This window comes from Streptomyces sp. CA-250714, from assembly GCF_050936705.1.
Classification (GTDB): Bacteria; Actinomycetota; Actinomycetes; order Streptomycetales; family Streptomycetaceae; genus Streptomyces.
Genome location: NZ_JBNJMI010000001.1, coordinates 2,619,985 through 2,674,761, shown reverse-complemented (window position 1 = coordinate 2,674,761; position 54,777 = coordinate 2,619,985). Strand labels below are relative to the sequence as shown.

Genomic DNA, 54,777 nt, shown 5'->3' with positions numbered 1-54,777 from the left:
AATTGACTGCGCCGCTCGTGCACGCTCAGCCTGCGATACGCCGGGGCGGTGCCGCTGCTGCTCATGCAGTGCAGCGTAACTGTCCCGGCAGACGTCGGCGTTCCTCGCGCACCCCGTAGTTCGTCACGCGTGCTTCACGCGGCCCTCACCGAACGGCTCCACGCGGCCCTCACCGAACGACCCACGCGCCCCTCACCGCACGGCTCATTTCGGCAGCAGCCCGGAGCTCACCCACAGCTTGCGGCCGATGCCCCGCAGTACGCCGATCTCGTCCAGGAAGGCGGTCAGCCGCTTGGCCCCTGTCTGCATGATCTCGCGGCGGTGGCCGCTGGCCTTCACCTGGGCGACGGCCTCGTTCCTGTTCAGCCCGACGTCCTCGTAGACCTGCGGGTTGACGAAGGAGATGGAGAAGACCCGGGCGGCCTCGCCCGAGCTGATCCGGGTCAGCTCGGCCTCCCAGCGCGGGCACTTGACCATCTGGCGGCGCAGCTCCTCGCGCGCGTAACGCACATGCCGGGCCTCCTCGATGACGTGGATCCGCGTCACGCCGCGCACCAGCGGCTGTATGCGCTCGTCGGGGAAGGTCAGCCGCTGCATCCAGTCCAGGATCTCCTCGCCCAGCAGCGTCGCGGTGAACGAACCGGGCGTCGTGGAGACGGTCTTGAGCAGCCGCGCCAAATTGTGGTGCAGCCGGGAGACGGGGTACGCGGGCGCACCGGCGCGCTTGATCATGCGCGCGAACATCATCGAGTGCCGGCACTCGTCGGCGATCTCGGTCAGCGCATAGCGGACGTGGTTGCTGGTCAGCGGCTTGTCGTAGATGTGCCGTACCAGCAGCTGCATCAGGATCACCTCGAACCAGATGCCCAGCGAGGCGAGCGAGGCCGCCTCGTGCCGGGCCAGGTCCATCCGCTGTTCCTCGGACATCCGCCGCCACAGCGGGGTGTCGTACAGCGACACCAGTTCCGGCGGCCAGAACCACTTCCCGTCCTCGAACGGCGCTTCCCAGTCCAGCTCGGTGTCCGGGTCGAAGGAGTGCTTCCTGGAGGACTCGAGAAGCCGCTCGGCGACCTGCTCGCGGTCCTTGAGCAGACCGAGGGCGTCCCTGAGCACCTCGCGTTCCTGGTCGGCGATGTCAGGCGCTGTCGTCATGCTGAGGCACCTCTTCGTTGGGGGTGCCGGCGATCTCGTTCGAGTGTTACCGGCGGTCAAGTCTGCTGTCGACTCTTATGAGACTGCTTGTCAGCAAGGACGTCAATCCCCCTCGCACGACTTGTTGACCGTTCGGTAACACGCGTGTGAGCCTGCCAACTACCCACCCGTACCGGGCAGTCCCGCACCAGCCCCCCTCCCGTACCGGGCAATCCGTGACCGAAGGAGATGTCCGTGTCCTCACACGATCTCTATGTGCACGCAACCGACGCCCCCCTCTGGCAGATCCCCGCCTCCGGCAGCGCCCGCTTCTCCTGGGAGTACGACGACGGACGCGACCGCCTGCTGGCTCTGTACCAGAAGGGCAAGGACAAGCAGTGGGACGGGCAGCGCCGTATCGACTGGGACCTGGAGGTCGACCCGTACGACCCACTGGGCACCCCGGACGAAGCCATGACGCTGTACGGGACGCCCTACTGGGACAAGATGAACGAGGCCGAGCGGGGTGAACTGCGCCGGCACTACGCCTCCTGGCAGTTCAGCCAGTTCCTGCACGGCGAGCAGGGCGCCATGGTGTGCGCCGCACGGATCGTGGAGTCGGTGCCCGACATGGACGCGAAGTTCTACTCCGCGACGCAGACCATGGACGAGGCCCGGCATGCCGAGATCTACGGCCGCTTTCTCCACGAGAAGGTCGGCATGCTCTACCCGATCAACGACAACCTCCAGTCGCTCCTCGACGACACCCTCCGTGACTCCCGCTGGGACATGCCGTACCTGGGCATGCAGGTGCTGATCGAGGGGCTTGCGCTGGCCGCCTTCGGCATGATCCGCGACACCACCGACAAGCCGCTGCCCCAGCAGATCCTCGCCTACGTCATGCAGGACGAGGCCCGCCACGTCGCCTTCGGCCGGATGGCGCTGCGGGACTACTACAAGCAGCTGTCCGACGCCGAACTGCGCGAGCGCGAGGAGTTCGTCATCGAGGGCTGCTATCTGATGCGCGACCGGCTCAAGGGCGCCGAGGTACTGGAGAACTTCGGCATCCCGCGCGTCGAGGCGGAGACCTTCAGTGAGCAGTCCGAGTATCTGCAGCTGTTCCGCAAGCTTCTCTTCAGCCGCATCGTCCCCTGTGTGCGGGACATCGGCCTGTGGGGTGAACGCCTCCAGCGCGCCTATGTCGACATGGGCGTCTTCGAGATGGGCAACCAGAACCTCGACCTGCTGATGGCCCAGGACGAGGAGATCGCCGAGAAACTGGACGCCGAGCGCTTCGCCGCCGAGGAAGCCGAACGGACGGCTGAGGTGGCCGAAGCCATCGAGGAGGGCAAGACTCAGGTGTAGCCCATCCGGCACTCCCGCGCTCGCGGAGGCCGGCACTCCTGAGGAGGACGGCCATGGCACGCGCTGTCGGAATCGACCTCGGCACCACCAACTCGGTGGTCAGCGTCCTGGAGGGCGGCGAACCCACGGTTGTCGTCAACGCCGAGGGTGCCAGGACGACGCCGTCCGTGGTGGCGTTCGCCAAGGGCGGTGAGGTGCTGACGGGCGAGGTGGCCAAACGGCAGGCGGTCACCAATGTCGACCGCACCGTGCGCTCCGTGAAGCGCCATATGGGTGAGGCCAACTGGCGCTTCCCGGAGTCCGGCAGTATCGACGGCAAGTCCTTCACCGCACAGGAGATCTCGGCCCGGGTCCTCCAGAAGCTCAAACGGGACGCGGAGAGCTACCTCGGCCAGGACGTCACCGACGCGGTCATCACTGTCCCCGCGTACTTCAACGACTCCCAGCGGCAGGCCACCAAGGAGGCCGGTGAGATCGCCGGCCTGAACGTGCTGCGCATCATCAACGAGCCCACCGCCGCCGCGCTGGCCTACGGGCTCGACAAGGAGGAGGAACAGACGGTCCTCGTCTTCGACCTGGGCGGCGGTACGTTCGACGTGTCGCTGCTGGAGATCGGCGAGGGCGTACTGGAGGTCAAGGCCACCGCGGGCGACACTCATCTGGGTGGTGACGACTGGGACCAGCGGGTGGTCGACCACCTGGTCAAACGGTTCAAGGACGGCCACGGCATCGATCTGTCCAAGGACAGGATGGCGGTGCAGCGGCTGCGCGAGGCGGCCGAGAAGGCGAAGATCGAGCTGTCCTCGTCCACCGAGACGACGATCAATCTGCCGTACATCACCGCCACGGCCGAGGGCCCGCTGCACCTGGACGAGCAGCTGTCCCGGACCCAGTTCCAACAGCTGACGGAAGACCTGCTGGAGCGCTGCAAGACGCCGTTCCACCAGGCGGTGAACGACGCGAACGTGCAACTGTCCGACATCCACCACGTGATCATGGTCGGCGGCTCGACCCGGATGCCCGCGGTGACGGAGCTGGTCAAGGAGCTCACCGGCCGGGACCCGCACAAGGGTGTGAATCCGGATGAGGTCGTCGCCATCGGTGCGTCGCTCCAGGCGGGTGTGCTCAAGGGTGAGGTCAAGGACGTCCTTTTGTTGGATGTGACTCCGCTGTCGCTCGGTATCGAGACCAAGGGCGGCATCATGACCAAGCTGATCGAGCGCAACACCACGATTCCGACGAAGCGTTCGGAGACCTTCACCACGGCCGAGGACAACCAGTCCTCCGTGCAGATCCAGGTCTTCCAGGGTGAGCGGGAGATCGCGGCGTACAACAAGAAGCTGGGCATGTTCGAGCTGACGGGTCTGCCGCCGGCCCCGCGCAACGTGCCGCAGATCGAGGTCACCTTCGACATCGACGCCAACGGCATCATGCACGTCTCCGCCAAGGACCTGGGCACCGGCAAGGAACAGCGCATGACGGTCACCGGCGGCTCCGCCCTGCCCAAGGACGACATCGACCGCATGGTGCGCGAGGCGGAGCAGTACGCCGAGGAGGACGCGCGGCGACGCGAGTCGGCCGAGACCCACAACCAGGCCGAGCAGCTGGCCTATCAGACCGAACGCCTGCTGGCCGACACCGCCGAGGGCGCGGTGCCCGCCGAAATCCGCGCCGAGGTGGAGGCAGCGCTCGCCGACCTCAAGACGAAGCTGGCCGAGACCCCCGACGACCCGGCCCGGGCCACCGAACACACCGCGACCCTGCGCGAGGCCGTCGACCGCACCACGGCCGCGGCCCAGAAGATCGGCACAGCGATGTACGCGAAGGCCAGGGAGGGACAGCAAGGCGGTACGGAGGGGACGCAGCCCACCGGCGAGGGCGCACAACAGGGCGGCGCCGCTTCGCCGGACGAGGACGTGGTCGACGCGGAGATCGTCGACGACGAGCAAGCCGACGGCTCCGCGGGGCCCGGGACATCCGGCGGCTCCACCGGACCGGGCACGAAAGGGGACCGGGAAGGCGAGAGCTGACCCGGCAGGGGTTCGTCAGTCCCCGAACCACCCGGCGGCGTCCAGCCGGAACGCCGCCGGACCCACCACGGTCTCCAACGCGTTCTCCAGCTCCGTCAGCCGCTCCCGGCCCAACTGGTCGGCCCACCGGCCGTGCAGCTCCTCGAAAATGGCACCGGAGAGCACCAGCGCGTCGTGGCCGCGCGGGGTGAGCCGGACGAGCTTGCGCCGCGCGTCGGCGGGGTCGGCGATCCGTTCCGCGTAGCCCAGTGCCGCGAGCCGGTCGACGGTCTTTCCGGCCGCCTGCTTGGAGACGCCCAGCCGCCGTCCCAGTTCGCTGGCCGTCACTCCGTCCCGTCCGACGGCCTGCATGGCGAAGCCGTGTGCCGGGCGCAGTTCGGGATGCCCGTGGTCGGCCAGTTCTGCGTGCAACTGGTCGATCAGTGACCGGAACCCGGCGAACAGCAGCAACGGCAGCTCGAACCCCCACCGTTCGCGCTCAGTCATGACGGCCCTCGACAAGTTCGACAACCTGGTTTACCTTCTTTTCGACAACCACGTTGACTACTCTAGAAGAGGGGCCAGCTGTGCCCGGAACCGCCTTCCCAGGACTCACCCCGCAGTCCGCTCCCGCCGCCTCCCGCCGCATCCTGGAGGCCACCCAGCAGCGCCTCGGTTTCCTCCCCTCAGCGATGGCCCGCCTCGCCGTCTCACCGCACACTCTCGAGGCGTTCACCAGGATGAGCGCCGCCTTCGAGGCCGCCACCCTGGATGTGCTGGCACGCGAGACCGTCATCCTCACTGTTGCGACCCGCAACCGTTGTCACGTGTGCGTCGCCATGCACACCCGTAAGCTGCGTGCCCTCGACGCCGACGAGGAGCTGATCGAAGCCCTGCGCGAAGCGCGCCCGCTCCACGACGAACGCCTGGAAGCCGTCCGCGTCTTCACCATGGAGGTTCTCGACCGGGCCGGCGAGGTGGACACCGGATCGCTCGACGCCCTGGTCGTCCACGGCTACACCCTGGAGCAAGCCCTCGAAGTCGTCCTCGGCATCGGCGCGTACACCCTCTCCACCCTGGCCAACAGGCTCACCGGCGCACCTGTCGACGCGGAGCTGGAGCCATACGCATGATGCCGCGCGGGGTTCAGCGTGCGAGGCGGCGCACCGGGAGCAGGCAGTGTGCCGAGGTGGACAGCACCTCGTCGCTCAGGAACTCCCGGAGCTCCTCCTGCTGGATCTCGTTGCCGAGGTGCAGCGGCCAGGGCTGGGTCGCGAACAGGAAGTAGACGTGCCCGCGGTCGTGTGCCGCGGCAATCCACTCGGGCGGTGTCGAGTACTTCACCGACATGTTCGGCATCGTCAGCGCCACTTGCCCGCCCTCGACGAGCACGGTCACCGGGAACTGCCGCCCGGCCGAGGTGGCGTCCACGATGTTGCCGCCGACCGTCAGTCCGGCCGCCTCGGCGAGCTGCCGCATCCCGGCGGCGGTCTCCTCCCGGGTGCCCGCGCCGTCGCCGAGTGAGAAGACGAGCAGGAAGGCCACATCCCGCCCGTCGCCGTACTCACCGGCCCAGCCGACCACGCTGAGGGTGCCGACCTGTTGCTGAATGCCGCCTTGGGCGGCCTGGAGGGAGGTCATGGAGGGGCACCTTAGTGGCGACGAGGGCTGCACCCGGTACCAGAATCACCCTGAATGACCACATTTGGCGGCCGAGCATGCCACCGGGGGAACTGTCGCTCAGCTGTGCGTCCCCTGGGTGCTGACGACTGTCGCCCGGAGGTTACGTGTGCCGGCGGGAACCCTCCCCGGCCTCAGTGGTTTGGAGCGCCACCCCAATCAGACGACTACGCTATGGAGCTGAATGGTCACAATACGTTGTCCATTGCCTGGGCAACCCGTACTCGGTGGTGAACATGTTGAAGACCGGAACCGCCCGCCACAAAGCACCTGCCCCGCGCCAATTCGCACGGGCCGGTGTGCTCGCCGCAGCCGTCGGCGCTGCCCTCGGTTCGGCCGTCCCGGCGGCGGCAGCGGCCGAGCCCGGCGGCGCGGGGAAGACCGGCGGTGAGATCGCGGCCGGGGCCCTGGCCAAGGGCCTCGTGACGCCCGCCAGGGGGACGGTACGGGGCACTGGCATTGCGCTCGGCAGCGCGCTGAAGTCGGTCAACGATCTCCAGCTCGACCCGCTGGCCAACACCGGCACGGATCCGCTGGACAATTCCGTCGGCACCCAGATCGCCGACTTCCGCCCGCTGAGCACCGCAGCCGTCACCGGCCCGCTCGCCCGCGGCGCATCCCTCGGTGACCTCCCCCTGGTAGGACCGCTGACCACCCGGGCGACCGACGCGCTACGGCGCTGAGGCCGCGATGCGCCGCTTGCACTGACACCGCGTCACTCGCCGGGGCGCGAGGCGTGGCCGTTCCGCGGGACGTGGCCCGGGCGGGAGACGCGGTGGGGCGGGGGCAGGCGGTCGGGACGGGGTCACACGAAGAAGCCACCGGCTGGGTGCCGGTGGCTTCTTCTATGTGGTCCCTGCGTCGGCCCGGGGGCCGGTGGCTCAGCGGTTCCGCTCGCCGTTGGCGGACAGGGCCGCGATGTCGTCCAGGATGTGCGACAGCGGCTCGTCGCCCTTGGCCTGGGACGAGTTGTCCGAGCACTTCTGGGACTGGTAGGCGGACAGGATGTTGATGTCCTGAACAGTGATCGGGATGAGGCCGATGAGCGACCCGACGTTGATCTTCTCGAACGGCAGGGCGCAGATCCTGTTCAGGGAGCCCTGGAGGAGCTGGTTCTGCGGGCTCAGGTTGCCGTAGGTGGCGGCGTTGCCTTCGTTGTGGTCGGCGCCGTTGCCGTTCACCGTGGTGGTGCCGGTGTCGTTGCCGGTGGCCAGCGCCTGCGGGGCGGCCATCGCGGAGATACCGACGAGCGAAAGGGCCACCGTAGCGGTGGACAGGGCCTTCTTCATCATGGGTTCTACCGTTCTTCCTGGAATGGTGCGGAAGTCTGGGACGTCGGGTCTAACTGTCTTCCGCTTCATGAGTTTTTCCTTTTCACCTGAATGGTGTGTACGCCGTGACCCGTTAATCCCCTACCGGCGCGGGGCTGTCACTCGGGCAGCGGAAGTCCGCCCAACAGATTCTGATCGCCGATCAGCTTTCCGTCCTTCAGTGGGCGCTTCACAGCCTTTACCAAGGCGTCGAACTGCGGACCATCCACACCCAGTGGGGGGGAGGAGGAGAGCAGTTCGCCGCTTCCGAGGGCATATTCGAGACCGCGGTTCAGGCCTACGCGCGGGCCGACCTCAGGCTCGCTCGCAAAGGCGGCCGGCGCGGCGCCCACAGCCATCACAGAACCGGCGATGACGGCGGTGGTCTTCCTGTACTTCATTGGGTGCTTCTTCTCCCGGAAATGTGCGATTTTCCGACGGCGCCTGCCCTGGTGACAACACGCGGCAGGCCGGAAACCGCGCCTTCTCGCCTTTACGTGTCACGCACGCTCGCCCTCGCCCGTTACGAGCGAATCGCGGAACGGTGTGTGAAACGGTTCCGCGATTCACGGGCGCCTTGAATGCCGGCCGGGCGTGAGGACCGGTCAGCTGCGACGCGGAGTGGCACGCCGGTAGAGCACCACGCCGCCGAGCAGCGTGCCGACGCCGAGCGCCGTCGTGCCCCAAGCGCTGCCCACACCGGTGTCCGCCAGCACCTCGGAAGCCGCGACCTCGTGCTCGGCCGCTCGTGGAGCGGCCTGCGCCGCCGGGCCGGCCGGGCCTGCCTCACGGGCCTCGGCCGCGGGCGGCATCGCCTTCTCCGTCTTCGGAGCACGTTCCTCGACGCGCCGGTCCGCGGGCTTCTCACTGCGGTTCTCCACGGGGCGGGCGGGCCGCTCCGGCTGGGCGGGCCGCTCCGGGGTGCGTGCCGCGGGCGGGTGTTCCTCGGCGCTCCTCGGGGGCTCCTGGGTCCGCTGCGGGGGCAGCTGCGGAGGCTGGTGCGGCCTCTGCCGGGGCGGGTGGTGGCGCGGGGGTGTGCTGACATGCCCGTTGCCGCAGTTGTTGCCGAAGGCCGGGTTCAGCGCGCCGACGACGTCCACCGAGTTGCCGCAGATGCTGGCGGGCACGTTCACCGGAGCCTGGACCACGTTGCCCGATCCGACGCCGGGGGAGCCGGCGGCGCCACCACCGGCTCCCGCGTCGGCCTGGGCGTACCCGGCTGCTCCGGTGAGCGCTCCCGTGGTGGCGGCAGCGGTCAGGAGGCTGTTGCTCAAGACCTTTCGCATGGTCTCTTCCTGCTCTCAGTCTGGTGCGGAAGGCGCGGAGTTCTCGCAATCCCGTATCCGCGTCTCAGGAGACCGGACAGCTCCGGCGCGTGAGCTCCACGCCCCACGCACCGGAGCCGGCCCGAGCTGGTTCCCGCTCACGAGTGCGGGGGTGTCAGTCGGCGACGCAGGTGTTGCCGAACGCCGGGTTGAGCAGGCCGATGATGTCGATCGTGTTGCCGCACACCTGGATCGGCAGATGGATCGGGATCTGGACGACATTGCCGGAAATGACACCGGGGGAGCCGGAAGCGCCACCCTGGGCGCCCGAGTCGGCGAGGGCCGGAGCAGCGGCGGTGCCCAGGGCCATCAGCGTGCCTGCGGCGACGGTCGCGACCTTCGTGTACTTCACGTGGGAGTCCTTTCTCAAGCGGGTTTCCCTGGACCACGGATTTCGTATGTCCACGAGTGCTGGCTGATCGCCCGCAACTCCGCTGTCGCCATTCGTAACGATGTCGCGTTCCGTACGACACGAGTTATGCCGAATTACCTGCCCCATCCCTCTGGTGGCGTAGTGGATCGGGTTGGTTACGTCACTCGATGTGATGCGGAGTGATGCCGGTGGCTCCGCCGGACAGGTGACATTCGGCCGTCGCCGTCAAATCAGCGAATTACCGGAGTCCCGGAAACAGCGAAAGGCCCGGGGCGCGTGCCCCGGGCCCATTGCCCGCGTTCCGCTCTGGCCGCGGCCGGAGTTGCCTCAGCGGTTTCGGATGCCGTTACCGGAGAGGAGGGGGATGTCCTGAAGAATGTGCGAGAGCGGCTCGTCTCCCTTGACCTGGGAGGAGTTCTCAACACACTTCTGCGTCTGCGGGCTGGACAGGATGTTGATGTCCTGGACGGTGATCGGGATGAGACCGATGAGCGAGCCCAGGTTGATCTTGTCCGGAATTGCGATACAGGGCTTGTTCAGCGAGCCCTGGATCAGCGCGAACTGGGGGCTCCAGTTCCCGTAGGTGGCGGAGTTGCCGTACATCTGGGCCGCTCCGTTGCCGTTCACTGTCGTGGTGCCGTGGTCGTTGCCGATGGCCGCAGCCGGTGAAGCGGCCACGCCGACGACCGCTGTGGCAGCGGCGGCAGTGGCCAATGCGTTCTTGATCATTCTTGTCCTCCTGACGTGGAGCTCGGACGCGGAGCGCACTGGACAACTGGGCCGCAAGGTGTTGGTTGCGCATGTTCACCCGGACGACAACCCTCTCACCAGGGACGATGTGATTCTCGGTTCATCGGCCCGGTCCCTCGTCCGCAGCTGCGCAGGGCCCTCGGCCGAGGGCCGGGAGGCGCCCCGAGGCGGCTGTGCGCTCCTGTCTCTCCGGCCCCACCGGTTTGTCGTGGGCCCGCCCGTTCGGGCCATCCGTCCCTGCCGTCGTGGGCGGTGGGCGGTATGCCTGGAGGGATGGAAGCCGGAGGTGCCGGACCAGGGAGCGCGGCAGCCGGCGGGTCCCGGAAGGGAGTGCGGTCGTGAGCGGGACCGTTGTGGTGGGTGTCGACGGTTCTCCGTCGAGCCTGGAGGCCGTGGAGGTCGCCGCCCGGGAGGCGAAGCTGCGCGGCGGCTCGCTGCACGTCGTGCACGCGTTCGTCTGGCCGCTGATGAAGGTCCCCCTCGGCCCGTCCGCCATGGGCCCGCCCGAAGGCGGTCTGCGCACCGTCGCACACCGTACGGTCCAGGAGGCCGCCGCCCGCGCGAAGAAGTCCCAGCCGACCATCGAGGTCACGCACGCGGTCATCGCGGGCGAGCCGCTCTCCGTCCTGACCACCGAGTCGCAGGACGCCGATCTCGTCGTCGTCGGGACCCGTGGCCTCGGCGGTTTCACCGGCCTGCTCGTCGGCTCGGTCGCCGTCTACCTCACCGCACACGCCGAGTGTCCGGTGCTGGTCACCCGCGGCAGGAAGAACCCCACAGGGCCGGTGCTGCTCGGGGTGGACGGTTCCGAGGTCGGTGACGCCGCCGTCGGCTGGGCCTTCAAGGAGGCGTCGCTGCGCGGTGCCGAACTCGTCGCACTGCACAACTGGAACGCCTGGACCGGACCTGTCGCCGCGGGGCCGCGCATCCATGTGCCCACGTACTACGACGTGGACCTCTACCGGGCGGAGGAGGAACGCGTGCTGGCGACGGCGATCGACGGATGGCGCGAGCAGTACCCGGACGTGCACGTGACGCCACGGCTCGTCCAGGAGTACACCCGGCAGGCGCTCATCGCGGCCAGCGAGGAGTCCCAGTTGCTCGTCGTGGGCGCTCGGGGCCATGGCGGTTTCACCGGGCTGCTGCTCGGATCGGTCAGCCAGGCGGTGCTCCACCACGCGCACTGCCCGGTCGCTGTCGTACGGGCCGACCGCGGGCACCGGCACAGGCACGAGGGCGGGCACGGGGAGGCACAGGGGTGACGCGGCGGGGAGGGCTGCTGTCGTCCAAGGTCGAATTCTGCTCGATCTGCTGATCGCACGGGGGAGTTGAGGCATCCTGCCTGGAAGTGGACCGGAAGGACGGTCCGGGCCCCGAGCAGCGTTCGTCGCCCGGTGGCACCGGCCGCGACCACCCTTCCGGCCTTGCACCCAGGAGCCCTCCACCATGCGTGCCTGCTGTCGCCCGCCCCTCCCTCGTCCGTCTCCCCGCGTTCGGACCGGCCGCGCCCGGAGCGCCGTCGGCGTCGCGCTTGCGGTCATGGTCGTCCTCCTTTCCGGTACGACGGCGGGTTGTGGCGGCCATCTACCGGACCGGGGCGGTGACGCCGGTGTGGCCGGTGACGCTCGTGGTGCTAACGAGGGTGACGGTCGTACGAGCGCGCCGCCGGGCCCGCACGGTGCCGTGACCGTCGCTCAGGCGCGCCGTATCCTCGGCCGCTACGAGAAGATCGCCACCAGGGCCGACCGGGCCCGGGACGCCGCCCTGCTCGCCGAGGTCGCGGGCGGCAACGTACTCGAGCGGTCCAAGGCGGGCTACAAGCAGTACGACGCCCTCTCACGCCGCATGCGCGCCCCGTTCTCCAGGCCCACCCGTTACCGGAACCCCGCATTCCATATCCCCGCAGGCAGCCCCTGGTTCCTGGTGACCGCAACCCGCACCGCGCCCTCCCCGCAGCTCACCGTGCTGGTCTTCGCCAAGGACCGGCGTACGGGGCAGAACCGGCAGCCGGTGGCCCGTTGGCGGCTCCGCGCCGCACTTCCGCTCCAGGCCGGGCGGTTGCCCCGCATCGCCACCACGCGGGCGGGCCTCGCGACCGAGGTCAGCGCCGCCTCCAGGAGCGGCACGCTGCGGCCGGCCGACGTCCCCGGAACGTACGAGGACCTGTGGCAGACCGGCGGCACCGGCAAGGCGGCAGCACTCGCCCCCAACGCCGTGACGAAAGAGGCGCGTTCCACCTACCGCCACCGCGACGACGAGCTCGGCGCGGAGGGCGCACGCAGACGCTTCGTACCCGTACGGCCGCGCCACCGCGACAGCTATGAGCTGCGTACGGCTGACGGGGGAGTGCTGGCCGTCGTCCCGTTGGCGCACGAACAGCGGCTGCACGTCACCCGCCCCGGCCTCCAGCTCACCCCCTCCGACGAGGAGGCCGTCTACGATCCCGCGCCCCGCTCCACCGTCGTCAGCACCTTCCACGGGCAGGCTCTCGCCCATCTGCCGCGGCAGGGGCGGGCGGTGGTGCTGTCGGCGAAGTACGGTCTGGTGGACTCGCGGTGAGGGGGCGATGTCCACAGCTGCCGACCGTACGGGGCGACGCGGGGTACGCAAGATCCGGCCGGGCAGGCCTCAGCAGACGCGGTGCAGCCAGCCGTGGGTGTCCTTGGCGCGGCCGTACTGGATGTCCAGGACATGCTCGCGCAGCTCGACCGTCTTTCTCCCCGGCGAGCCGTCACCGACGGTGAACTCGTAGCCCGCGCCGTCGTGGCCCTCGCCCTTGAACCCGATGATCGGGGTGACCACGGCTGCCGTGCCCGCGGCGAACACCTCGACGACGGTGCCGTCGGCGACGCCCGAGCGCAGCTCCTCGATGGTGACCGAGCGCTCCACCGGGGTCAGCCCGTGCTCGCCGGCCAGCGCCAGCAGGGTGTTGCGGGTGACGCCTTCCAGAATGGTGCCGAGCTCCGGTGTCACGAGTCGGCCGTCCGAGGTGACCAGCATCAGGTTCATCGTGCCGGACTCCTCGATGTTCCCCTTGCCTGCGCTGTCGAGGTACAGCACCTGGTCGCAGCCGTGCTCCGCCGCCTCGCGCTGCGCGGCCAGGCTCCCGGCGTAGTTGCCCCCGCACTTGGCCGCGCCCGTACCGCCCTCGGCCGCACGGGTGTATGTGCTGCTCACCCACAGGGTGACCCCGGTGACCCCGGACTCGAAGTACGGTCCCGCGGGGCTCGCGATCACGGCGTACTCGACCCGGGCGGCAGGCCGCACCCCCAGGAACGCCTCGGAGGCGAACATGAACGGCCGCAGATACAGGCTCTCCTCCCCAGCAGGCGCCGGTACCCACGGCTCGTCGACCTCCACCAACGTGGCGACGCTGGTGACGAAGTCATTCTCCGGCAGCACCGGCAGCGCCAGCCGGCGCGCTGACCGCGCGAAGCGCCCGGCGTTCGCGTCCGGCCGGAAGAGCCACACGCTGCCGTCCTCGTGCCGGTACGCCTTCAGGCCCTCGAAGATCTCCTGCGCGTAGTGCAGCACCGCGGCGCTGGGGTGCAGCTGGAACGGCTCCAGCGGCCCCACCTTGTGCCCCGCCCAGCCGACGTCGGCCGTCCAGGTGGCCGAGGCCATGTGATCGGTGAAGTACCGCCCGAAGCCCGGCGCGGCCAGGATCGCCGCCCGCTCCTCGGCGCCCACGGGCCGCCCACTGCGCACCACTGCAAACTCAGCACTCACACCGACTCCTCCCGCCACCCGCCACGACCGGCCCGGGCATCGTAAGTCGCCGCACCCCGCCAGGACACGGGTTGACCCACGGTGCGGCGAGGCGGCGGGCATGGGGTGGGGCGGCGCGCACATCCCGTCTCGGCGTGCATATCAGCGCGCGGCCGACTCCCGCGCGCCGCCCGCTTCCCCGTACCTCCTACGTCAGGCAGTCGTACGCGTGCTCCGCCGTCCCGGTCCCCTTCCAGCGCACGGTGTTCGTGCCGTACGCGGCGATCGACACGCACTTGGGGTTCTTCCCGGAACTCAGCTGGACGGATCCGCTGATCTCCACACCGCAGTCGTTGCGCAACGAGGCCCAGCCCGGCCCCTGATCGGTCAGCTCGGCACAGGCACCGAGGACGCCGGGCGCGGCCGTCCCAGCAGCCGGGCCGGCCGCGACAGCGGTGTGAGCAGGTACGACGACCAAGGCGGCGCCGACCGCCAGCACACCCAGGACAGGCGGAAGTCGGAACATGGGCAGTCCTCCCCGTTGGTGGTACGGAAAACAGGCGTCACCGCCCGACCCGCACCCCCGGACGCGCCCTCCCCGGCAGCCGCCCCCACCGCGCACCTTGCCCGCGGCTGGTCTCGACCACCTGGGCCAGATCCTTACCCACGGCTCACTCCACCGCAAGCCCTCACCGTCTGCCTCCGGTGCCCCCAACGCCCCCCGAAACACGGTCTGTTGGGTCTGCCGGGTCAAAGGTTCAGCAGTCCCACTGCTCAGTAGTCCCACTGCTTCGTCATCTCGGCCGACCACTGCTTGGGGAAACTCTGGTCGATACGGAAGGCCATGCCGAGCCCCTTCGCCAGTTGCACCTTGCGGTCCAGGGTCTTTTCGTACGGGTGGTTGTTGTCGTCCCACCAGACCTCGTGCTGAGTGATGCACATTCGGTCCTTGAAGGTGGCGTTGGAGCAGGGAGCCGGCGGTGACCAGACTTGCCGATGGCGGAAGTTGATGGTCTTTCCGCCCTTCTCCTCCTGGATGGTGCCCTTTGCATCCAGGCAATAGCCCTCGGCGGGAATGTTCCAGCGCACATAGTGCTGGCGGCGGCCTTCGGACGGCAGCGCCTTCATATTCGTGCAGTCGGCGTCACCGACCTTCTCCGAGGTGACGCGCTGCTCGTAATAGGTGTGGCCCTTCTTCCCCCAGCCGTCCAGCAGCAGCCATTCCCCGTCCTTGGACCGGCGGAACCGCTCCCGGTTCTCCGGCTCCTTCTGCTCCCAATTGATCGTGTATTCCCCGGACGGCTCGGTACGCCAGGACCACTGTCCGGCAACCGAGTTGCCCGACCCGAACTGTCCCGCCGAGCGCTGATCGAGCCGGGAGAATTCGTTGTACGTCCCGACTGCCGCCGACCCGCTCTTGGTGGAGATCCCGTTCCCCTGCGGGGCGCTCTTGGCCTCGGCCTTGCCCGTACCGCCGTCCTCGGCACCCATCGCCGTCACGGTGCCCGCCGCAGCCAGCACACCCACCGCCACCGCGCCGAGCAGAATCCGCGAACGCTTGACCATCTCTCCCCCATCAGCCCTGGGCCGCCCCACCGCGTTCCCTCCGGCGGGACGAACCTCAGCTTGCCCTCTCGCCGAGGACTCTAGGTCCGGAACATCAAGTACCGCCTCCGCCCAAGTCATAACCCCGCAACAGCCCACCGGCCGCCCGGGCCATGGCATGCCCGGAATGGCCGCCGGATATATTCCTCCTCATCCGTGAACACGGAGAAATCCGCGGATGCCCACGACGCGGACGGGAAGCACGGAAAGCACCTTGCAGAGTGTCCGCGATCTGAGGCGGCGAGCGGCGGTGCAATGCAGTTTCTCCCGCCCTCGGGTCAGAAGTCGGCCCGCTCGGCGTCGTCCGTGCGGAGCACCGACTCCTGGTCGTAAAGGCGCTTGTACACCCTGCGGATCTTCTCGACATCGGAGTCATGGGCACGCGCCTCCGATGCGGGGTACAGCACACTCAGTTCGTAAGAGCCCTCGCGGCTGATATGGCCGTCCTTGTCACGCCACTGTCCGCGCCCCCGCTGGATGGTCAGCCCTGAGGGGAACTTCGGCGTCACGTGTCTGTCCACGAATGCGAGGAACTGTTTGTCGGAGACCGGCGGCTTGCCACCCGGCCGACCGGTCCCGAAATAGAGGCGCGTGTTGATGTACGGCTTACCTCTGGTGACACTCGCGGACCCGGACTGGTGGCTCGGCGTCCGCTCTCCGTCCAGAGCCGCGTACGCCTGCGGAGTTCCGGTGACGGCCGCGAGAACAGCCGCCGAGGCGACGATGCGCGAGCGCGCTTTCCTGGTGGGCACGATGACAACGGTCCCTTCGCTCTGCCGGGCAGAAACCGGTAAGCCTCCGCCGAGCACGATGCTTCTGCGACCGCGCCCCTTTGTCAGCCACTTTCAGCAACCACTGGGAGCCGGGTACGGAGCGGCTTTCGGCCCGCGCTGGACGGCTCGAGATCGCGAGTCTCCTTGATCAACAACCGGATCATGAGGGGCCAGGGAGAGGAGAAAGCAGTAGAGGACGACGCCCTGACCTGCCCCGATGGCCACCGTTGCGGTGGCCTCTTGACACGGGCCGTATCGCGTGGAAACTGGGCAATACACCAGAAAACCGGGGAATCGCACCGTCGGTGGAGACGTCTACCGGCAAGAGATTCCCGCAGGATCTGGCCAGGCCCCCGAAGCCCCTCGCTACCGGAGCCTCAGCGACGACTGAGGTGGATGGCAACGGTGAGGACTCCGGGGACTGTTTTTTGCGTCACGGAGGCAGAGGCCGCGTGAACGGTGAGTGACCGACTGCCCCAAGCCCCGGGAAGACCCGGGGCTTTCGTCATGCTCGAACTGCTCCGCCGGCGCTACTGTCATCCGGCTGCTGCTAGCGGCGCCCGGCCGCACCTGATCGCCCACACGACAAACGCCCCGCACCAACATCCAAGCTGGTCACAGGGCGTTGCGGCACTTATACAGAAGTACCCCCGGCAGGATTCGAACCTGCGCACACGGCTCCGGAGGCCGGGGAAGCGGCGAGCGGTGGATGGTCACTGACCTGCGGGGGAGAGGGCCTGTTTGAGTCGGGTGACCAAGATCATTACGCTATTACTACGTGAACGGCCTGCCGGGCCGGTGGCGTGGCCGGTAGCGTCGCTTCCATGGTCTCGGATGGTGGCGAGTCGAGCGAGCAGGCAGGGGCATTCACGGAGGAGAGTGCGGGAGCGGTCCTTCGTGAGGCGTGCGCCTCGGCCGGCCTCGACTCTGCGGGCGTGGAGCTACTGCGTCTCGGCTCCAACGCGGTGTACCGGCTGTCGACGGCTCCGGTCATCGTCCGCATCGCACGGGACACCAATGCTCTGGAGGAGATGCAGCGGGCCGTTGGGGTTGCTCGCTGGCTGGAGACGGAGGACTTTCCGGCCACGCGGGTACTGAGGGACGTGGAGCAGCCGGTCGTGTTCGGCGGCCGGGTTGTCACCTACTGGGAGAACCTTCAAGACGAGACGGAGTACGCCCGCCTGGACGAGCTGGCCGACCTGCTGAAGTGGCTGCACTGGCTGGAAGAGCCGAAGTCGCTGGGTCTGCCGTACTTCGACCCGTTCGCCAAGGTGTGGGACTCGCTGCGCACGCTGGACGGCGTCTCGGATGCAGACCTGACGTTCCTGGAGGAGCGCGCGGGAGAGCTGAACAAGGCATACGACCGCTTGGACTTCGTCCTCCCTTTTGGCCTGATCCACGGTGACGCGAGCATTGGCAACATCCTGCGCAGCCGTACGGGCCAGGCGGTCCTGATCGACCTCGACGGCTTCGCGCTCGCTCCCCGCGAATGGGACTTGGTGCAAACGGCACTTTTCTACGAGCGGTTCGGCTGGCACACACGGACGGAGTACGAATCTTTCGTCCACCACTACGGATTCGACCTGATGAACTGGCCGGGATACCCGGTCTTGGCCGACGTACGCGAACTGATGATGACGCTGTGGCTCGGACAACAGGCATCCGCAAACGCCAAATCGGCTGAAGAGTTTTCGCGCCGAGTCGGCGATATTCGTCAAGGCGGGAGCCGTCGCAACTGGCAACCGTTCTAGAGTGTCGATGGATCTCATATGGGATAACTACGGGGAGATTGCAGAAAGTGGCAGCGACGATCGCGTCCGAACTGCTAACCGATCACCAATCTGAGTTCACTGCCGCCCTCATAGGGGCTGTAGCGACATTGCTGGCATCGTACCTCGCCTTTCGTCTCCAGTCTGCCAGAGAGCCTCGTAAGAGGTTGGTCTGGAACGCGAAGACGCAAGGGGCTGGTATTGATATCGACTCGGATATTCGCCAAAGAATTCAACTACTCTATCGCGGCTCTCCGGTCGATGAGTTGACGCTGATCGAGTTTCATGTAGAGAACGCCGGGAATCAGGTAATTCGCGATCACCAGATCCGCTTCGAATTTCCCCCAACAGCGGCTCTGGTAGATGCTCATTGCTCACCGGAACCTGACCGTGAACTCGGCGTTGAGCGACGTACAAGTCTGGAGCAGAGTAGAAGCGAAGTTATCTACGGACTTGGCCAGCTTGAGAGTGGGCAAGGCGTTACTTTCAAGATCCTCGCCAGTGGGCAAGGCGGGGAACGTTGGCGCCCAATTTCCTATAGTCCCGAGGGTGGAGTTCAATTCGTCGAAGGTTCCGTCATTAGAACTGCGAATGACAGTGAGCATGTCGTGCCATTCTGTTTCTCCGCATTCCTGCTCATGGCGCTGGCGGGTCTAGGGGCTAGTGGGCTAGTGCGAAATCTCTCAGTGATGCCAAAGATCGCCATTGGCGTGATCGCTCTCATTGTCGTTGGTTTCGCTCTACGGCATCTTGCTCCCGCAGTAAGATTCGTGCGAGATGTGATGCTCAAATGGTACGAAACTCGAAGTGCTAACGAAATCACGGTTCAGGGAAGTGTTAGCGCATTGAGTGTTGGAGATCATTCCTCTGCCACTCAGATGGGGGAGAGCGGATCACGGGGCGGCTGAGATTCCCCGCGAGACTAGTTGGCCGTTATCCGAACGTTTTACCAGATTCCTGCCATAGGCGGTGATTTGATGCCTCGGCGGTGAAGTCGCGTGCACAAGAAGCGGACGCGAATTCTCCTGAAAGCGTCTTCCTAAACTCCGCTAGGTAGCTGACACACCGCGCTGACTTGAGCTGTTCGCCGAGGTCCAGCGCGTCCAACGCCACTCGGCAGGCTTCCTCCGGATCACCTGCCCGAAGGTGGGCGTCCGCAAGGACCATCGTCGCGAAGAAGTCGCTCCTCACGTGGCTGCCGCTCATGGCGTTCTCGGCGTGGGCAACGGCTTGGCGGGCACTGTTCACGTCGCGGAAGCAGTGGGCGGCCTCGGCTGCCAGCTCGGCCTCGTCGAAGTAAGTGATCCACTCCGGCTCGTCGCTGCTGTTGCGGCTCTCCAGTGCCTTGGTGGCTTCACTCAAAGCCGCCTCGCACGCGCGGATGTCGCCAGTGCGGGCCAGCGCGCGGGCTTCCATCGCGTGGAACTGGGCCATCAGGGTCGGCGTTGCCACACCGGAGATGCCCATCCGCGCGGCGCGGGCGAGGGTCGCGGCCTCCGTGTAGTTGCCGAGGAATGTGGCCTGGTGGCTCATCGCGGACAATATGCTTCCCGCCAGCCGGCGGTCGTCGCCGTCCTGGGCGAGACGGAGCGCTTGAAGGAAGTACCGCTGCGCGAGGCCGTGATGGCACGCGTCGTACGACATCCAACCGGCCAGCAGCGTGGACTCGGCGACGGTGGAGAACAGGGCGCGTCCGACGGCTTCCGTGTACTGGCCGGTGAGCAGGGGTGACACATCCCGGCTGAGGTACTGGACGACGGACTGCCGTGCGTGATCGCCGCCGAACCGGTCGTCCAACTGCGCGAACATGTCAGAGGTGGTCTTGACCATTGCAACGTCGGCCAGTCCCACCCGTACGCCACTGTTCCCGGGGTTGGACGGGAATGACGGCTCCGGTGCAACCAGCCACCGCAACGATGCTTCACTCCACGCGTGCTGTGACGCTTCGGAGAGCAACAGCGGCTCGAAGCCGTGCAGGTCCGCACGCCACAGCTGGTCGACGGCTTGGAACGCCTCCTCTGGGGTCGGCGGGTAGCGCGTCTCCAGCAAGCCGGAATCCTGGCTCTTGGCGGTACTCAAGCCAAGCTCTGCGGGGTCGACGTTCAGGGCTTCGCAGATGAGTGGCGCGTAGAACTCGTCCGGCACGCTGTGGTTGTTCTCCCAGCTCGCGATCCGGCGCTTCACGCTGGCATCGGAGGGGAGTGTCTTCCCGCGGCGCGTCGCGCACCGCCGCAACTCACTGACGAACCGGAGCTGACCCCAGCCGCGGGCCTTACGGGCTTCCCGAAGAATCTCCCCGAGGGACCGGTTTGCTCCCGTCGTGATCGCCTCCCCGTTCGACTGGCCGCGCTGTCCTGCTGTTCTCTCCGAATCTACGGAAAGTAAGCCACCGCTGTCTGCCAGTAATGCGGAGATTTCCGCGCCCGGCGACAGGTGATCCGGGGTGACGCGGGAACGCGGAACGTGTCACCCCTCGTCATCTCTCGTCATCTGCCCAGCTCAGGGCGGTGCGTCGGAGGGTGGTCCCACGCAGCCAAACGGCTGAGCCACGGACCAACTGAGGTGACTCGACGTGCAGATGATGACGAGAAGGGGGATTCAGTGGATCTCCTCCGCAGCAGATAACCCGGATGAGTGCGGGGGTGTTGGGCGGCTGACCCTCGGAGGCCGTACGCACTTCAGGCCGGTCGCTTCTTCGACGTGGTCGTGGTTGGGGAGCGGGTAGGGCTGGAGACCTTCGACCAACTCCAGCGTCATGGCATGCCACTGGGGCCTGTGATGGCCGACCGGGCATCTGAACAGGCAGGGTTCTTTCTCCCCTCCGGATCACAGAGCACGTTCGGCCGCATGGTCCAGCAGGAAGCCGACGAGACGCCCGAGTACCGCTACCTGGGTGAGGGCTCTCTGGTGGTAGTGCCAGGGCCGATGCCGTTGGCCGGGGACCGCTTCGTCTGGCTCCGGGCTCCGATGCGGCGGCCGGAGGCGACAGTGTCGCGGATTGCAGCGCTGGCCGCGATGTTCGTAGCCGCGTCCTCCGTGGTGGCTCGTGCGGATCGGTACGGCCGTGAGCAGTCGGGTGCTTCGGCAGAGAGCGAGGCGACCCATGCCCGCTGATCACGAGTACGAGGGCGATGGCGCGAGCTGGTCCCCTCTCGACAGCGAGGAGTGGTACGCGGCGCGCGACGCGGTCGCCGGGCTCCGGGACGTGCTGATTGCGGCCGGGATGGAACGCGACTTCCCGTACCTACGTGCCGACCTCAACGCGTTCGGGCATGGGCTGATCGAACTCGGCCGGGTCTCCCCGGAGATGGCAGAGCGGCTGACGGAGCTGCTGCGGCGGGCGCTGGAGAGCACGTACGAGGTACCGGGCACCGGCACGAACAGCCGTCAGCAGCGGAACGACTAAGCAGAGTGGATGAGGTGGACGACGTGACGGACCCCAAGGGCGTATGCGCGCGACCTGCGGACTGCCTGACTCCTGGTGTGGCCTACGTGCGCGGCTGGGCGAAAGGGAAGCGGGGTGCTGATGGCCTCGCGGAGATGCTGCGTGCGGTGGGGTTGGAAGCGGACTTCCCCGGTCTCAAGGCAGACGTGAACGTCTTCGGGGACGGCGTCGTCACGCTCGGCGCGGTGCGCCCGGATGCGGTGCGGCTGCTGGCCGACCTGCTGACCACTGGACTGACGGCGGAGATGGCATGGCAGCAAGACGGCCGACCTGGGATCGGAGGCATCCCTGGAAGCTCTGCGGCGTAAGCATCCATCGGCGAACAAGCTTGCCAAGCAACAGAGGTGGCTCGTCGTCGGCCGGGACCGGCGCCCCAGCGCCGCAGCCCGAGCCGAACGACGAGCCACCTATATGTCCGCTGCGCGACGAGGTTGGGCAGCACGGGCCTTGGGGTAGTTGATGGGCTAAGCCGGGCGGATGGTGGACGGTTGGCAGGACCTGGTCCCTGCGCGGTGGCCCTTGTGGACCGCGGTTCACCGGTCGTGCTGGTGCACCGGTTCTGGGGTTCGGAAGCTGATCTGAATTCTTTGTGCGTATTCGACATGCGGTTCACGCTTCCGGTGATCTTTGGCTAATTCATGCTTTAGTGGCCTCATGCTTCGCCTGACGCTGGACACCAATTGTGTAGTCGATGCAGTAATGAACCAGGGATATGCTTCAGAGGTGAATCAACTTGTCGAACTCGCGCGCGCCAACCGTGTGGGTTTGTGGCTCACCTCGGGATTTCAAGCCGACCAATCCATTAGTAAGAAACATAACTACCAGGCAAATCTTCAATGGTTGAGCGAAAGGCCCTTGATCGGCCAAATTCCTGGTCCGTTTAGGCTTGATTTTTCTCCGCTGGGTGGCAATGACGAATTGACGCATGGAGAAACCCTGCGGATTGATGAAGCGATCAAGACCATTCTGCGACCAAGCTACAGACCTGGAGATGCTTTTCCGGAACGCAAGATCAACGATGTGCATCACCTGACGGCCCATTGGATGGCAGGCCACGACGCCTTTGTTACCCGAGATTCAGATGACATGGTCAGAAAACGCGAGAAGCTCCGTGAGTGTGTAGGAATCGATGTAATCACCCCACCTGAAGCCGTCGCGCGCGTCTGGGAGAGTTGAACCGATCGAGGTGGGAATGCATGAGCTGTTGAATCACGGGGCTGACCTGCATCCATCGGCGCGAGCGGTCTTCCCGGTTCGCGTTCATGTTGCCGAAGTTGACCGGGGCTGACCGCCCGTTCTAGCACGCCTTTGGCACGCGGCCTGACCCTCTCGTTGCGAACTACGGGCGGGGTGGTCGCGGGCGTGCGGTGAAGCTTGTGCCCGGCCTCCTGCGGCTGGTGCAGACTGCTGGTGGTCGCGGTGGTTGCTGTACCGCGCTGCTGTACAGCAACCCAACGCGCTCTTCTGCCTGCTGGCCCGTGCTCCCGTTGTGCCCCGCCCGCGCCCTCGATGCGTTCTTCGAGGCGTGGCCGCTGTAGTCAGGGCTCCAACAGCACCCTCGCGCGCTCTGTGAGCAGGGGCAGCAATCTGTCTCGCCACGTGTCGAGAGAGACCATTCCACTGGACATGCCACCATGGGCGAACTGCTCGCGGTACACCGATGACTCAGCATTGGTGACAAGGTCAACCCCCACGAGCTCACTGAACGCCACCCGCAACAGGCTGACCGCCTCGGCGACCGATGCCGGGACGTCCGTCTTCGACAGGTGGCCGCGAAGAGCCCGCCAGACGTGAGGGTCGCCACGAAACCCCCACCTATCGGGCTCTGGGTCGAAGAGTTCAACCATCTTCGGGGCCACTGCGTCGTCACGCTTCATGGCGTCAGCTTTGCAAACGGCATCGAGTGGGGAAAGTCAGCCACGACGGCGGGACAGGCGCCTGAGCACCGTCACGTGGCCTCCTCAGCCACCCACCGGCATCAGCCACGCTTTCAGGCTCTGATTTTTGACCCGCAGGCGCCTCCGCGCAGCCCCAGCCGGCCACTCCACGATGGCGCGACCGGCCCGCAGACCGCGACGAGACCGGGCGCCGCGCCACGGGCCTTATCGGCCTCGTTTGCCTGGTCGTGCTCTCGCTTGTGCTGGCAAGCGTCCGCCGACGACTGAGCTGTGTTGATCAAGACCCAGGTCGCTGACTTGGGTCTTCGTCGTGGAGCGGGCGACGGGAATCGAACCCGCGCTCTGAGCTTGGGAATCACGGGCGGTCTGGTCGCGGAGCGCCTGCTGACCTGCGGCACCTGGTCTGGCCCTCCAGGCGTCGGCCTGCTGCGTTCCCCACTGTTGACCGCGACTGACCCACCCATCTGGCACGTATCTGGCACGGGGTGTGGCACAGACCTTCGGGGTAAAAGCTGTAGGTCAGTCGGGAGCTGACGGTCATACTGGCCGCCGCGAGTGGCAACAGACAGCGTCAGGAAGCAATGGTTAGTGGAGTTGCTGTACAGCAGACTGCACATCTTCTAAGCCCCAAAAAAGGAGCATCCGTGATTACTCACATTCTTCAAGGGTCAGTGTTTTCCTATATTTCACCATCGCTTGACACTAGTGAAGTGCGGATTCCGAATGTCGAATTAACAGCCGAGGAGTATCTGGATTTCGCGACCCTCGATCTGATCGACGGTGGATCTCGGGGGCGGGTTAATTCGTTTGGTAACAGTAAACGTTGCATACATCTCCTCGTTGATGAGCTTCTTTGGCAGTATGGTCTGTTGCCTCGAAACAAGAAGCTGAGCTTTCCGGCACGCCTAGAAATGCTCGGGGAGTTCGGGATTTTATCGGCTAGGATCTTGCGGCGTCTCAATATTCAGAGAAATATTATGGAGCACGACTACGTCTCTCCATCGATTGAGGCGACCGAAGACGCGGTAGACGTAGCGGGCCTTCTAGTACTGGCGGCGAAGACCCTACGGCGTCGCGTGGTATGTGAAGCCGTGGTAGGGGACGCAAGCACCGGGCAACACTTGTTGCTGAGTATCGACCGAAAAAGCGGCACCATGGAATTCCGTGAACTATCGGCACCGCCTTCCATGTTCACCGAGAGAGATGGCACTCGTTATTTTAGTGGACTTGTGAGGCTCCCAGTGGCCAACAGGGCAAAAGGCGTGGAGATTTCACGGGATTGTGTGCGATCGGTAGATCTGGCGGTACATAAAAAGGAGGAATGGAAACCGATGTTGGAGGCGTTACTCGCAGTTCAACGTCACAGTGAATCTAGCAAATCGCCGTACGTTGGTTACCCATTGACTGAGGAGATCCACCGGGAGGTACTCACCTGGCTGGAGATCGGCGGCAAGTAGATTGTGTGGGGGAAGCGGTGCCGGGCTGTTGTCGAACGAGCGGTCGGTGAAGCGGCGTTTGGGCTGGGGCTGTTTTGTTCGAGAGGGCGGGCCCCTACGGTCGCCAGTGGAGCGGGCTGGCTCTTCGAACGGGTGCCACCGAGAGACCTCAAGTGGGGAACGTCAGCCACGACGGTGGGACGGACGCACGGGCACCCACACGTGTGCCCCCTCAGCCACCCACCGGCATCAGCCACGCTTCCGAAGTCCTGATCTTTGACCCGCAGACGCCTCCGCGTAGCCCCCGCCGGCCACCTGGGGATGGCGGGACCGGCCCGCAGACCGCGACGAGACCTGGGCGCCGCGCCACGGGCCCTTCCGGCGTTTTGCGCTCGGCAGTACAACGCTGGTCAGCAGCGTGCCCGGCGTGCTGCTGGCGTGCGTCGCTGGCTGGCGAAGTCGTGAGCCGACGTGATCCGGGCTTCCTTGCTGGGCTGACGGGTTGCTGCGCTGGACTGCGCGCTGAGCGGCCGGGGCCGTCGCGGAGCGGGGCGGAGACAGGAGCGGGCGGCGGCCACGGGCCGCCAGCGCGCGCGGCCCGCGTGAGCGGGCCGCCTTGAAGACGTGGAGAAAGTCTGAGCCATCGTCGCTCAGAGGGCGTACGTCAGCTCCAAGTCATTGCCTGGGAGGTGCAACTCCGCTAGGGCAAGCGGCTGGCCATCAGAGTTCCGCGTAACCCTGAGCAGTTGGAGAACGGGTACGCCGTCCGGGAGGCGCAGCGCTTCCGCTTGGTCTGGCAGTGGCATGCGGGTGCGTACGTGCTCCGTGAAGTGCAATTGGTGCCCCAGCTTGGCAAGTGCCCCATACAGCTCCGGCACCGGGGGCAGCGGCTCCTCCTCGTATTTTGTGCCGACCAAGACGGAGAACGGCACGTACGTGCGGTGGAGCTGCCGGAGACGGCCACCGTCGGCCGTCTGGAGCACGTCATACGTGATCAGCGGCTCGCCGGGCGGTACGCGGAGTAGGTCCGCCAGGGCAACCGGGGCGTCCGTACGCGTGGCCGTGGGCTCCTCGGCGTTAGTCCATCGGATGCCATCAGCCTCCACGTACCGGCCACCAGGCTCGCGGCGCACGCCGCGTGGGCGTGTGAGGCTCGGGCGGCTGTGGGGGGAGCGGACGAAGCCGCCTCGTCCGGCCATGACTTCGACCAGCCCGGAGGCTCGTAGTTCGGCGATGCCCTGCCGCACGGTCGGGCGCGTGACGCTGAACTGCTTCGCCAGGGTCTCCTCTGACGGTAGCGGCTGGCCCGACGGGTAGGTGCCGTCCATGATGCCGGCACGCAAGTAGTCCGCAATCTGGCGGTACTTGGGCTGTTTCTGCTGGTCGTGCGGCTTCTGTTTCGGCATCGGATCTCCGGTTCTCGGGCTCGTCGTCAGCTCGTACAGCGTCCCTCATCCCAACACGGTTGACAACCCGTACTACGGGTCGTCACTCTGGACTCCCGCAACCCGTACTACGGGTTGTCAAGCAACCCGGAGGAAGGGCCTCCGGGTGCGACAGACAAGGAGTTCAGACAGTGGTAGCTCTGCCGATCGATACAGCGAAGTTCACGGGGATCATCTGCGCCGTAGCCCCTACGCCGCGCATCGCCAACCGGGAGACCGGACAGGTTCGGGTCGACCGGGACACCGGTCAGACGGTCTACCAGGTGGGCCTCTGCCTCATGTCCGGGAGGTCGGCTGACGTCGTCACGGTGAACGTGCCGGGGGAGCCGTCGGGCGTGCAGAACGGGGTGCCGGTTCAGGTCCGGGACCTGGTGGCCACGCCGTGGGAGAACGAGGGGCGGCACGGCGTCTCGTTCCGTGCCACCGAGATCAAGCCCCTCACGGCTCCGGCGGCCTCGTCCGCATCCGGCTCGTCGGCGACGGCGTCCGGGAAGGGGGCCGGACAGTGACCGTCGTGGCCTCTGCGGGTTCGGCAGGCTCGGCCGGGCCGAGTTGGGTTCTCGTGGTGGCCGCAGTGCTGGTGTCGGGTCTGCTTCTGGCAGGCCCGGCCCTGCGCCGCCGCTACCCGGTGGCCTGGTGGACGTGCCTCGGGTTTCCGGTCGCGTGCATACGGATCGCGCGCACCTGGCGGCCGTTGATGGCCGGTTGCGGGCTGGCGGTGAGCCGCAAGGCGGCGCTGACGGTCGTCTCCGGGCTCGTCGGCAACGGCGCGCCTCCGCCACAACCCCGGGTGCCTCACCGGGGACTTATACGGCCGACTCGGGGCGGCTTCTGGTTCCTCGTCCGGCTGCTGCCGGGGCAGGTGCCGGAGGACTTCGTCAAGGCGGCTCCCGCCATGGCGCATGACTGGGAAGTGCACGCGGTCCGCGTGACGACTTGGAAGCCCGGTCTCGTTCGGGTGGTGGCCTCGGCCAGTGATCCGCTCAAGGCGCCCCAGATGGCGAAGCAGCGGGGCGCGGGTCGGCTGCTGCGTGTTGCCGTCGGGGCACTTGAGACCGGTGCTCAGTGGGTCATCGACCTGCGGAAGGTGCCGCACTGGCTCATCGTGGGCGCCACCCGTTCCGGCAAGTCGACGCTGATCAATGCGCTCGTCGCGGGCCTCGCTCGGCAACCGGTCGCGCTGGTCGGTATCGACTGCAAGGGCGGGATGGAACTCTCGCTCTACGGCCCTCGGCTGTCCGCGCTGGCGACCAATCGAACGCAGGCGGTCAAGCTCCTCGGCGCGTTGGTCGACCTGACCTTGGACCGGATGACGGTCTGCCGTGCTGCCCGGGTTCGGAACGTCTGGGGACTGCCGGAGGACGAACGGCCCGTTCCGATCGTCGTGATCGTGGACGAGTTGGCGGAGTTGTTCCTGGTCGCGAGCCGCAACGAGAAGGAAGAAGCACAAGCGGCGAGTACGGCGCTCATCCGGTTGGCTCAACTCGGGGCGGCGCTCGGCGTGTTCCTCGTCGTCGCTGGGCAACGGGTCGGCTCGGATCTCGGGCCGGGCGTTACGGCCCTCCGTGCTCAGCTCGCCGGCCGAGTCTGCCACCGGGTGGCCGACCCCGGTACGGCGGAAATGGCGCTCGGTGACCTCAACCCCGATGCGCTGCACGCGGCGCAGTCGATCACGCCCGAACAGGCCGGTACGGCGGTGCTCGCCTCGGCCGACGGCTGGGACCGTGCCCGATCGCATCTGGTCTCGGAAGCGGAGGCGGAGCGCGTAGCTGCCGAGTGCGCGCACCTCACGCCCTACGTGCCGGAGCTGGTCACAGCAGGGGGCGGCGCAACCTCGGCGGACGACGCTCCCAGTGTGCGGCTCGAACGACTCGACGGCGAAGAGAACGAGTGAGAGAGGGGGTGGAACTCCGTGATCGTTTCCGTATCCGCCGTGGTGCTGCTCAGCCTCCTGATCTGGTTCCTGCTGCGCATCCGGTACTTCCGGTGGGCCGAGGTGCTGATCTGTTCGACCTTCGGTTTTCTCCTGGCCGAGACAGGCGCCGGACCCATCGTTCAGGGGGTCCTGGACGGCCTCGGCGGGCTCCTCAGCCAACTGAGCTGAAGGGAGGAGTCGCCCAAATGATCTCCATGAAAAACGGCTCCCGACGGGGCGCGAAGTCGCCAAACCCGACCCCGTCAGGAACCCACTCCATCCGCTACGTCAGCAGTGAAAGGAGCAGTCTCACTTTGTCCACTGCGCATCGATCGCGCAAACCGTCGCGCCGTCCCTGGTGCGACATGAAGGAAGACGACTACCGGACGTGCCAGGGGCGCGAACAGGTGGTGTTGGCCGACCGTGAGGGCGCTGAGCGGCGCGTCTGCCCGGCGCACGCAGCCTCGCTCTGGTTGACGGACCCGAGTCTGCGCTTCTCCGCGAAGACTCCGCCGGAAGCCATCGCCGCAGTGATGCGGCAGGCGTTCGGGGGTGGCCGATGACGGAGGCCAGCAAGGCAGTCGCGGCGCTTGTCGAGCGCGCCGGGCGGTCGGACTTCGACGGCTGGCGGCGGAGTGTTCTCCGCCTGGGCGGCTGCACCAACCCTGTTCACCTTGTCGGCTCCGCCGCGTACGTGGACGCTGCCACGGGGGCGGCGCTCCACTCGTACACCTCGGAAGCTCTCGGCGGTCGGCTCCTGGTCGCGTGCGGCAATCGCCGGGCGACGGTCTGTCCGACCTGCGCTCAGCTCTACCGTGCGGACACGTATCAGCTCATCCGCGCCGGACTGGTCGGCGGTAAGGCGGTCGCGGAGACGGTGAGCGGGCACCCTCGGGTGTTCGCCACCCTCACCGCTCCGGGCTTCGGTCCCGTGCACTCGCGGCGGGAGCGGGGCGGCCGGGTGCTGGCCTGCCGTCCGCGGAAGGTGGGGGAGTGCTGTCCGCATGACGCTCCGGTCGGGTGCCATACCCGGCATGCGGCGGGCGATCCGCGACTCGGTGAGCCGCTGTGTCCGCGCTGCTACGACTATGCCGGCGCCGTGCTCTGGCAGGCGCAATCCGGTGAGCTGTGGCACCGCTTCACGCTGGAGTTGCGGCGCGCGCTGGCTCGGCGTGCGGGGCTGTCCCGTTCGACGCTGACGGATGCGGTGCGGCTCTCGTACGCGAAGGTGGCGGAGTATCAGCGGCGGGGTCTCGTGCACTTCCATGCCGTCGTCCGTCTCGACGGTCCTGATGGGCCGGGGGAGTCGCCTCCTCGCTGGGCAACGTCTGATCTCCTGGCGGACGCCGTACGGGAAGCGGTCGGCCGGGTTCGGGTGGTCGCGTACGGCGCTGACGTGGTCGGCTCGCGCGTGCTGCGGTTTGGCCGGCAGTTGGACATCCGTGCCGTTCCGGCGGTCGACTCGGCGGACGGGCTGTCCTCGTCGGTAGTCGCGGGCTACATCGCCAAGTACGCCACCAAGGGTGCCGAGTCGGCCGGGGCCGTCGACGGGCGTATCCGGCACGGCAAGGACCTGGCCACGCTGCCCGTGCGGGATCACGTGCTCCGCATGATCGGTACATGCTGGTGGCTCGGCGCGCTGCCTTCCTTCGAAGAGCTGAGGCTGCGGCGCTGGGCACACATGCTCGGCTATCGGGGCCACTTCTCTACCAAGTCCCGCCACTACTCCACCACCCTCGGCGCGCTGCGCTCGGCCCGCGCGGAGCACCGTGCCCGCGAACAGCGGTCCGTGCTGGGCCTGGATGACCGGGACGCGGTCCTCGTCGGCCAGTGGCGGTACGCGGGGCGCGGCTACAGCCCGGAAGCGGCTCTGCTCGCGGCCTCCGTCCGGGAAGGCGGTGACGGACATGGCGCGTAACCGCACAGAACTTCTCACCGTCCGAGAGGTCCTGAATGAGCTGGGCGGCGTCTCCCGGCGCACCTTCTACCGCTGGCGCGAGCTGCGCACGGCTCCTCGCTGCATCCGGTTGCCCAACGGAGAACTCCGGGTCCGCCGTGACGCGCTGGAGGACTGGCTGGACGACCGGGCGGAGGGGGCGACATGAAGTCGTACAAGGTCTCCGTCTGGAAGCTCAGCATCAACCGGTCGGCAAAGAAGCCCACGTACCTGGTCCGCTGGGCCGTGGACGGCAACCCATTCCATGAGTCACACAAGACAAAGGCGCTCGCCGACCGCTTCCGGGCCAAGCTCCTCGGCGCAGTGGACAAGGGGGAGCCTTTCGACACAGTGACCGGGCTGCCGGACTCGTTGCGGGGCGGCAAGGCGTCGCTGAGCCTGCTGGAGCTGGCGATTAAGTACGTCGATCAGCGCTGGCCCGACGCCTCAGCGAAGCAGCGGGACAGCATGACCGATTCCTTGGCGGTCGCTGTCCCGGCCCTGACGAAAGCGGTGCGGGGTCGATCGGAACCCCGGGTCCTTCGCCGGGCGCTGCGCTCGTACGTCCTCCCAACGCCTCGTCGCGAACGTGAACAGCCGGACGAGATAGCAGCGGCCGTCCGCTGGCTGGAGCGGGCTTCGCTGCCCGTGGCGGAGCTGACGGACATTGACCGGGTTCACACGCTGGTGGATGCGCTGGGCCGCAAGCTGGACGGCAAGCCTGCTGCCAACCAGACGTACCGGCGCCGTAGGGCCGTGACGTACAACGCGCTTGAATACGCCGTAGAGTTGGAAATGCTGAGCGCCAACCCGCTCGACAAGGCGCGCCGGAAGCGTGGGCAGCAACCGGTGCAGGAGGTCGACCGCCGCGTGGTGGTCAACCCTCGGCAGGCGCGCGAACTGCTGACGGCGGTCACCTACGTCGGTGGCTGGCAGCGGGCTTCAGGGCGTCGACTGCGGGCATTCTTCGGCTGCATGTACTACGCGGCGACGCGCCCCGGCGAAGCGCTCGGCCTCCGGCGTTCCGACTGCCACCTGCCCGCTAAGGGATGGGGTCGGATCACGGTGGAGGAGACTCGACCCTCGGCCGGGAAGTCCTGGACCGACAGCGGGGAGGCGCACGACCGCCGGGGCCTCAAGCAGCGCAGCACCGGGGAGGTGCGCATCGTTCCGATCCCGCCCCCACTGGTGCGCATGCTGCGTGAGCACCTGGACGATTTCGGCACCGCCGAGGACGGCCGGATCTTCAGCAGCGAGAGGGGCAACGTGGTGGCCTCTTCGTCCTACTACCGGGTGTGGACTCAGGCGCGGGAGTTGGGCCTGCTGCCCGAACAGGTCTCCACAGTGCTGGCAGCCAAGCCGTACGACTTGCGCCATGCGTGCGTGTCTCAGTGGCTCAACTCCGGCGTACCTGCGCCGGAAGTCGCCAGGAGGGCCGGTCATTCAGTGGAGGTTCTGCTGAAGATCTACGCCAAGTGCATCGACGGCCAAGAGGACGAGATGAACGACCGGATCATGAGGGGGCTCGGAGAGGAGGACACAGCAGAGGACGAGTGATCGATAACCCAACTGATCTACGGAGCCCCGGAGAGATCCGGGGCTCTCGCGCGTTCGGAGCGGGCTAGAAGTCGGCCCGTTCGTGATCGTCCGTGCGGAGAACAGACTCCTGGTCGTAGATGCGCTTGTACGCGCTGCGGATCTTCTCGATGTCGGAGTCGTGGGCACGCGCCTCCGAGACGGGGTAGAGGACGCTGAGTTCGTAAGAGCCTTCGCGGCTGATGTGGCCGTTCTGGTCGCGCCACTGTCCGCGGCCCCGCTGGATGGTCAGTCCTGAAGGGAACTTCGGGGTTACGTGCTTGTCCACGAACGCGAGGAACTGCTTGTCGGAGACTGGTGGCTTACCCTCCGGCCGGCCGGTGCCGAAGTAGAGGCGCGTGTTGATGTACGGCTTGCCCTTGGTGGCAGTCGCGGACTTGGCCTGGTGGCTCGGTGTTGGCTGTTCGTCCAGTGCTGCGTATGCCTGCGGTGTTCCCGTGACGACCGCGAGAACGGCCGCTGAGGCGACGATGCGTGAGCGCGTCTTCCTGGTGAGCACGATGGCAACGGTCCCTTCGGTCTGCTCGGGAGAGGGGTGGTGGAGCCTCTGCCGAGCAAGATGCTTCTGTGACCGTGCCGGTTTGTCAGCCGCTTTCAGGAACCGGTCAGGCATGGGGACCGCTACGTTCGCCGTTCGAGGTGCGGGGGCCTGAGACGGCTACTGACCTGCGAAAAGCCGTCCAAGATCATTACGTCGTCATTACGCGATCAGCGACATCAGCCTGCATCCGGCCGCCTCCGCCTGCACACACGACAAACGCCCCGCACCAACATCAATGCTGGTCACAGGGCGTTTCGGCACTTGAATCAAAGTACCCCCGGCAGGATTCGAACCTGCGCACACGGCTCCGGAGAGCATTCGGGATTCGGTGGCGATATGGCCTCTGACCTGCATGGGAGCCATGGAGCGGTCGGAGTGCTGCCTCTGGTGTGTCGAGGGTGTGTCGAGGGAAGTCGCCTTCGGCTCCTGCGACCTCAGGCGTCGGCTTCGCCGACGGGGCTGCAACACATACACAGATGTTGCAGCCGTACGTACCTGAACCCGGAGATCGGGACACCCGGACACAGAGAGAGGGAAGAGACTTGCTCGGTCGGACAGTCGGACAGTGGTGGATCGGCACTGTCCGACTCGTTTCCGCAGGTCGCAGTCTTAACCGGACAGTCGGACAGCTGGGACACCGCCGTCCAAGATTCGAGCAATACACCCCTGCCCGCACGTAGGAACGAGTACCTCCGACGGTCTACGTCAGCGCTCTTCTGCCGCAGTCCATTCGGGTTCGAGCAGCGAGTAGAGGACGCTGTCGCGCCAGGCACCATTGGTGAAGACGTGATCGCGTAGGACACCCTCCCGTGTGAAGCCCAAAGCTTCAACGAGCTTGATGGACTGTGCGTTATCCGGCCCGATTGCGGCGCTGATGCGGTGGAGACCGAGGTCGCGAAAGCCGAACTGGATGAGTGTCCGGGCGGCGTCAGTGGCGTAGCCCTTACCCCACTCGGAGGGCGCCAAGGCGTAGCCCAGCTTCCCAGCCTGAACCCCACTGAGCCCGAGTCGGCAGAAGCCGATTACATTGTCGCCAGACGGTCCCACAATCGCGAGGTAATACTCATTGCGAGGCACCTGCTGCGCACGATTCACGGCACCTTCGAGCATGGCGCGTACCCCGTCCCGGTCGCGGCTGTCGTACGAGAGCCAGTGCGTTACCCGGTCGTCGCCCGCAATCTTAAGGACGTCGTCTGTGTCTTCGAGATTGAAGTCTCGGAGAGTAACGACGTCACCTTCGAGACGGATGGCGTTTTCCACGATGGGCTCCATCAGCGAGGCAGAGACTTGAGAGGGGTACGGGTGAACATCTCAATGCGCTCTTGGAGTTCGCCTCCAGGGACAGCTAGCTGAGAGCCGTTGAGCGCCTTGTGTACGCGCATCGCGCTGTTCACGATGCCGTTGATTCGGCTCTCTGGTTCCAGATCGAGAATCGGGTTCACTGCCTCTTCTGCACCCTCCAGCTCGCCGAGATGGATGCGCGCGATAGCGAGGTCTGCTTGGCTTCCCGCCTGATCGCCGAAGGCCCATTCGGGGTCTGAGGAGTCAGCGTACGCCTCGACTGCGCGGGCAGCGTAGTCCTGCGCGGCTTGGGCCTCGGCAGGAAGCCAGGCCATCGCATCGGCTGCAAAGTAACTCTGACGCACTGGACCGAACGTGCAGAGTCCGCCGAGTTCATCGACCTCATCTTGATGCACGCTGTCCCATGCGTCATTTGCGCGGTGGATGGCCGAGCGTGTCTTTTCGGCATTTCCGAGAGCGGCCCAGGCGCGGGCTTCACACATGGGCAGCCACACGGCTGTCGTGTTTTGAGCATGAATGGCGAATTCGCTGCCCGCCTGAGCGAACTTCACTGATTCGTGGAGCCTCCCAGCCCAGTAAGCAACGAGCGATTGAAGGCCGCGAATCCAGGCGCGTAGTCCGTTGTGGTCTGCGTTCTCTGCGCACAAGTAGGCGGTTCGCGCCTGAGCCATTGCGGCGTGTGGGTCGGCGAGATCGTGGCTCGCCTTCGCGAGTAGCCCGCTCGTGACTCCTGTCAGAAAGTAGAGCTGACGAGCCTGTTCAGGACGCTGACGGTTTTCCAGCAACTTGTACAGGAGCTCTTGAGTTTGCACCAGGTCCCCGAGAAGATCGGGCAGCGGTCGCTGCGGATACTCCGTCGCAAGGCGACGAACGTCATCGTGGACCTGTTCCATCGCCTCTGTTGTGATGTTGCCCTGATTTGCTGCGAGGGTGAATTCCTTTGCCCGCTGCGCCGCCAAAGCGATCAGCTCCCTGTCGATGTCGGACTGGTCCTTCGCGACGACCAGTCCCGAGGATGAATGCTCCCCGGAGGAGGCTGTTGCCTCCCACGGCTGTAGAAGCACGTTCAGTGGTTTGCCGAACATGGCTTGCAGGACACGACGGGTCACGGGCGTTGTGTTGGAGCGCTCGCCACTAGCAAGCCGACGAAGGTGCCGCGGGCTTAACGTGGCGTCTTCGTTCAACTGGCCTGCGAGGCGATCGAACTCTGCCGCGATCTCCTCATAGGTCCGGTCCTGTTGCCAGAGGAGTTGCTCCAGCACCGTTCGCGGTTCCCGGCTTCCCTTGCTCGCGCTGCCGGCCACAGTGCCCCTCCCGTGTCGCTTGTCCTACCGCTTTGAGTGTCCGTCTGTGACAGGGGTGTGTCCGCTGCTGGTCCGCCTGTGGTCCGCCACAGGTCCGGCAGTGGTCCGCTGTGGGACCTCGTGTGGTCATAGTGACCGATCAGAGAGTCATCGTCAGGAGGTCACGACGATGACTCAGGTCCCGGAACACACGAGCCATTTGGCGGTCCAATACGCCTCACTCTCGGTGGGCGAGCTCTTCGAGGGCAGCTACCCGCTGTTCGAGCTGCTCCACACGACGACGGAGCCCAAGAACCGTTTCCGGCTCAACGCTCTTGTCTGTGGTGCTCGCTTGCTGCCGGCCCGGAGCGTCAGCGACGAAGGTGCCCCTCTGGCCTGCGGATTCAATGAGCCCTTCTTCGCGGAGGATTCGCAGTCCGTTCTGAACTGTCTGCGTAGCTACGCCGAACCGCTCTGCCAGCTTCGTATGCGGGGGCAGCTTCTGGCCCGGCTTGAGCACCTTGTTCGCGATCTCAGCGCGAAGCGCGTCAGCGATCTGAACGGACGGCAAGCGTGGGTCATCAGCGTCGATGGTCATCCTCCTGAGCTTATACACCAGCACGAACTAGAGCGAGATGCCGCGCAGGGGTTGTAAGCTAGCTCGAACTAGTTCAAGCTAAGTCATGAAACACCCGGCGAGCCCCGTGTGAACGGGATTCCCCCTGCTCAAGGGGGGTCTACCACGCCCGTCGAGAGTGTTCGTTCCTTGAGAACTCAACAGTGTGCCGAGGGAAGCCCGCCCCACCTCTGCGACCAAGAGGGCGGGCGCGCACGGGTTCTGTCCCCGTGCGCGGTACAGCGCCGTTCGACCCATCCGCAGCGTGCCGCGCTGCGGCCGGTTGCCTCCTTCGCCCGTCCGGCTCTTCGAGGCTGTACGGGCGGGGCGTGGGGAGCCGGAGAAGCGGCTCCACGAAGTGCGACGCCCGGGACTGGACCTCCCGGACGCCGCTACAGGCACCCCAGCGAAAGGAACTGCCTGTGATCATCAGCATGTCATGCGCCGTGCTGGCGGCATACCCCGACGGCTCCGAGCCGTCCACGCCGCCGTTGGACGGACCGCTCGCCAACGAATCCGACCTGGATGACGCCCTCTTCGGAAACAAGGGGGGCGAGAACGAGTGACCTCTACCGACACTCCGCGTGCCTTCGTCACCTCGTACGAAGGCCAGCCCTGCTCTTCCTGTAACGGCAGCGGTTCTCAGACCGAGACCGACACCAGCGGCGGCGTCTACCGCGAGTACATGAAGCCCTGCACCGGCTGCAACGGCAGCGGCCAGGTCTGACCGCGCTGTAAGCGTCCGGTTCTTCGCTCAACAGCCCTGATGGTCGCAGGCCGGGTTCGACTCCCGGCCGGGGCACGGCGGCGGCACTCCCAACCAAGAGACAGCCCGCCGTCCCTGGCCTCCCATCCGCCCTGACAGCAGAAGTGGAGAGCACTCCATGCGTACCTATGTCGGCCACCACGAAGCGTGGGACGACTTCGAGTTCGAAGAGCTGGCCTACGGCATCGACCGGGAACTGTTCCTGGGCACCTCCGGCGAGACCGCCGAGGAGGCCATCGCGCGGCTTGATGCGCAGCGCGACATCCTTTCCGACCTGCGTGAGCAGGGCGAGAGCGACGAGATCGCTGCCTGGGACGCGCTGTTCGCTGACCAGCTCGCCCGCACGCTGCCGCTGATGCGGCGCACCGCACAGATGGCCCACCGCGCGGCCTGGGGGGATGCGGCATGAGCGCCACTGAACGGACTCTGGCCGCTGCGCACGCCGAGGTGAAGGCGGAGATCGCGCGGACCGACAACAAGACCGCGCTGCTGCTGGCGTTCATCGGTGCTGTGCTGGCCGGGACGTGGACGGCTGCCCGCGACCTGCCGGTGAATCTGCCTGCAGCTCTCACGGGCGCACTCGGTATGGCGCTGCTGGTCGCTGCGGCCGGCATGCTGCTCGGCTCGGTGCGTCCGAACCTGAGCGGCCGTCATGGCTTCCCGCTGTGGGCGACGCTGGAGCCCCAGGGCATCCGCGAAGCCCTCTCCGGTGACCTGGCCGCCGACATCGCCGGGCTCTCTCGCCTGGCGGTGGCCAAGTTCACCGGTCTGCGTCGCGCCATCGACCTGACGTATGCCGGTGGTGGCCTGCTCGTCCTCGCGGCCCTGCTGATGGCAGGGGGTGCGCTGTGAACCGGCTCGCCGCCGCTCTGGCCCTGCCCCTGGTAGCAGGCTGGGGCCTGCACACCCTCACCCTGCGCCGCCGCCTGGAGGCAGCACACCGCGACCCACTGACCGGGCTGCTGACCCGCGCGCCGTTCGAGGAGCGCGCCGCCCGGCTGCTGCGCACCGGACCGTGCGCGGTCGTCTTCGCGGACCTGGACGGCTTCAAGGCCATCAACGACACCTACGGCCACGCCACCGGGGACAGCGTCCTGAAGCTCAGCGCCGGCGCACTGGACGACGCGGCAACAGGCCAACCCGATGCCGTGCTGTCGCGGCTGGGCGGAGACGAGTTCGCCGCCGTGACGCCCATGGCCGACCCGATCGCGCTGCCCTGGCTGCTGCGCGGCCTGCACGACGAACTGACCGCCCCGACCCGGATCGACGGACGGGAGCTGGCGGTGGGCGCGTCGGTGGGCGGTTGCTGGACCGGTGACCTGCCCGACTCTGGGCTGTCGGCCGCGCTGCGGCGGGCGGACGAGGTCATGTACGTGGTCAAGCGCGGTGGGGGCGGCTGGCTGGCCGCCGCACCCGGCGCCCCTGCCCTCCCTGCGGTCAACGGCCGCCGCATCGGCCGCCCCGGCACCCATGAGGGGAGGGCGGAGGCGTGAGCGTGAACCTCTCCAAGACCCCGTCCCCCGGCACCGCCGGCGTGCCTCCGCTCAGCAGGAAGGAACGCGGGCTGCTGGCCGTGGTCGCCGTCTTCGCCGTCGGCGTCGGCGGTCTCGGGCTGGCCTCCAGCTTCGACGCGGTACAAGGCGCCGCAGTGCGCTGGGGCTTCGGCCAACCCTGGATGCTGCCCGTCGGTATCGACGTGGCGATCCCGGTCTTCACCGCCGCCAATCTGCTGCTGATCCGGGTGAACATGCCCCTCGGATGGGTGCGGTTCGTGCCCTGGGCGCTCACGGCGGTCACCTGCTGGCTGAACGTGGCGGCCGGCCACACCCTCTCCGCGCGGCTGGCGCATGGCACGATGCCGCTGCTGTGGGTGGTGCTCTCCGAGGTAGCCGCGCACGTCTACGCCTCCCGCATCGGCGCGGTGACCGGCGCGAGGATGGAGCGCATCCGCCGCTCGCGGTGGCTGCTGGCCTTCCCCTCCACCTTCGCCCTGTGGCGCCGGATGGTGCTGTGGGAGATCACCAGCTACACCGCCGCCCTGGAACGCGAGCGGGAACGCCAACTCGCCCGCGCCGAACTGCGCGAGCAGCACGGACGCGGCTGGCGCCGTAAGGCACCCCGCCGCACCCGCGTCATGCTCAAGCTCGGCGAGCTGGCCCCACAGGGCGCCGGCCCGGCCCCGGAGGAACCCGCCGCCCAGGGCCCTGCCGAGCAGAAGGCTCCCAAGGAGCCGGTGAAGCCCGAGCCTGAGCGGGTGCAGCGACCGGCACGGCGCCGCCCGGCAAAGCCGAAGAACAAGGCGAGCAAGGCGCCGCGGCTTTCGTTCGAGGAGCTGCTGGACAAGGCCCGCGAGATCACCGCCGAGTGGCCGTTCGAGCGGCTTGAGGCCGCGCCGATCCGTGAGGCTGTCGGCTGTGGCCAGGACCGCTCCCGCGAGCTGCGCGAGGCTCTGAAAGCCGAACGACGCGAGCAGGGACCTTCCCGGGTGGCGGCATGAGTGCCCCGCTGCGGATCGGCAGTGTGTGCACCGGTTACGGCGGGCTGGACATGGCTGTTCAGTCCGTCCTGGGTGGCGAGCTGGCGTGGGTGGCGGACAACGACCCTGGCGCCGCCCGCATCCTGTCCCACCACTGGCCCGACGTCCCGAACCTGGGCGATGTCACCACCTGCGACTTCGGCCAGGTCGAGCCCGTCGACATCTTCTGTGGTGGCTACCCCTGCCAGCCCTTCTCCCTCGCGGGCGAGCTGAAAGGAACCGCCGATGACCGGCACATCTGGCCCGACATTGCCCGTGCCCTTCGCGTTCTACGACCCCGACTCGCGATCTTTGAGAACGTCGCGCATCACCTTCGACTCGGATTCGACACCGTCCTGTCCGACCTTGCCGACCTCGGGTTCGATGCGGAATGGCGCGTTGTACGCGCGGACCACATCGGCGCCCCTCACCAGCGCCGCCGCCTGGTCTTCATCGCCGCTCCTGCCGACACCCCGCACCTCGGACACCAACGGCAGCGGGCAGCACGGCAGCGGCGGCATGGACCTGCGCACAGCGGTCTCGCTGCTACCGACGCCACGGGCGACCGATGGCACGAACGGCGGTCCGAACCAGCGCGGCTCGAAAGGCGACCTGGCTTTGCCAGCGGTGGCGGCCAGGCTTGGGGGCCCTACGCCGCTGCCATCGCGCGGTGGGAAGCGGCGACGGGCCGTCGTGCTCCCGGGCCAACTGACGCTCGGGGACGGCTGAACCCGCCGTTCGTGGAATGGCTGATGGGCCTGCCCGCCGGCTGGGTCACGGACGTACCCGGGCTCTCCCGGACCGCCCAGTTGACCGCACTGGGCAACGGCGTGGTCCCCCAACAGGCGAGCGCGGCGCTTGGGCACCTCTTGGACCGCCAGGCGCGCGAGCGCACCGCCGGGGCGGTGGCGGCATGAGTGAGCCGATCGTCTACGCCGACCAATGGCGCGCAGTCATGCAGCGCGCCGGCTACCGATGTCAGTGCGTCGGACAGTGCGGTAGCAAGCACGCCAAGGGCGATGGCCGGTGCGAGAGGCAGCACGACAAGTACGCCGACAAGCACCACGGCCCGGCCCGACTCATCGCCGCCCCCGACACCCCGGGACTCTCCGTCAAGCAGGCCGCCGGACTTCCGTGCGAGCGGCTGCGCGCGTGGTGCGGCTTCTGCCTGGACGGCACCCGGCGTGTGGCCAGGACAGCGGCACTCAAAGGGCCCGACCCGAACCAGGGCGGCCTGTTCGACCTGTAGCCCGCCGGACCCGGAGGAATTCTCAGGGCGGAATTTCCCTCCGGGTTACTCACCCGTACTCCGCCTAACCTCACGGCACTTGGGGCCCGGCCGCTTGCTTGGCGGCGGGGCCGGGCCCCGGTGACCTTCCAACCCCTTTGATCGGAGGCACCCTCATCGTGTCCGAGATTCACGGCTACAACCAGCCCGACGAACCCGACCCGATCCCAACCGAGACCGACCCGGCGGCGCCCGACAACGTCGTACCGCTGCGGAAGCCGTCGGCCGACCCCACCCCGACCGTCCGCCCCGACGTTCCGGCCGACCCGGAGCCCGACCCGTCGGCCGTGCGTGCCCCGACCGAGTTGAGCGACGCCGGGCCGACTGAACCCGAGGAGGAGTCGGGCGCCGTCGGGCGGCCGGTCGACTCGCCGACACTGCCCGCGTCGGGCGTCGTCACGGAGAAGCGGCGGCCGATCCTCGCCGAGTGGCTGACCAACCGGCGCGACTTCACCACCACCGCGACCCGCACCCTCAAGAACGCCGCCTACGCCACCGGCTACCACGGCGTGCGCACGGTCTCCGGCGTGTACGTGGCCTCCCTGGCCCGCTACGCGCCCCGGGGCGCCGCCCGCATCATCAGCGGCCGGATGCGCTGGGTCTCCGACGCCGAGGGGGAGCCGCTGCGCCAGGCGGTGGCCATGCAGGGCAACGCCGGAGTCGGCGACTACCTGAAGCTCTCCCGGCAGCGCGACCGCCGCGTGCGCTTCCGGTCGGCCGTCATGACCACCGGGTTTCTGATCGGGCTGCCGCTCGCCCTGGCCATGTGGATTCTCGCCCCCGGCTGGCTGCTGGCCCTGTCCGGCGTCGTGGTCACCTGCGTGATGGGCATCGTCGGCCAGCCCGAGGACCGGCCCGTGATCGGCCCGGCGGTGCTGAAGACGGAGGTGCCCAAGCTGACGAGCACGATCGTGCTGCGCGGGCTGGGCGCCATCGGGAACGCTGCCATCAACGCCGCCGTCAAGAAGGGCGGCGACATGAACGGCATGCGCTTCACCTCCGACATCCAGCGCGACGGGCCCGGCTACCGCGCCGAACTCGACCTGCCCTACGGCGTCACGCCGGAAGACGTGATGGACAAGCGGCAGGAGCTGGCCTCGGGCATGCGCCGCAAGCTGGGCTGTGTGTGGCCCGCAGGCGACCCCAAAGAGCACGAGGGGCGACTGGTTCTGTGGGTGGGCGACCGCCCGATGAACGAGCAGGAGCGCCCCGCATGGCCGTTGCTGAAGTCCGGCAGCGTGGACTTGTTCAAGCCGGTCGTCTTCGGCAACGACCAGCGCATGCGGGACGTGTCCGTGACGCTGATGTTCGCCTCTGTCGTTGTCGGCTCCATCCCCCGGATGGGCAAGACGTTCCTGATGCGGCTGTTCCTGCTCATCGCCGCACTCGACCCGCGCGCGGAACTGCACGCCTTCGAGTTCAAGGGCACCGGCGACTTCGGACCGCTGGAGCCGGTGTGCCACCGCTACCGCGCCGGCGAGGAGGACGAGGACATCGCCTACGTCCTCGATTCGCTGCGGGAGGTCAAGGAGGAGCTGCGGCGCCGAGCCAAGGTCATCAAGGATCTGCCCCGGAACCTGTGCCCGGAGAACAAGGTCACCCCGCAACTGGCCAGCAACAAGCGCTACCGGCTCCACCCGATCGTGATCGGCCTGGACGAGTGTCAGAAGGCGTTCGAGCACGAGAAGTACGGGAAGGAGATCGAAGCGATCTGCGAGGACGTCACCAAGCGCGGCCCCGCGCTGGGCATCATCGGCATGTTCGGCACCCAGCGCCCGGACGCCAAGTCGCTGCCCACCGGCATCTCCGCCAACGCCGTACTGCGCTTTTGCCTGAAGGTCATGGGCTGGCAGGCCAACGACATGGTGTTGGGCGACGGCATGAACAAGGCGGGCTACAGCGCCACCATGTTCTCCCGCGATGACCTGGGCATCTGCTGGATGGCCGGTGAGGGCGACGACCCGCGCATCGTCTGCGGCGCCAAGATTGACAGTGTCGCCGCCGAACAGGTCGTTGCCCGCGCCCGGAAGATGCGCGAGGAGTACGGCAACGTCACCGGCCACGCCCTCGGCGAAGCCCCTGCCACCGGCCCCGGCTTCGACATCCTCACCGACGTGCTGTCGGTGCTGGCGCCGGACGAGAAGAAGGTGTGGAACGAGCGGATCGCCGCCCGTCTCGCCGAGAAGCGGCCGGAGGTATACGGCGGCTGGAAGGGCGAGCAGGTGACCGCGGCGCTCAAGCCCCATGGCATCAAGACCGAGGGCGTCTGGGGTCGCACCGACGACGACGAGGGCACCACACGGCGCGGAATCGACCGTGCCGCCCTCACCGTAGCTATCACGGAACGTGACGAAAACCGGTCCGGAAGCTGACCGTGACGGGTGCTAGACCTAGCACCCCAAGCCGCTAGGTCTAGCACCCCCTCTAGCGACCCCATCTAGGCCCTGATCTGCGATCTAGCGCCTAGCGCCCTCACCAGGGAAAACCCCGGAAACCCTGCCTGGAAGGCATCTGATGACCCCTCTCCTGACTGCTATACCCGGCCTCATCTTCGTAACTCTGTGTTACGGGTTGCTGTGTGCGGCCTCGCCCTACGGCGACTGCCGCAAGTGCAGCGGGCTGGGCTTCAAGCTCCGGCAGACCCGCTCCGGCAAGCCCAAGCGCGGCAAGGACTGCCGCCGCTGCCACGGGCACGGCAAACGCGCCCGCTTCGGCCGCCTGCTCTTCAACTACGCCGCCCGCCTCTACCGCGAAGGCCGCTGACCCCACCACCGAAAGGAGGCCACCACCGTGGCCGTGAACATCTCACTCGTCTTCGTCTTCGCCCTGGTCCTCGGACTGCTGCTCAAGTCCAAGTCCCTCGGTTTCGGCGCCGCGTTCGTCGCCACCGGCTTCGGCTACTTCCTCGCCTCCAGCGGCGCGGCCGGACCCATCAACCAGATGGTCGCGGCCATGGCCCAGGCCGTGGCCACCCTGTGAACGGAGGAGCCGTGAACCAGCCCACCACCGCGCCGCCGGGCGCCGGGCGCATCACGCTCATGGCCGCCGGCGAACTGCGCGACGCGCTGACCGCCGCGCAGCGCGGGAACCGGTCCGCCGCCGTCGCCTCGTTGATGGCCATCGACGCCGATTCATGGCAGGCCATCTCCGACCGCCTGAACGCCCTGGGCGGTTCCCTGCCCGAACTCCTCGCCCTCATCGGGAGGCAGCCTTGAGCCCCGACCTGATCACCGCCGCACTGCTGGCCGCCCCGGCGGCCGTCCTCGGACCGGTCTGCATCGCCGGACACCTCATCACCGCCCGCCACGACGAGACGGCACTGACCGCCGCCATGGCCGCCCGCCCCGCACCCAGCAATCCGAGCGGGCCCGGCGAGGGCGAGCCCCTTCCCAACCCGGCCGACCTCGCCGAGGTCATCACCCTCCACCCCCGCCGCGACCACGCGGCCTGACCACGAAGGAACCGCCTGTGAACGAGGACTACGACCAGCTCACCAACCACGACGTGATGAGCGCAACCGAGATGGCCGAGTACGACCGCGACGCAGAGTTCGCCATAGACGCGGCCGACGAAGCCCGCGCGCGCGAAACCGAACGCGCGGAAGCCTCGCAGACGCACGACGACCCGGACGAGTGCTACGCGGAGTTCATCGACGGGTCATGGACCCACTGCGGCTGTGAGGACTGCCAGCAGCGTGCGTACGAGGAAACGGAGGGCTGAGCAGTGAGCATCGACGCTGCTGAGTACCCCAGCCCGGAGACCACCTACACCAACGCACCCAGCGTCATCCGGGAAATTGGCTGGGTCGCCCACCAGGCCCCGAACCGCCGCTTCGGCGAATGGCTGGGCCGTGAGTTCTGGCTCCGCAAGGCCGCTGTGCTTGACCGTATCGCGCTGGGCGACGAGGCCGACGGCATCGACGCCGGCGCCTCCGGGATCGCTGAGGACGCCGCACGACGACTCATCGGGGTCGACCGCTGCGACGACATCAACGGCGACACCGCTCGGGGCCCCGAACACCCAGGAGCCGAAGTCGACCCACGCGGCTACGTCCGCCAGGCGTACGCCACCTGGGCCGCTGAACACCTTCCCGCAGACACCAACGAGCAGGAGGACTGAACCATGGCCATCGGAGAGACCCCCATCACCATCATCGGCAACCTGACCAGCGACCCGGAGCTCAGGTACACCAACACCGGGCACGCACTGGCGAAGTTCACCGTCGCCTCCACCCCGCGGGTCTTCGACCGCGAGTCGAACCAGTGGAAGGACGGCACCGCCACCTTCTTCCGCTGCGCCGCCTGGCGTGACCTCGCCGAGCACGTGGCCGAAAGCCTCACGAAGGGCTCGCGGGTCGTCCTCTCCGGCCGGATGCGGCAACACAACTGGCAGAACGAACAGGGCGAGAACCGTTCGATGCTCGCTGTCGAGACCGACGACATCGGTCCGTCCCTGAGGTTCGCGACCGCCACCCCGGCCAAGGTCACGAAGGCCACCGGCAACAACAGCGGCACGGCGAACAGCGGGAAGCCCGCTGACGGCCCTTGGGACACCAGGACCAAGTACAACGACGAGCCGCCGTTCTAGAGATGCCCGGAGGCGGCGCACTCCCAACCAAGACAGCCGCCGCCTCCGGCCCTCCCATCCGCCCTACAGACAGAGGAGGAGACACCAGCATGCCCCAAACCATCCCCTCACCGCTGCCCCGCGCCGCCCTGGACGCCGCAGAACGCGGCTGGCACATCTTCCCCCTGGCACCCAACGGCAAGCGCCCCGCAATCCGTGCATGGGAACAGCGCGCCACCACCGACCCGGGCCGCATCACGCGGTGCTGGCGCGCTGGGGCCTACAACCTCGGCATCGCCACCGGACCCAGCCGTCTGGTCGTCATCGACCTCGACACTCCCAAGGACACCAGCGACACCCCACCCCCGGACGCCCCCGCTGGCGTCACCTGCGGGGAGGATGCCCTTGCCGCTCTCGTTGAGGAGCACGGGCAGCCCTACCCGTCCGAGACGTACACGGTGCGCACCGGCTCCGGTGGCACGCACCTGTACTTCACCGCCCCCGCCGGTGCCGAGCTGCGTAACACCGCTGGGCGACTGGCATGGAAGGTCGACACACGAGCGGGCGGCGGCTGCGTCGTCGGTGCGCACAGCACCATCGACGGCCGCGCCTACACCGTGCTGCACAATGCAGCCCCCGCGCCGTTGCCCGGCTGGCTGGCCGAACTGCTGGCCCCGGCGCCGCTGCCCCCACAGCAGCCGGTCACAGTGCCGTTGAAGGCCGCCGAAAGGCACAGCCGCTATGTGCGCGCGGCCATTGACGGTGAGCTGGCCCGTATCGCCAAAGCCGGAGGCGGTGAGGGAAACAACGCCCTGTACTACGCCTCTGTCGCCCTCGGGCAATTGGTGGCCGGGGGAGCCCTGGACGAGGTTGAAGCAACCACCTACCTCACTGATGCGGCAGCCCGTAAGGGCCGTCCGGAGCGGGAGAGCGCGGCCACGATCGCCTCCGGGCTGCGGACCGGTGCGAAGCGTCCGAGGAGCGTGGCCGCATGAGCAGCGCCCCGCTCATCCCCAACCACCTGCACCCCGTCCCGCCGCCCGAGAACGGCGACCAGGGCGCGTCAGTGAAGGGGCGGAACCGCACCGCGTGGACCGCTGATGAGCTGATGGCAGCCGAGTTCCCCGAACCGCGCTGGGCGGTGCCCGGCATCCTCTCCGAAGGTGTCAACCTGCTCGCCGGACCGCCGAAGGTCGGCAAGTCCTGGCTCTCCCTCGGCCTGGGCCTGTCCGTGGCTTCCGGTGGCATGGCCATGGACACCGTGCCCGTGGAGGGCGGACCGGTGCTCTACCTCGCGCTGGAGGACACCCCGCGCCGCTTGCAGTCCCGTATGGGCAAGCTCCTGGGCGGCCAGCCCGCCCCATCCGCGCTCACGCTGGCAACGACCTGCCCGCCGCTGCCCCAGGGCGGCAATGAAGCCATCTGCCAATGGTTGGACCGTAATCCGGAAGCCCGGATGGTGGTCATCGACGTGTTCGCCAAGATGCGCGGACCGTCCAACCCTGGCGCTTCCGCCTACGACGCGGATTACGCCGCGGTCGGCCATGCCAAGCGCATTGCCGACCACTACGGCATCGCCGTTGTGCTGGTGCACCACGTGCGCAAAGCCGGCTCGGACGACTTCCTCACAGAAGTCTCCGGCACCAACGGCCTCGCCGGAGCAGCGGACGCCACGCTCGTACTCAAGCGCGCACGCGGACAGGCCGATGGCGTCTTGCACGTCACCGGCCGCGACGTGGACGAAGCCGAATACGCGCTCCAGTTCCACGCCGCCGCCGGCGCCTGGCAGATGCTCGAAGGCCCCGCCACCGACCACACCGTCGGCGACACCCGAGCGGCCATCCTTCGGCACGTACGGCGGAATCCCGGCAGCAGGCCCAAGGACATTGCGCCGTCCCTTCCGGACACCTCCGAGGACACCATCCGACGTACCTGCTCGCGCATGGTCACGGATGGCCAGCTCACCAAGGACAGCTCCGGCCGCTACTACCCGCCCACCGAGACCGGACAGGGCCAGGACACCCCCGAACTGTCCCACCTGTCCGACTGTCCGGAAACCCCCACTGACCAGCAAGAACAACCCGGACAGCACCCGGACAGTGCTGTCCGGCTGTCCGACCGCAAGCCGGAAGGTGGTGAACGTCTTGCCTGAATCACGCCTGACTACCTCCAAGGACGAGATGTTGACCATTAGGGAAGTTCGTGAACTCCTTGGAGGGATCCCGGAATCCACGTTCTATCGGTGGCGTCAGGCAGGGAAAGGGCCTCGCGCTGTCAAACTGCCGAACGGCGCTGTGCGCATTCGCCGATCTGAGTACGACCGTTGGGTCGGCTCGTTGGAGGAGAGCGCGTGAGCACTGAGGACGATGCGCCAGCCGGACGTCATCGTGGGTCGGCCCGGCCGGGCTTCACCTTCGACGTCAAGCTGTGGAAGATATCCAGGACTGGCCGCAAGTCCCGCCCATGGCGCCTACGTTGGGTGGTGGCGGGACGTGTGTGCAGCGACACGTTCGCCACCTACCCGCTCGCCGAAAGCCGACGCAATGAGCTCTGGCAGGCCATGAACCGGCGCGGCGAGGCTTTCGAAATCGAATCCGGGCTGCCTGAGTCTGAGGTGCGTCAGGCGGAAGCGGCGGAAGCTGCAAAGGCCGAGGAAAAGCTGAACCCAACTTGGTGGGAGTTCTCGCGCGAATTCATGAAGCGTCGTTGGCGGACTGCGGCGGCCAAGACGCGAGAGGGACTCGCAGACAGCCTGGCGTCAGCGGCCCTGGGAATGCTGCCGGATAGGCCGGACACTCCGGAGCTCGCCGCCGTACGGCGGGCCGTGAGGTGGGTTGTCATACCTGCCCACGCAAGCGAGGAACCGCCGCCGGGGCTGGAGACGGTGTGCGCGTGGCTTACAGAACACTCCCTGCCGCTGTCGGCACTGAAAGGCAGGGACGTTGCGGAAAACGTTCACTACCGACTGGCCTACAAGCTGGATGGCAAGCTCGCTGCCAAGGAGACGTACAAGCGTCGCCGACGCGGGTTCAACGCGGCAATGACGTACGCGATTCAGCGCGGGTACTTGGACGAAAACCCGGTCGCCGGATTGGAGCGCTACGCCACTGCGGGCCGGGCGGCAATCGACCCCCGAGTTCTCATGAACGCAGTACAGGGGCGGGAGTTCCTTACGGCCGTTTCGTATGTGGGGTCGGTGCATCGCAACCGGGGTAGGCGTCTGGTCGCATTCTTCGGCTGCATCCTGTACGCCGCGATGCGCCCAGCGGAAGTCGTGGGGCTGAGGCGAGAGGACTGCTACCTACCGGAAACGGGGTGGGGCGTGCTCACCCTTCGGGAAACGCGCCCCGTCTCGGGCAAGAAGTGGACCGACTCAGGCGACCGGCACGACAAGCGGGGACTGAAGATGCGGGACCCTGAGACAGATCGCCCGGTACCAATCCCGCCGGTACTGGTGGCGATGCTCCGGGCGCATGTGAAGGAGTTCGGCACAGCGGCGGACGGTCGCGTCTTCCAGAACGAGCGAGGCGGCCTCGTGGGCACGTCCAGCTACTGGCGAGTGTGGCAGGAGGCCAGGCCGCTGGCCTTCCCTCCGCACAAGGTGGCTTCGCCGCTGGCCGGAACGCCGTACGACGGACGAGCCACCTGCATCACGGACTGGCTTCGCTCCGGTCTTCCGGTTGCGGAGGTAGCACGCCGCGCCGGCACCTCCCCGGAGGTCATCGACCGCCATTACGCGGGCTGTATCGACAACAGTGAGGAGGAGGACAACAAGAAGATCGAAAAAACGATGGGATGGGGCACCGAGGACAGCGACGCGGCGTAGTCAGTGTGTCGGAGGTGTGTCGGGAACACTGAGCGACAGCGAGAGAGAGCGGGAGTCAGTGAGACTGGCTCCCGCTCTGTCGTTTGGTATACGCGCTGGTCAGCGGTTCATTCACGCTGACAGTTGGCGAGTACCCCCGGCAGGATTCGAACCTGCGCACACGGCTCCGGAGGCCGTTGCTCTATCCCCTGAGCTACGGGGGCGTGGCCGTTTGGGCGGCGACAGGTAGAACACTACCAGGTCACTGGGGGTGGGCAGGAACGGGTTTGGGGGAGGGCGGGGGCGGGGTGGAAATGGGCAAAACCCGGACGCAGGTGGAGGGGCGCGCCTACGCTTCTGGATGTGCCAGGTATGTCCGGCCGGGTGCTTGTTGTGGACGACAGCAGCGTCATCCGGCAGTTGATCAGGGTCAACCTCGAGCTTGAGGGCTTCGAGGTGGTGACCGCCGTCGACGGTGCCGAGTGCCTGGACGTGGTGCATCGCGTACGGCCCGATGTCGTGACGCTCGATGCGGTGATGCCGCGTCTGGACGGGGTGCGTACGGCGGAGCGGCTGCGGGCCGATCCGCGTACGCGGCACCTGCCGCTCGCGCTCGTGAGCGCGTGCACCGAACTGGAGGGTGGAGGTGTGGTCGGCGGGGAGAGAGGTGTGGACGCGTTTCTCGGGAAACCGTTCGAGCCCGTCGACCTGGTGCGGATGGTGCGCCGTCTGATGCATGGAAGACCTGGAAGGGGTCAGGGAGAGGGCAGCGGTCCTGGTGAGGGGGGTGTTCCCGGAGGGGCGGCTGATGTCTTCGGGGTGGTCTCCGAGGTCGTCGAGCCCTGAGTCTCCGAGGTCGTCGAGCCCTGAGAGGGCCCTGAGAGCCCGAGCGGGCGGGAGGGCTCGCGCCTCCGGTTCACGGGAGGGCATTTGCCCTGTGTCGTCGGCTCGCCGCAGTGCGTGACCAGCGTGGCTCCGCTCCGCCCGGGCCGCCGTCCCAGGTGCCGAAACCGGCTCGCGCGGACCCACCCCGCCTCCCATACGCTTGCTCTGTGACCCCCGCCCAGCTCTCGCGCACCATCCGGCACACGCTCTCCCGTGTGCTCTCGGATGATGCGGATGACAGGGGCGGGGAAGCGCTGACCGGCGTACGTGTCGTCGTCGAGTCCCCGCCGCGGCGGGGCGGCGGGGACTACGCGACCGGCGTCGCGTTCCAGGCCGCGGCGGCCTGCGGGCGTCCCGCACGCGAGGTCGCGGAGAAGCTGTGCGACCGGCTCGTACGGGACGAGGACGCGGTCGCGCGGGCCGTCGTCGTCGGTGGCGGGTTCGTGAACGTCACGCTTGGCCCTGCCGGCCGGGTCGCGCTGGTGCGCACCCTCGCGGGGAGCGGGCCAGCGGAGGCGTCCGGGGCCGCCCTGCCCGCTGAGGGGCCGACCGACATACCGGGCCAGGACATCCCGCGCTGGGCCGCGTTGACCGGCGAGGACCCCGCGGTGCTCGCGGTCCGTACCGAGCGCTCCAGTTCGCTCTTCCGGGTGCAGTACGCGCATGCGCGGATCTGCTCGCTGCTGCGCAACGGACGGCGGCTCGGGCTGCGTCCTGAGCCGGAGAGTGTGGAGCCGCTCGGCGCAGCCGGGGCCCGGCTGCTGGCTCTGCTCGCCGACCGGGAGCGGATCACCGCACCGGGCGCGCTGGCCCGGCACCTGGACGCCGTCGCCGGGGCGTTCGCCGTATTCCATGACACGTGTCCGCCGCTGCCCCGTGGCGAGGAGAAACCCGGGGCCGCCCACCGCGGCCGGCTGGCTCTCGCCGAGGCCACCGGAGCGGTGCTGGCAGGCGGCCTGTCCCAGCTCGGCATCACCGCACCGGTACATCTTTGAGACTTTGATCAGCAACAGGGACACAGGGACACGATCATGAGCCGTTCCGCACACCCGGCAGGGCCCCGGTACGCCGACGTTCTCCCCGAGGGCCACTACACGGCGCCCCCGGCGGACCTCAACTCGCTCGACTCGCGCGTGTGGGCGCAGACCGTGGAGCGCACGCCGGACGGGTCCGTCACCGTCGGCGGGCTGGACGTACGCCGGCTCGCCGAGGAGTTCGGCACCCCGGCGTACATCATGGACGAGACCGACTTCCGCGCCCGCTGCCGCGCCTGGCGGGACGCCTTCGGGCAGGACGCCGATGTCTTCTACGCCGGGAAGGCGTTCCTCTCCCGCGCCGTCGTGCGCTGGCTGTACGAGGAGGGCCTGAACCTCGACGTGTGCTCCGGCGGGGAGCTGGCGACAGCGCTGGCCGCCGGGATGCCCGCCGAGCGCATCGCGCTGCACGGCAACAACAAGTCGAACGAGGAGATCCACCGGGCCGTCGAGGTCGGCGTGGGCCGCATCGTGCTGGACTCCTTCCAGGAGATCGCCAGGGTCGCGCACGCCGCGGAGCGGCTGGGGCGGCGGCAGCCGGTGCAGATCCGGGTCACGGTGGGTGTCGAGGCACACACGCACGAGTTCATCGCCACCGCGCACGAGGACCAGAAGTTCGGGCTGGCGTTGGCCGACGGAGGGGCCGCCGAGGCGGTGCGCCGGGTGCTGATGCTGGAGAGCCTGGAGCTGACCGGCATCCACTCGCACATCGGCTCGCAGATCTTCGACATGGCGGGCTTCGAGGTCTCGGCCCGCCGCGTGGTGGGGCTGCTGACCCAGATCCGGGACGAGCACGGGGTCGAGCTGCCGGAGATCGACCTGGGCGGTGGCCTCGGCATCGCCTACACGCCCGAGGACGACCCCAGGGAGCCGCACGAGATCGCCAAGTCGCTGGGCGACATCGTCACACGTGAGTGCGAGGCGGCGGGGCTGGCGGTGCCGCGGCTGTCGGTGGAGCCGGGGCGGGCCATCGTCGGCCCGACGGCCTTCACGCTCTACGAGGTCGGCACGATCAAGGAGTTGGAGGGGCTGCGTACGTATGTGAGCGTGGACGGCGGGATGTCGGACAACATCCGTACGGCGCTGTACGACGCGGAGTACAGCGTGGCGCTGGTCTCCCGCGCCTCCGACGCCGAGCCGATGCTCAGCCGGGTCGTCGGCAAGCACTGCGAGAGCGGCGACATCGTCGTACGGGACGCGTTCCTGCCCGCGGACCTGGCGCCCGGCGATCTGCTGGCCGTGCCCGCGACCGGCGCGTACTGCCGGTCGATGGCGAGCAACTACAACCATGCGCTGCGCCCGCCGGTCGTCGCCGTACGGGACGGGCAGGCGCGGACGATCGTGCGGCGCGAGACGGAGGAAGATCTCCTGCGACTCGATGTCGGTTAGCGAGATATAGATCCCACATACTGGACCAGGCGTGGAATCTCCGTTTCGGTAAGTGAGACTTGACGCGACGGACGCCGGGTCCGACGCAATGAATTGCCGGGTCCGGCGGGACGGAAACGCCGGGTCCGACGGGCCGGACGTCGGCTCGGACGAGAAGAAGTCGAGAAAAAGAGGTCAGATGATGCGTACGCGTCCGCTGAAGGTGGCGCTGCTGGGCTGTGGGGTCGTCGGCTCAGAGGTGGCACGCATCATGACGACGCACGCTGATGACCTCGCCCAGCGCATCGGCGCCCCGGTCGAGCTGGCCGGGGTCGCCGTACGCCGGCCCGACCGGGTGCGTGCGGGTATCGACCCCGCGCTGATCACCACCGACGCGGCGGCGCTCGCCGCGCGCGAGGACATCGATGTGGCGGTGGAGGTCATCGGCGGCCTGGAACCGGCGCGGACCCTGATCACCTCGGCGTTCGAGCACGGTGCCAGCGTCGTGACCGCGAACAAGGCGCTGCTGGCCGAGGACGGCTCCACCCTGCACGAGTCCGCCGAGAAGTACGGCGTCGACCTCTTCTACGAGGCGGCCGTGGCCGCCGCCATCCCGCTGGTGCGGCCGCTGCGCGAGTCCCTGGCGGGCGACAAGGTCAACCGCGTCCTGGGCATCGTCAACGGCACCACCAACTTCATCCTCGACCGGATGGAGTCCACCGGCGCCGGCTACAGCGAGGCGCTGGACGAGGCAACCGCGCTCGGCTACGCCGAGGCCGATCCCACCGCGGACGTGGAGGGCTTCGACGCGGCTGCGAAGGCCGCCATCCTGGCCGGTATCGCCTTCCACACCCGGGTACGGCTGGACGATGTGCACCGCGAGGGCCTCGCCGATGTGACGGCGGCCGACATCGCCTCCGCGAAACGCATGGGGTGCACCGTCAAGCTGCTGGCCATCTGCGAGCGCGCCGCGGACGGCCGCTCGGTGACGGCCAGGGTGCACCCCGCGATGATCCCGCTCAGCCACCCGCTGGCCTCGGTGCGCGAGGCGTACAACGCGGTGTTCGTCGAGTCCGAGGCGGCCGGGCAGCTGATGTTCTACGGTCCGGGCGCCGGCGGCTCGCCCACCGCCTCCGCCGTGCTCGGCGACCTGGTGGCCGCCTGCCGCAACAAGCTCAGCGGCGGCAAGGGCCCCGGTGAGTCCGCCTACGCGCAGCTGCCCGTCTCGCCCATGGGCGAGGTGGTCACCCGCTACCACATCAGCCTGGACGTGGCCGACAAACCCGGCGTGCTGGCGCAGGTGGCCACGGTCTTCGCCGAGCACGGCGTCTCCATCGACACCGTGCGGCAGAAGGGCAAGGAAGGCGCACACGACGGAGCCTGGCTCGTCGTCGTCACCCACCGGGCCCAGGACGCGGCGCTCGGCGCGACGGTCGAGGCCCTGCGTGGCCTCGACACGGTGCGCGGGGTGGCCAGCATCATGCGGGTCGAGGGGGAGTGAACGTGCCGAGCGCCGACCCGGCGAGCGTCCCCCAGCCTCCGGCCGGGAGGTGCCCCCAGCAGCGCGAGCGGTACGGCGCGACCGGCGGTGCCGGACAATGGTCGCAGCGCCGGACAATGGTCAGTAAGGGAGCCAAGGAACAGTGACCGTCATGGAGCCTCCGATGTCACAGACGCGCGCCGCGGGGCGCCCGCAGTGGCGCGGCATCATCGAGGAGTACCGCGACCGCCTTCCGGTCGCCCCCGGGACCACCCCCGTCACACTCCGTGAAGGCGGCACCCCGCTGGTGCCCGCCCAGAAGCTCTCCGAGCTGACCGGCTGCGACGTCCACCTCAAGGTGGAGGGCGCCAACCCCACCGGCTCCTTCAAGGACCGCGGGATGACGATGGCCATCACCCGCGCCAAGGAGGAGGGGGCACAGGCCGTCATCTGCGCCTCCACCGGCAACACCTCGGCCTCGGCCGCCGCGTATGCCGTACGGGCCGGAATGGTCTGCGCCGTGCTGGTGCCGCAGGGCAAGATCGCGCTGGGCAAGATGGGGCAGGCGCTGGTGCACGGCGCCAAGATCCTCCAGGTCGACGGCAACTTCGACGACTGCCTGGAGCTGGCCCGCGGGCTGTCGGACAAGTACCCGGTGGCGCTGGTCAATTCGGTCAACCCGGTACGAATCGAGGGGCAGAAGACCGCGGCCTTCGAGATCGTCGACATGCTCGGTGACGCACCCGACATCCATGTCCTCCCGGTGGGCAACGCGGGCAACATCACGGCCTACTGGAAGGGCTACCGCGAGTATCACCAGGAAGGGCCGGCCACCCGCACTCCACGGATGTGGGGCTACCAGGCGTCCGGTGCCGCGCCGATCGTGCGCGGCGAGGCCGTCAAGGAGCCGAGCACCATCGCCACCGCGATCCGGATCGGCAACCCGGCGTCCTGGACGCTGGCCGAGCAGGCGCGGGACGAGTCCGGCGGCTTCATCGATGCTGTGACGGACCGTCAGATCCTGCGCGCCTACCGGCTGTTGGCCGCACAGGAGGGCGTCTTCGTGGAGCCCGCCTCCGCCGCGTCGGTCGCCGGTCTGATCCAGGCCGCCGAACAGGGCAAGGTCGAGCCGGGGCAGCGCATCGTCTGCACCGTCACCGGCAACGGCCTCAAGGACCCGGACTGGGCGGTGGCCGGTGCGCCGCAGCCCATCGTCGTCCCCATCGACGCGGACGCCGCCGCCGAGCGCCTCGGCCTGGCCTGAGTCGACGTCGGTCCCTGAGCCGACGTCGGCACTGGAGCCCCGAGTCGACGTCGGCACCGGCCCTGAGCCGAGGTCGGCATCGGTCCCTGATCCGGCGCCGGGCCGGTCCCGGCACTGGCGCCGGACACTCTCCGCCACTGGTCTGAACCGGTTCCGCCAGGGACTGGTTTCCCCGGGCAGCTTCCCTGGGCAGACCATCTGTGCGGGTCCCGTCCGGGCCGGTTCCGCTTACGGGCGGAGCGGTTCGGTCCGGTGCGCTGTACGCTCGCGTACTGCGCGGAAGCACAGGGAGGCTCACGACACGCTTCGTGCGCCTCCCGTGCGCCCTATGTCGCCAGTGAACCCACCTTCGATAGGCTGAGTTTCACCCCGACTCCCGTACGTCCCCACCGCGGGTGAGCGCGGAGCCGTGACCGGTCCGGCGCAGCCGCGGTCGAGGGGATGCTCCGCAAACCCAAACCAAGGAGAGTCATCGAGAGATGGCCGGTCCCGCGTTCCGCGCCGCCGCCGTCCGGGTGCGCGTCCCCGCCACCAGCGCCAACCTCGGCCCCGGCTTCGACGCCCTGGGCCTCGCCCTGGGGCTGTACGACGACGT

General features: G+C 67.8%; 65 protein-coding genes, 2 tRNA genes and 1 pseudogene (2 of these 68 cut by a window edge). 46 read left to right on the top strand and 22 right to left on the bottom strand.

Annotated features, from left to right (window positions below):
- Both ACQEU8_RS11745 and ACQEU8_RS11740 read right to left on the bottom strand, forming a co-directional pair.
- Window positions 1-65, bottom strand: partial view of a TetR/AcrR family transcriptional regulator gene (locus ACQEU8_RS11745; RefSeq protein WP_433099613.1) — the 5' portion only. Its footprint begins 682 nt before the window's first position; 65 of the gene's 747 nt are visible here — the first part of the coding sequence; it begins with the start codon at window positions 63-65; the stop codon falls past the left edge of the window.
- Window positions 66-204: 139 nt separating this feature from the next.
- Window positions 205-1,152 carry an AurF N-oxygenase family protein gene (locus ACQEU8_RS11740; protein WP_433099611.1) on the bottom strand — a complete coding sequence of 316 codons (948 nt, stop codon included), beginning with the start codon at window positions 1,150-1,152 and terminating at the stop codon, window positions 205-207.
- Window positions 1,153-1,386: 234 nt separating this feature from the next.
- Here ACQEU8_RS11740 and ACQEU8_RS11735 point away from each other — a divergent pair, with 234 nt between their 5' ends.
- Complete coding sequence (locus tag ACQEU8_RS11735) at window positions 1,387-2,496, top strand: ferritin-like domain-containing protein (protein ID WP_433099609.1); 1,110 nt, start codon at window positions 1,387-1,389, stop codon at window positions 2,494-2,496.
- 53 nt (window positions 2,497-2,549) lie between these two features.
- Window positions 2,550-4,526, top strand: a complete 1,977-nt coding sequence (gene dnaK / locus ACQEU8_RS11730) for a molecular chaperone DnaK (protein ID WP_433099607.1) — start codon at window positions 2,550-2,552, stop codon at window positions 4,524-4,526.
- A gap of 15 nt (window positions 4,527-4,541) precedes the next feature.
- On the opposite strand, the pseudogene ACQEU8_RS11725 reads toward dnaK, so the two are convergent.
- Window positions 4,542-5,064, bottom strand: a pseudogene (locus ACQEU8_RS11725) (MarR family winged helix-turn-helix transcriptional regulator).
- A 28-nt stretch (window positions 5,065-5,092) separates the two neighbouring features.
- Between ACQEU8_RS11725 and ACQEU8_RS11720 the strand changes: the two are divergent.
- Entirely contained in the window at window positions 5,093-5,638 is a 546-nt protein-coding gene (locus ACQEU8_RS11720) for a carboxymuconolactone decarboxylase family protein (RefSeq protein ID WP_433099605.1), read from the top strand.
- A 13-nt stretch (window positions 5,639-5,651) separates the two neighbouring features.
- Here ACQEU8_RS11720 and ACQEU8_RS11715 read toward each other — a convergent pair whose 3' ends face one another.
- Window positions 5,652-6,146 (bottom strand): DUF5949 family protein, encoded by a 495-nt coding sequence (locus ACQEU8_RS11715; protein ID WP_433099603.1) that lies wholly within the window; start codon window positions 6,144-6,146, stop codon window positions 5,652-5,654.
- Between the two features lie 275 nt (window positions 6,147-6,421).
- Between ACQEU8_RS11715 and ACQEU8_RS11710 the strand changes: the two genes are divergently transcribed.
- The gene (locus tag ACQEU8_RS11710; protein WP_433099601.1) at window positions 6,422-6,868 is read left to right on the top strand and encodes a hypothetical protein; all 447 of its coding nucleotides are present in this window, start codon (window positions 6,422-6,424) and stop codon (window positions 6,866-6,868) included.
- Between the two features lie 198 nt (window positions 6,869-7,066).
- Here the strand turns inward: ACQEU8_RS11710 and ACQEU8_RS11705 are convergent, their stop codons facing one another.
- The 5 genes from ACQEU8_RS11705 to ACQEU8_RS11685 form a co-directional block, all read right to left on the bottom strand.
- A complete protein-coding gene (locus ACQEU8_RS11705; protein WP_433102326.1) occupies window positions 7,067-7,474 on the bottom strand; it encodes a rodlin in 408 nt (135 codons plus the stop codon).
- Between the two features lie 140 nt (window positions 7,475-7,614).
- On the bottom strand, window positions 7,615-7,896 hold the full coding sequence (locus ACQEU8_RS11700; protein WP_433099599.1) for a hypothetical protein: 282 nt from the start codon (window positions 7,894-7,896) through the stop codon (window positions 7,615-7,617).
- A 204-nt stretch (window positions 7,897-8,100) separates the two neighbouring features.
- Complete coding sequence (locus ACQEU8_RS11695; protein ID WP_433099597.1) at window positions 8,101-8,781, bottom strand: chaplin family protein; 681 nt, start codon at window positions 8,779-8,781, stop codon at window positions 8,101-8,103.
- Between the two features lie 154 nt (window positions 8,782-8,935).
- Window positions 8,936-9,172 carry a chaplin gene (locus tag ACQEU8_RS11690; protein WP_433099595.1) on the bottom strand — a complete coding sequence of 79 codons (237 nt, stop codon included), beginning with the start codon at window positions 9,170-9,172 and terminating at the stop codon, window positions 8,936-8,938.
- A 348-nt stretch (window positions 9,173-9,520) separates the two neighbouring features.
- Entirely contained in the window at window positions 9,521-9,922 is a 402-nt protein-coding gene (locus tag ACQEU8_RS11685) for a rodlin (protein ID WP_433099593.1), read from the bottom strand.
- Window positions 9,923-10,281: 359 nt separating this feature from the next.
- On the opposite strand from ACQEU8_RS11685, the gene ACQEU8_RS11680 reads away from it, so the two are divergent.
- Together ACQEU8_RS11680 and ACQEU8_RS11675 are read left to right on the top strand one after the other, a co-directional pair.
- The gene (locus tag ACQEU8_RS11680; protein ID WP_433099591.1) at window positions 10,282-11,205 is read left to right on the top strand and encodes a universal stress protein; all 924 of its coding nucleotides are present in this window, start codon (window positions 10,282-10,284) and stop codon (window positions 11,203-11,205) included.
- Between the two features lie 421 nt (window positions 11,206-11,626).
- Window positions 11,627-12,502 (top strand): hypothetical protein, encoded by an 876-nt coding sequence (locus ACQEU8_RS11675; RefSeq protein WP_433099589.1) that lies wholly within the window; start codon window positions 11,627-11,629, stop codon window positions 12,500-12,502.
- Window positions 12,503-12,571: 69 nt separating this feature from the next.
- Here the strand turns inward: ACQEU8_RS11675 and ACQEU8_RS11670 are convergent, their stop codons facing one another.
- The 5 genes from ACQEU8_RS11670 to ACQEU8_RS11650 all read right to left on the bottom strand — a co-directional run bounded on the left by ACQEU8_RS11670 (window position 12,572) and on the right by ACQEU8_RS11650 (window position 16,759).
- On the bottom strand, window positions 12,572-13,672 hold the full coding sequence (locus tag ACQEU8_RS11670) for a branched-chain amino acid aminotransferase (protein ID WP_433099587.1): 1,101 nt from the start codon (window positions 13,670-13,672) through the stop codon (window positions 12,572-12,574).
- 187 nt (window positions 13,673-13,859) lie between these two features.
- Entirely contained in the window at window positions 13,860-14,177 is a 318-nt protein-coding gene (locus ACQEU8_RS11665; RefSeq protein WP_433099585.1) for a hypothetical protein, read from the bottom strand.
- 248 nt (window positions 14,178-14,425) lie between these two features.
- Window positions 14,426-15,217 (bottom strand): hypothetical protein, encoded by a 792-nt coding sequence (locus ACQEU8_RS11660; RefSeq protein WP_433099583.1) that lies wholly within the window; start codon window positions 15,215-15,217, stop codon window positions 14,426-14,428.
- Between the two features lie 317 nt (window positions 15,218-15,534).
- Window positions 15,535-16,008: a DUF3574 domain-containing protein gene (locus ACQEU8_RS11655; protein WP_433099581.1), complete on the bottom strand. Its 474-nt coding sequence runs from the start codon at window positions 16,006-16,008 to the stop codon at window positions 15,535-15,537.
- A 666-nt stretch (window positions 16,009-16,674) separates the two neighbouring features.
- Window positions 16,675-16,759 (bottom strand) — tRNA-Arg (locus ACQEU8_RS11650).
- Window positions 16,760-16,853: 94 nt separating this feature from the next.
- On the opposite strand from ACQEU8_RS11650, the gene ACQEU8_RS11645 reads away from it, so the two are divergent.
- Together ACQEU8_RS11645 and ACQEU8_RS11640 are read left to right on the top strand one after the other, a co-directional pair.
- Window positions 16,854-17,780: a phosphotransferase family protein gene (locus ACQEU8_RS11645; RefSeq protein WP_433102324.1), complete on the top strand. Its 927-nt coding sequence runs from the start codon at window positions 16,854-16,856 to the stop codon at window positions 17,778-17,780.
- A gap of 47 nt (window positions 17,781-17,827) precedes the next feature.
- Complete coding sequence (locus ACQEU8_RS11640; protein ID WP_433099579.1) at window positions 17,828-18,706, top strand: hypothetical protein; 879 nt, start codon at window positions 17,828-17,830, stop codon at window positions 18,704-18,706.
- A 25-nt stretch (window positions 18,707-18,731) separates the two neighbouring features.
- Here ACQEU8_RS11640 and ACQEU8_RS11635 read toward each other — a convergent pair whose 3' ends face one another.
- Window positions 18,732-19,982 carry a hypothetical protein gene (locus tag ACQEU8_RS11635; protein WP_433099577.1) on the bottom strand — a complete coding sequence of 417 codons (1,251 nt, stop codon included), beginning with the start codon at window positions 19,980-19,982 and terminating at the stop codon, window positions 18,732-18,734.
- A 450-nt stretch (window positions 19,983-20,432) separates the two neighbouring features.
- On the opposite strand from ACQEU8_RS11635, the gene ACQEU8_RS11630 reads away from it, so the two are divergent.
- From ACQEU8_RS11630 to ACQEU8_RS11615, 4 genes are all read left to right on the top strand, one after another.
- Complete coding sequence (locus ACQEU8_RS11630; protein WP_433099575.1) at window positions 20,433-20,912, top strand: hypothetical protein; 480 nt, start codon at window positions 20,433-20,435, stop codon at window positions 20,910-20,912.
- Window positions 20,902-21,204 carry a hypothetical protein gene (locus ACQEU8_RS11625; protein ID WP_433099573.1) on the top strand — a complete coding sequence of 101 codons (303 nt, stop codon included), beginning with the start codon at window positions 20,902-20,904 and terminating at the stop codon, window positions 21,202-21,204. Before ACQEU8_RS11630 ends, ACQEU8_RS11625 begins: the two co-directional genes overlap by 11 nt.
- Before the next feature lie 14 nt (window positions 21,205-21,218).
- Window positions 21,219-21,551 (top strand): hypothetical protein, encoded by a 333-nt coding sequence (locus ACQEU8_RS11620; protein ID WP_433099571.1) that lies wholly within the window; start codon window positions 21,219-21,221, stop codon window positions 21,549-21,551.
- A 346-nt stretch (window positions 21,552-21,897) separates the two neighbouring features.
- Window positions 21,898-22,419 (top strand): hypothetical protein, encoded by a 522-nt coding sequence (locus ACQEU8_RS11615; RefSeq protein ID WP_433099569.1) that lies wholly within the window; start codon window positions 21,898-21,900, stop codon window positions 22,417-22,419.
- Between the two features lie 362 nt (window positions 22,420-22,781).
- Here ACQEU8_RS11615 and ACQEU8_RS11610 read toward each other — a convergent pair whose 3' ends face one another.
- Complete coding sequence (locus ACQEU8_RS11610; protein ID WP_433099567.1) at window positions 22,782-23,120, bottom strand: hypothetical protein; 339 nt, start codon at window positions 23,118-23,120, stop codon at window positions 22,782-22,784.
- A 665-nt stretch (window positions 23,121-23,785) separates the two neighbouring features.
- Between ACQEU8_RS11610 and ACQEU8_RS11605 the strand changes: the two genes are divergently transcribed.
- Window positions 23,786-24,598 (top strand): hypothetical protein, encoded by an 813-nt coding sequence (locus tag ACQEU8_RS11605; protein ID WP_433099565.1) that lies wholly within the window; start codon window positions 23,786-23,788, stop codon window positions 24,596-24,598.
- Window positions 24,599-25,227: 629 nt separating this feature from the next.
- On the opposite strand, the gene ACQEU8_RS11600 is transcribed toward ACQEU8_RS11605, so the two are convergent.
- On the bottom strand, window positions 25,228-25,983 hold the full coding sequence (locus tag ACQEU8_RS11600; RefSeq protein ID WP_433099563.1) for a GntR family transcriptional regulator: 756 nt from the start codon (window positions 25,981-25,983) through the stop codon (window positions 25,228-25,230).
- Window positions 25,984-26,153: 170 nt separating this feature from the next.
- Here ACQEU8_RS11600 and ACQEU8_RS11595 point away from each other — a divergent pair, with 170 nt between their 5' ends.
- From ACQEU8_RS11595 to ACQEU8_RS11565, 7 genes are read left to right on the top strand one after another with little or no spacing between them, the layout of a single operon-like run.
- The gene (locus tag ACQEU8_RS11595) at window positions 26,154-26,531 is read left to right on the top strand and encodes a hypothetical protein (protein WP_209268811.1); all 378 of its coding nucleotides are present in this window, start codon (window positions 26,154-26,156) and stop codon (window positions 26,529-26,531) included.
- Window positions 26,528-27,916 (top strand): FtsK/SpoIIIE domain-containing protein, encoded by a 1,389-nt coding sequence (locus tag ACQEU8_RS11590; protein WP_433099561.1) that lies wholly within the window; start codon window positions 26,528-26,530, stop codon window positions 27,914-27,916. Before ACQEU8_RS11595 ends, ACQEU8_RS11590 begins: the two co-directional genes overlap by 4 nt.
- An 18-nt stretch (window positions 27,917-27,934) precedes the next feature.
- On the top strand, window positions 27,935-28,126 hold the full coding sequence (locus ACQEU8_RS11585) for a hypothetical protein (protein WP_433099559.1): 192 nt from the start codon (window positions 27,935-27,937) through the stop codon (window positions 28,124-28,126).
- Window positions 28,127-28,143: 17 nt separating this feature from the next.
- Window positions 28,144-28,500: a hypothetical protein gene (locus ACQEU8_RS11580; protein WP_433099557.1), complete on the top strand. Its 357-nt coding sequence runs from the start codon at window positions 28,144-28,146 to the stop codon at window positions 28,498-28,500.
- Window positions 28,497-29,855 carry a replication initiator gene (locus ACQEU8_RS11575; protein WP_433099555.1) on the top strand — a complete coding sequence of 453 codons (1,359 nt, stop codon included), beginning with the start codon at window positions 28,497-28,499 and terminating at the stop codon, window positions 29,853-29,855. The genes ACQEU8_RS11580 and ACQEU8_RS11575 overlap by 4 nt, the downstream gene beginning before the upstream one ends.
- Window positions 29,845-30,042: a helix-turn-helix transcriptional regulator gene (locus ACQEU8_RS11570; protein ID WP_114024264.1), complete on the top strand. Its 198-nt coding sequence runs from the start codon at window positions 29,845-29,847 to the stop codon at window positions 30,040-30,042. Before ACQEU8_RS11575 ends, ACQEU8_RS11570 begins: the two co-directional genes overlap by 11 nt.
- A complete protein-coding gene (locus ACQEU8_RS11565; RefSeq protein ID WP_433099553.1) occupies window positions 30,039-31,430 on the top strand; it encodes a tyrosine-type recombinase/integrase in 1,392 nt (463 codons plus the stop codon). The genes ACQEU8_RS11570 and ACQEU8_RS11565 overlap by 4 nt, the downstream gene beginning before the upstream one ends.
- A gap of 64 nt (window positions 31,431-31,494) precedes the next feature.
- Here the strand turns inward: ACQEU8_RS11565 and ACQEU8_RS11560 are convergent, their stop codons facing one another.
- The 4 genes from ACQEU8_RS11560 to ACQEU8_RS11545 form a co-directional block, all read right to left on the bottom strand.
- Window positions 31,495-31,968, bottom strand: a complete 474-nt coding sequence (locus tag ACQEU8_RS11560; protein WP_433099551.1) for a DUF3574 domain-containing protein — start codon at window positions 31,966-31,968, stop codon at window positions 31,495-31,497.
- A 747-nt stretch (window positions 31,969-32,715) separates the two neighbouring features.
- Window positions 32,716-33,270, bottom strand: coding sequence for a GNAT family N-acetyltransferase (locus ACQEU8_RS11555; RefSeq protein WP_433099549.1), 555 nt, complete (start codon window positions 33,268-33,270; stop codon window positions 32,716-32,718).
- Between the two features lie 11 nt (window positions 33,271-33,281).
- Window positions 33,282-34,574 (bottom strand): hypothetical protein, encoded by a 1,293-nt coding sequence (locus ACQEU8_RS11550; protein ID WP_433099547.1) that lies wholly within the window; start codon window positions 34,572-34,574, stop codon window positions 33,282-33,284.
- A 259-nt stretch (window positions 34,575-34,833) separates the two neighbouring features.
- On the bottom strand, window positions 34,834-35,193 hold the full coding sequence (locus ACQEU8_RS11545) for a GntR family transcriptional regulator (protein ID WP_433099545.1): 360 nt from the start codon (window positions 35,191-35,193) through the stop codon (window positions 34,834-34,836).
- A 440-nt stretch (window positions 35,194-35,633) separates the two neighbouring features.
- Here ACQEU8_RS11545 and ACQEU8_RS11540 point away from each other — a divergent pair, with 440 nt between their 5' ends.
- From ACQEU8_RS11540 to ACQEU8_RS11445, 20 genes are all read left to right on the top strand, one after another.
- Entirely contained in the window at window positions 35,634-35,777 is a 144-nt protein-coding gene (locus ACQEU8_RS11540; RefSeq protein WP_433099543.1) for a hypothetical protein, read from the top strand.
- Entirely contained in the window at window positions 35,774-35,938 is a 165-nt protein-coding gene (locus ACQEU8_RS11535; RefSeq protein ID WP_433099541.1) for a hypothetical protein, read from the top strand. Before ACQEU8_RS11540 ends, ACQEU8_RS11535 begins: the two co-directional genes overlap by 4 nt.
- A gap of 157 nt (window positions 35,939-36,095) precedes the next feature.
- A complete protein-coding gene (locus ACQEU8_RS11530; protein ID WP_433099539.1) occupies window positions 36,096-36,386 on the top strand; it encodes a hypothetical protein in 291 nt (96 codons plus the stop codon).
- The gene (locus ACQEU8_RS11525) at window positions 36,383-36,829 is read left to right on the top strand and encodes a Pycsar system effector family protein (protein ID WP_433099537.1); all 447 of its coding nucleotides are present in this window, start codon (window positions 36,383-36,385) and stop codon (window positions 36,827-36,829) included. Before ACQEU8_RS11530 ends, ACQEU8_RS11525 begins: the two co-directional genes overlap by 4 nt.
- Window positions 36,826-37,470, top strand: coding sequence for a GGDEF domain-containing protein (locus tag ACQEU8_RS11520; protein WP_433099535.1), 645 nt, complete (start codon window positions 36,826-36,828; stop codon window positions 37,468-37,470). Before ACQEU8_RS11525 ends, ACQEU8_RS11520 begins: the two co-directional genes overlap by 4 nt.
- Entirely contained in the window at window positions 37,467-38,474 is a 1,008-nt protein-coding gene (locus ACQEU8_RS11515) for a DUF2637 domain-containing protein (protein ID WP_433099533.1), read from the top strand. Before ACQEU8_RS11520 ends, ACQEU8_RS11515 begins: the two co-directional genes overlap by 4 nt.
- Entirely contained in the window at window positions 38,471-39,409 is a 939-nt protein-coding gene (locus ACQEU8_RS11510; RefSeq protein WP_433099531.1) for a DNA cytosine methyltransferase, read from the top strand. Before ACQEU8_RS11515 ends, ACQEU8_RS11510 begins: the two co-directional genes overlap by 4 nt.
- On the top strand, window positions 39,406-39,741 hold the full coding sequence (locus tag ACQEU8_RS11505) for a hypothetical protein (RefSeq protein ID WP_433099529.1): 336 nt from the start codon (window positions 39,406-39,408) through the stop codon (window positions 39,739-39,741). The genes ACQEU8_RS11510 and ACQEU8_RS11505 overlap by 4 nt, the downstream gene beginning before the upstream one ends.
- A gap of 344 nt (window positions 39,742-40,085) precedes the next feature.
- Window positions 40,086-42,152 carry a cell division protein FtsK gene (locus ACQEU8_RS11500; protein ID WP_433102322.1) on the top strand — a complete coding sequence of 689 codons (2,067 nt, stop codon included), beginning with the start codon at window positions 40,086-40,088 and terminating at the stop codon, window positions 42,150-42,152.
- A gap of 199 nt (window positions 42,153-42,351) precedes the next feature.
- On the top strand, window positions 42,352-42,543 hold the full coding sequence (locus ACQEU8_RS11495) for a hypothetical protein (protein ID WP_433099527.1): 192 nt from the start codon (window positions 42,352-42,354) through the stop codon (window positions 42,541-42,543).
- 27 nt (window positions 42,544-42,570) lie between these two features.
- Window positions 42,571-42,759 carry a hypothetical protein gene (locus ACQEU8_RS11490; protein WP_433099525.1) on the top strand — a complete coding sequence of 63 codons (189 nt, stop codon included), beginning with the start codon at window positions 42,571-42,573 and terminating at the stop codon, window positions 42,757-42,759.
- An 11-nt stretch (window positions 42,760-42,770) separates the two neighbouring features.
- Entirely contained in the window at window positions 42,771-42,995 is a 225-nt protein-coding gene (locus ACQEU8_RS11485) for a hypothetical protein (RefSeq protein ID WP_433099523.1), read from the top strand.
- Entirely contained in the window at window positions 42,992-43,231 is a 240-nt protein-coding gene (locus tag ACQEU8_RS11480; RefSeq protein WP_433099521.1) for a hypothetical protein, read from the top strand. The genes ACQEU8_RS11485 and ACQEU8_RS11480 overlap by 4 nt, the downstream gene beginning before the upstream one ends.
- 17 nt (window positions 43,232-43,248) lie before the next feature.
- Window positions 43,249-43,500 carry a hypothetical protein gene (locus ACQEU8_RS11475; RefSeq protein ID WP_433099519.1) on the top strand — a complete coding sequence of 84 codons (252 nt, stop codon included), beginning with the start codon at window positions 43,249-43,251 and terminating at the stop codon, window positions 43,498-43,500.
- Between the two features lie 3 nt (window positions 43,501-43,503).
- A complete protein-coding gene (locus ACQEU8_RS11470; RefSeq protein ID WP_433099517.1) occupies window positions 43,504-43,899 on the top strand; it encodes a hypothetical protein in 396 nt (131 codons plus the stop codon).
- Between the two features lie 3 nt (window positions 43,900-43,902).
- On the top strand, window positions 43,903-44,367 hold the full coding sequence (ssb, locus tag ACQEU8_RS11465; RefSeq protein WP_433099515.1) for a single-stranded DNA-binding protein: 465 nt from the start codon (window positions 43,903-43,905) through the stop codon (window positions 44,365-44,367).
- 89 nt (window positions 44,368-44,456) lie between these two features.
- The gene (locus ACQEU8_RS11460; protein WP_433099513.1) at window positions 44,457-45,341 is read left to right on the top strand and encodes a bifunctional DNA primase/polymerase; all 885 of its coding nucleotides are present in this window, start codon (window positions 44,457-44,459) and stop codon (window positions 45,339-45,341) included.
- On the top strand, window positions 45,338-46,498 hold the full coding sequence (locus ACQEU8_RS11455; RefSeq protein WP_433099511.1) for an AAA family ATPase: 1,161 nt from the start codon (window positions 45,338-45,340) through the stop codon (window positions 46,496-46,498). The genes ACQEU8_RS11460 and ACQEU8_RS11455 overlap by 4 nt, the downstream gene beginning before the upstream one ends.
- Window positions 46,499-46,526: 28 nt before the next feature.
- Window positions 46,527-46,700 carry a helix-turn-helix transcriptional regulator gene (locus ACQEU8_RS11450; protein WP_433102320.1) on the top strand — a complete coding sequence of 58 codons (174 nt, stop codon included), beginning with the start codon at window positions 46,527-46,529 and terminating at the stop codon, window positions 46,698-46,700.
- Window positions 46,697-48,172 carry a tyrosine-type recombinase/integrase gene (locus tag ACQEU8_RS11445; protein WP_433099509.1) on the top strand — a complete coding sequence of 492 codons (1,476 nt, stop codon included), beginning with the start codon at window positions 46,697-46,699 and terminating at the stop codon, window positions 48,170-48,172. The genes ACQEU8_RS11450 and ACQEU8_RS11445 overlap by 4 nt, the downstream gene beginning before the upstream one ends.
- Window positions 48,173-48,303: 131 nt before the next feature.
- Here the strand turns inward: ACQEU8_RS11445 and ACQEU8_RS11440 are convergent.
- A tRNA-Arg gene (locus tag ACQEU8_RS11440) sits at window positions 48,304-48,375 on the bottom strand.
- A gap of 148 nt (window positions 48,376-48,523) precedes the next feature.
- Between ACQEU8_RS11440 and ACQEU8_RS11435 the strand changes: the two genes are divergently transcribed.
- The 6 genes from ACQEU8_RS11435 to thrB all read left to right on the top strand — a co-directional run.
- Window positions 48,524-48,997, top strand: a complete 474-nt coding sequence (locus tag ACQEU8_RS11435; RefSeq protein ID WP_433102318.1) for a response regulator — start codon at window positions 48,524-48,526, stop codon at window positions 48,995-48,997.
- Window positions 48,998-49,203: 206 nt separating this feature from the next.
- The gene (locus ACQEU8_RS11430; protein WP_433099507.1) at window positions 49,204-50,031 is read left to right on the top strand and encodes a DALR anticodon-binding domain-containing protein; all 828 of its coding nucleotides are present in this window, start codon (window positions 49,204-49,206) and stop codon (window positions 50,029-50,031) included.
- Between the two features lie 36 nt (window positions 50,032-50,067).
- Window positions 50,068-51,459: a diaminopimelate decarboxylase gene (gene lysA / locus ACQEU8_RS11425; protein ID WP_433099505.1), complete on the top strand. Its 1,392-nt coding sequence runs from the start codon at window positions 50,068-50,070 to the stop codon at window positions 51,457-51,459.
- Window positions 51,460-51,640: 181 nt separating this feature from the next.
- A complete protein-coding gene (locus ACQEU8_RS11420) occupies window positions 51,641-52,939 on the top strand; it encodes a homoserine dehydrogenase (RefSeq protein WP_433102316.1) in 1,299 nt (432 codons plus the stop codon).
- A 163-nt stretch (window positions 52,940-53,102) separates the two neighbouring features.
- A complete protein-coding gene (gene thrC, locus ACQEU8_RS11415) occupies window positions 53,103-54,182 on the top strand; it encodes a threonine synthase (protein ID WP_433099503.1) in 1,080 nt (359 codons plus the stop codon).
- 479 nt (window positions 54,183-54,661) lie between these two features.
- Window positions 54,662-54,777, top strand: the start of a protein-coding gene (thrB, locus tag ACQEU8_RS11410) for a homoserine kinase (RefSeq protein WP_433099501.1). 880 nt of this gene lie beyond the right edge of the window; 116 of the gene's 996 nt are visible here — the first part of the coding sequence; its start codon is at window positions 54,662-54,664; the stop codon falls past the right edge of the window.

Excerpts from the sequence above, each read along its gene's own strand:
- ACQEU8_RS11740 (WP_433099611.1), bottom strand. The coding sequence starts at position 1,152 with ATGACGACAGCGCCTGACATCGCCGACCAGGAACGCGAGGTGCTCAGG.
- dnaK (WP_433099607.1), top strand. The coding sequence starts at position 2,550 with ATGGCACGCGCTGTCGGAATCGACCTCGGCACCACCAACTCGGTGGTC.
- ACQEU8_RS11715 (WP_433099603.1), bottom strand. The coding sequence starts at position 6,146 with ATGACCTCCCTCCAGGCCGCCCAAGGCGGCATTCAGCAACAGGTCGGC.
- ACQEU8_RS11710 (WP_433099601.1), top strand. The coding sequence starts at position 6,422 with ATGTTGAAGACCGGAACCGCCCGCCACAAAGCACCTGCCCCGCGCCAA.
- ACQEU8_RS11705 (WP_433102326.1), bottom strand. The coding sequence starts at position 7,474 with ATGAAGAAGGCCCTGTCCACCGCTACGGTGGCCCTTTCGCTCGTCGGT.
- ACQEU8_RS11700 (WP_433099599.1), bottom strand. The coding sequence starts at position 7,896 with ATGAAGTACAGGAAGACCACCGCCGTCATCGCCGGTTCTGTGATGGCT.
- ACQEU8_RS11695 (WP_433099597.1), bottom strand. The coding sequence starts at position 8,781 with ATGCGAAAGGTCTTGAGCAACAGCCTCCTGACCGCTGCCGCCACCACG.
- ACQEU8_RS11685 (WP_433099593.1), bottom strand. The coding sequence starts at position 9,922 with ATGATCAAGAACGCATTGGCCACTGCCGCCGCTGCCACAGCGGTCGTC.
- ACQEU8_RS11665 (WP_433099585.1), bottom strand. The coding sequence starts at position 14,177 with ATGTTCCGACTTCCGCCTGTCCTGGGTGTGCTGGCGGTCGGCGCCGCC.
- ACQEU8_RS11660 (WP_433099583.1), bottom strand. The coding sequence starts at position 15,217 with ATGGTCAAGCGTTCGCGGATTCTGCTCGGCGCGGTGGCGGTGGGTGTG.
- ACQEU8_RS11645 (WP_433102324.1), top strand. The coding sequence starts at position 16,854 with ATGGTCTCGGATGGTGGCGAGTCGAGCGAGCAGGCAGGGGCATTCACG.
- ACQEU8_RS11625 (WP_433099573.1), top strand. The coding sequence starts at position 20,902 with ATGCCCGCTGATCACGAGTACGAGGGCGATGGCGCGAGCTGGTCCCCT.
- ACQEU8_RS11615 (WP_433099569.1), top strand. The coding sequence starts at position 21,898 with ATGCTTCGCCTGACGCTGGACACCAATTGTGTAGTCGATGCAGTAATG.
- ACQEU8_RS11610 (WP_433099567.1), bottom strand. The coding sequence starts at position 23,120 with ATGAAGCGTGACGACGCAGTGGCCCCGAAGATGGTTGAACTCTTCGAC.
- ACQEU8_RS11600 (WP_433099563.1), bottom strand. The coding sequence starts at position 25,983 with ATGCCGAAACAGAAGCCGCACGACCAGCAGAAACAGCCCAAGTACCGC.
- ACQEU8_RS11580 (WP_433099557.1), top strand. The coding sequence starts at position 28,144 with ATGATCTCCATGAAAAACGGCTCCCGACGGGGCGCGAAGTCGCCAAAC.
- ACQEU8_RS11575 (WP_433099555.1), top strand. The coding sequence starts at position 28,497 with ATGACGGAGGCCAGCAAGGCAGTCGCGGCGCTTGTCGAGCGCGCCGGG.
- ACQEU8_RS11570 (WP_114024264.1), top strand. The coding sequence starts at position 29,845 with ATGGCGCGTAACCGCACAGAACTTCTCACCGTCCGAGAGGTCCTGAAT.
- ACQEU8_RS11565 (WP_433099553.1), top strand. The coding sequence starts at position 30,039 with ATGAAGTCGTACAAGGTCTCCGTCTGGAAGCTCAGCATCAACCGGTCG.
- ACQEU8_RS11545 (WP_433099545.1), bottom strand. The coding sequence starts at position 35,193 with ATGACCATCGACGCTGATGACCCACGCTTGCCGTCCGTTCAGATCGCT.
- ACQEU8_RS11530 (WP_433099539.1), top strand. The coding sequence starts at position 36,096 with ATGCGTACCTATGTCGGCCACCACGAAGCGTGGGACGACTTCGAGTTC.
- ACQEU8_RS11525 (WP_433099537.1), top strand. The coding sequence starts at position 36,383 with ATGAGCGCCACTGAACGGACTCTGGCCGCTGCGCACGCCGAGGTGAAG.
- ACQEU8_RS11510 (WP_433099531.1), top strand. The coding sequence starts at position 38,471 with ATGAGTGCCCCGCTGCGGATCGGCAGTGTGTGCACCGGTTACGGCGGG.
- ACQEU8_RS11505 (WP_433099529.1), top strand. The coding sequence starts at position 39,406 with ATGAGTGAGCCGATCGTCTACGCCGACCAATGGCGCGCAGTCATGCAG.
- ssb (WP_433099515.1), top strand. The coding sequence starts at position 43,903 with ATGGCCATCGGAGAGACCCCCATCACCATCATCGGCAACCTGACCAGC.
- ACQEU8_RS11460 (WP_433099513.1), top strand. The coding sequence starts at position 44,457 with ATGCCCCAAACCATCCCCTCACCGCTGCCCCGCGCCGCCCTGGACGCC.
- ACQEU8_RS11455 (WP_433099511.1), top strand. The coding sequence starts at position 45,338 with ATGAGCAGCGCCCCGCTCATCCCCAACCACCTGCACCCCGTCCCGCCG.
- ACQEU8_RS11450 (WP_433102320.1), top strand. The coding sequence starts at position 46,527 with ATGTTGACCATTAGGGAAGTTCGTGAACTCCTTGGAGGGATCCCGGAA.
- ACQEU8_RS11435 (WP_433102318.1), top strand. The coding sequence starts at position 48,524 with ATGTCCGGCCGGGTGCTTGTTGTGGACGACAGCAGCGTCATCCGGCAG.
- lysA (WP_433099505.1), top strand. The coding sequence starts at position 50,068 with ATGAGCCGTTCCGCACACCCGGCAGGGCCCCGGTACGCCGACGTTCTC.
- ACQEU8_RS11420 (WP_433102316.1), top strand. The coding sequence starts at position 51,641 with ATGCGTACGCGTCCGCTGAAGGTGGCGCTGCTGGGCTGTGGGGTCGTC.
- thrC (WP_433099503.1), top strand. The coding sequence starts at position 53,103 with ATGTCACAGACGCGCGCCGCGGGGCGCCCGCAGTGGCGCGGCATCATC.